Source organism: Plantactinospora sp. CNZ321 (genome assembly GCF_004217235.1).
Genome location: NZ_SHKQ01000001.1, coordinates 4,951,741 through 5,009,411, shown reverse-complemented (window position 1 = coordinate 5,009,411; position 57,671 = coordinate 4,951,741). Strand labels below are relative to the sequence as shown.

The following is a 57,671-nucleotide window of genomic DNA, read 5'->3' as shown; positions in this document are numbered from 1 at the left end:
CTCCGTCGCCACCGGACCCAGGCTCGACCTGCTGCGCCTGCATGCCGACGCCATCCGTTCCAAGGGCCTCAGGTTGCTGGTGTCCCTGCACCACGCGTACAACTTCACCGGCTTCTACGAGCGGGTGCCGACGCAGTCGACGGCCAGCCTCCGGAAGCTGTACGGGCAGCTCAGCGCCGCCGAGGAGCAGCAGCTCTGGTACGACAAGCTCAAGGAGGTCATCGACGGCTACCAGCCCGACATCATCTGGCAGGACTTCAACCTGCCCCGGATCGACGAGTCGCGGCGGCTGGACTTCCTCTCCTACTACTTCAACCAGGCCGTGGCGTGGAACAGGGACGTGGTCACCACCTACAAGGACGGTCTCAACAACCGTGGATCGGTGTACGACTTCGAGCGCGGCGGTCCGGCGGACATCCAGCATCCCTACTGGCTGACCGACGACAGCATCTCCAGCTCCAGTTGGTGCTACACCCAGGGCATCGGCTACTACTCGCTCAACGCCATGCTGCACTCGTTGATCGACCGGGTCAGCAAGAACGGCAACATGCTGCTCAACATCGCACCGATGGCGGACGGCACCATCCCGGCCGGGCAGCGCACGATCCTGCTCGGCATCGGTGACTACCTGCGCCGGTTCGGTGAGTCGATCTACGCCACCCGGGCCTGGACCGCCTACGGGGAGGGCCCGACACAGATGGGTGGGGGCTCCTTCGTCACGCCGCGGGCGGGGACCAACCGGGACATCCGGTTCACCCGCAGCAAGGACAACCGCGTCCTGTACGTCACCGTGCTGGGCTGGCCGGGCGGCACCCTGAACGTCACGACCTTGAGCTCGAACCGGATCAACCTCGGTACCCTCTCCACGGTGCAGTTGCTGGGTTCCTCCGCCGGCTCGTACCTCAACCTGCCCAGCCCCACCCAGGATGGCTCCGGCCTGCGCATCACGATGCCCGGGAGTGCTCCGTTCAGCGCCCCGGCGTACGTGGTGAAGCTGACCTTCTCCGGCCAGATCCCCGCACTCGGCGGGGGCAGCACCCCCACCGGCTGGGTGAGGATCACCAACGTCACCACCGGCCTGGTGCTCGACAGTGGCGGCAGTGTCGCCTCCGGTTCGATGCTCAAACAGTGGAACTACGACGGCAGCGCCAACCTCCAGTGGCAGTTGGTCGACCTGGGCGGCGGCTATTACCGGCTGGTCAACCGCACCAATGGCATGGTCGCGGACAGTTGGGGCGACAGCAGCAACGGCGCGACCGCGAGGCAGGCGCCGTGGAACGGCGGCAACAACCAGCAGTGGCGGCTGAACAGCGTCGGCAGCGGCCGTTTCCAGATCATCAACCGCGGCACCGGCACCGCACTCGACAGTGGTGGCGACGCCACGGTCGGTTCGAGGGTGAAGCTGTGGGCGCCGGATTCCAGCACCAACCTCCAATGGACCATCGCCGCGGTCTGACCCCGCGACGCCACGGACGGGTCCGGGGGAGAGCGGCTGTCTCGCCCGGGCCCCGGTGGCTGCGCTGTCGCACCGATTGACAGTAGATAGATGGACGCTAATATGCTGGAGCCGGTTCGGCGTGCTCTGGGTTGGCGAGTGGCGGGAGTCTCTGGTGGGTGTTCAACGACGGCGCGGGCTCGCGTCGGCCACGGCCATCGGTGCGGTCGGATCTCTCCTGGTGGCGGGGCTTCTGCCCGCACCGGCCGTCGCCGGCCCGGCGGTCGCCGTCGGGCTCACCCTGTCCGTGGATGTCTCCACCGCCCGGCATGCGATCAGTCCGGATGTCTACGGCATGAACGGCGGTGATCCCGCGCTCGTCGCCGAGCTCGGCATGCCGGTGGCGCGCTGGGGCGGCAACGCGAGCAGCCGCTACAACTTCAGGAACCACACCTACAACACCGGCAGTGACTGGTACTTCGAGAACATCGTGGCCGGGCCGGACAACACGGTCGAGGCGTTCGTCCAGCGCAACCGGGACCGCGGGATCAAGCAGGTGGTCACCGTGCCGTTGATCGGGTGGGTGGCGAAGGACTCGCCCCAGTCACACCCGTTCGCCTGCGGGTTCCCGGCGACCCGCTTCCCGACCCAGGACGCGTTCGACCCGTGGGACCCCAACTGCGGCAACGGCCGGCTCGACGACGCGAACCTCACCGGTGCGGTACCCACGGACACCTCGATCCCGGCGGACGCGTCGTTCGCGGGTGAGATGGTGTCGCATCTGGTGGACCAGTTCGGCCGGGCAGCGCGGGGCGGTGTGTCGATCTACCAACTCGACAACGAGCCGGTGCTGTGGAGCTCGACGCACCGTGACGTGCACCCCGAGCTCGTGACCTACGACGAACTGGGCAGCAAGGGCACGGCGACCGCTGCGGCGGTCAAGGCCGCTGATCCGAGCGCGGCGGTGCTCGGCCCGTCGGGCTGGGGTTACTGCGAGTGGGTGGCGTCCGGGCTGGACGGGTGCGCCCCGGGTGCGGACGCGGCCGCGCACGGCGGGCTCAACCTGTCCCAGTGGTACCTGAAGAACATGAAGGACTTCAGCGACGCGCACGGCGGCAAGCGCTTCCTCGACTACTTCGACCAGCATTACTACCCGCAGATCAGCGGCGGCAAGGACCCGGAGGCCAACGCGCTGCGGTTGCGGTCCACCCGGTCGCTGTGGGACCCGACGTACGTCGAGGAATCGTGGATCGGCCCCGGCGGTGTCAACGCGCCGCCGCTACAGTTCATCCGCACGATGAAGGCGTGGGTCGCGCAGTACTACCCCGGCACGAAGGTCGCGATCACCGAGTACAACTGGGGCGCGCTGGACGACATCAACGGTGCGCTGGCACAGGCCGACGTACTTGGAATCTTCGGCCGCGAGGGCCTCGACCTGGCCACCATCTGGGGCGAGCCCAAACCGACGGATCCCGGCGCGTACGCGTTCCGGATGTACCGCAACTACGACGGAGCCGGAAGTCGGTTCGGCGACGTGAGCGTATCGGCGGTCAGCAGCGACCAGGGACAACTGGCGGTCTATGGTGCGCAACGCTCGTCCGACAAGGCACTGACCGTCATGGTGATCAACAAGACGGGCGACGATCTGACCTCACGGTTGTCGGTCGCCGGATTCAACGGCAAGGGCAAGGTGCGGCGTTTCACCTACAGTCCCGCCGATCTCACCTCGATCGCGCGTGCGGAGGATCTCCGGGTGAGGGGCGGCAGCGTCACCGCAACGTACCCGGCGAACTCCATCACGCTGCTGGTCCTGCCGAAACACCGACACTGAGCCGAGATCCCCACCCCTGCACGCCGTCCGACAGGCAGGTCTACGCGCACGGAATCGGCTGCACCGTCGAGCCTCGCTCACTGCTGGAAGTACTCCGACATCAGGTGGCTGACCCAGGCCGGCTGCCGGACGTTCTCCGGCAGGAACTCGATCATCGTCGGCTTCAGGTCGATGACGGGGGTGCCCGAGACCGCGTCGAGGCCGACCACCGTCAGTTCGCGGCCGCGCACGGATTCGATCGCGCAGCACGTCACCCCGATGCGGTTCGGTCGACGGGGAGCGCGGCCGGCGAAGATGCCAACGGGCGGTAGGTCGGTGCGGCCGCGACTCGGGCGCGGCTCGCGGAAGTCGTCGTGCTCCGGAAACCGGTCGAAGATGAAGAGCACATCGACGTGGGAGAAGCCCTCCAGCCCCTGCAGGCACGCGTCGCCGAAGCGCTCGTCGATGATGATCGTGCTGCGGACGGCGCCCCAGTGGTCGGTGTGCTGGACCTCCGTCCTGTCGTTTCGGACCGTACCGATCGGGGTGATTTCGAAGCTGGGCATGGAGAGAGGCTGTTCCCTTCGGTGGAGGCGATCCTCGGCCGGAGCGGGTGACCCGTGGTCACGCCCTCTTGGTGAGACCCGCGAACTCCTAGCGACACTAGATTCCGTAGCGACAATAGGTTGCTTCTGACAGGATGTCTAGCATTGCTAGTCGCTAATCGTGCCGTGGGGCGGTCGGTGCTGGGCCAGGGAGGCCTTCCCGACCGGGTTGGATATTGCTGGAAATCAATATAGGCTGCGAACGTTCCCAGCCTGCAACCTCCACTCTGCCCGAGGAGTTGAAACATGTCGCGGCGGCGTTGTCGCCCGGCCACCATGCTGGCCGGCCTGCTCGTTCTGGCGCTGTCTGCGCTCCTGTTGCCACCGACCTCGGTGGCCGGCACGGTCGCGACCGGCACCTTCCACCCGCGCGCGGTGCCGCTCACCGAGCTGACCGTGGTGTCGGAGCAGGTGGCCTTCGGGCTGCGGCGTCCGATCGCGATCACCGGGCTGCCGGACGGCCGGATGCTGATCGCGGAGAAGGACGGCACCGTCCGCGCCTACCACCCCGACACCGGCTTGGCGGCCGAACCGGTACTCGACCTGACCGCCCGGATCGACACGTCGGACAACGAGCGCGGCCTCCTCGGCATCACGCCGGCGCCGAACTTCGCCCGGACCGGGATCCTCTACGTGGCCTACACGAGCCTGCCGGCCGGCACGCTGACCCTGGCGCGAGTGCCCATCACCGCTCCTGAACGCTTGCAGGTGCTGCTCACCCAGGAGCACGCCGAGTACGGCAACCACAACGGCGGACAGGTGGCGTTCGGCCGCGACGGCTACCTCTACTGGTCTCTCGGCGACGGCGGCCACGCGAACGACCCGTTCAAGTCCGGTCAGAACCTTGGCACCCTACTCGGCAAGATCGTGCGGATCGACGTCAACCGCACCTGCGGGGCGAAGCCCTACTGCGTGCCCTTCGACAACCCGTTCGTCCGCGCTCCGGGCGCCCGGCCGGAGATCTGGCTCTACGGGCTGCGCAACCCGTGGCGGTTCTCCTTTGACCCGGTCGACGGCTCGCTCTGGATCGGTGACGTCGGCCAGGGCCTGGTCGAGGAGATCAACCACATCCGCCCGTGGCAGGGTGGGGCGAACCTCGGCTGGTCCTGCCGGGAGGGCACCCCGGTCTTCGACCAGCAGCAATGCCGGCCGGGTGTGCGGTACACCGACCCGGTCTTCGAGTACGACCACTACAACGACAACTGCTCGGTGATCGGCGGCGTGGTGTACCGGGGGTTCAAGACCCCCGAGGCGTGGGGTACCTACGTCGCGAGCGACTACTGCTCGACCCGGGTGTTCGCCCTGCGACCCAAGTCCGACGGCAGCTACGAGTCCGCCACGATCGGCAACTTCCCCACCCAACCCACGGCGATCGGCACCGACGTGCACGGCGAGCTGTACGTCCTCAGCGACCTCCCGGGATGGCTGAACCGGGTGCGGTTCGAGCGGGTCCAACCAGCCTCCGGCGGCGGGGCGACGAACCGCTGAACCCCGGGGGCCATCGCACCGCATCCGCGAGACGCGGGATGGCAGCATGCAGGGCGTACACCACGAAGGCCGTTCACCCCGGTCACCTTGGCGGAGAGACCGCGTGGTGTCAGCTGATGTGCACTGCGACGTACTTCGTCTCGAGGTACTCCTCGATGCCGACCCGTCCGCCCTCGCGACCGTAGCCGCTGGCCTTCACACCCCCGAAGGGCGCGGCGGCGTTCGACAGCACCCCACGGTTGAGGCCAATCATGCCGACCTCCAGGCGTTCGCTGATCCGCACCGCCCGATCGAGGCTACGGGTGAAGAGGTACGCGGCGAGCCCGTACTCCGAGGAGTTGACCGTAGCGGTGACCTCCTCGTCAGTGTCGAAGGTGCTGATCGGCGCGACCGGCCCGAAAATCTCCTCCCGCAGAAGCGTGCTGTCCGGCGGAACGTCAGCGAGCACGGTCGGCTGATAGAAGTACCCAGGCTGGCTGGGGCTGGCGCCACCGTGCAGGAGGCGGGCACCGTCCCGGATGGCCGTGTCGACCAGGTTGGCAACCTTCGCCACAGCGTTCCGGTCGATCAGCGGACCCAGGTGCACGGACTCGTCCGCGCCGCGACCGACGACGAGGGCGGCGAAGCGTTCGGCGAGTCGGTCGGCGAAGGGTCGTGCCACGGATTGCTGCACGTAGAAACGATTTGCTGCGGTGCACGCCTCACCGTTGTTGCGGAGCTTGGCCTTCATCGCCTCGTCCAGGGCGTGGTCGAGGTCCGCGTCGTCGAAGACAATGAACGGCGCGTTGCCGCCAAGCTCCACCGACACTCGCAGAAGCTGGTGTGCCGCCTGCTCGACGAGCTTCTTCCCGACGGCTGTGGAACCGGTGAAGGAAAGCTTGCGCAGTCGCGGATCGGCGATGAGCGGGGTCGTGAGCTGCTGTGGAGAGGAGGTGGGTAGCACCGAGAGCACGCCGTCGGGCAGTCCCGCGTCCGCCAGGATCTGGGCGAGGGCGAGCATGCTCAGCGGTGTCTGGCTGGCGGGCTTCACGATCATGGTGCAACCTGCGGCCACCGCTGGGCCAATCTTCCGGGTGCCCATCGCGAGCGGGAAGTTCCACGGGGTGATGAACAGACACGGGCCCACCGGCTGCTTCATCGTCCACAGGCGGGTCTGGCCGTCCGGTGCGATGGCCCAACTGCCCGCGATGCGGACGGCCTCCTCCGAGAACCAGCGGAAGAACTCGGCCGCGTAGAGCACCTCGGACCGGGACTCGCTCAGCGGTTTGCCCATCTCCAGCGTCATCAGCAGGGCGAGCTCGTCGGCCTTGCCGACCATCGCCTCGTACGCCGCGCGCAGAATCTCTCCGCGGCTCCGTGGAGGGGTCACTGCCCAGTCGGCCTGAGTGGCCACCGCGGCGTCGAGGGCCCGGGCCCCGTCGGTCGGCGTCGCGTCGGCGACTTCGGCAATGACGAGCCCGGTAGCTGGGTCCTCCACGGACAGAGTCGCCCCGCCCGACGCCTCCACCCAGGCGCCGGCCAGGAAAAGACCCTTGTGGATCGTGTCCACCACGGACTGCTCGGCCGGGGCCAGCGGCCCGGCACCCGGCTCAGTCATTCCTCCTCCTTGGCGGCCAGTTCCTCGGCAAGGATCGGCACGGCCGTTGTCGCGGCGTGGAAGCCGATCACGCTGGCTATCTCCATGACCTCGAGGATCTCGCCGGCCGTGGCTCCGTACCCGATTGCGTTCTTCATGTGCAGCTTCAGGCCGGGCACGTACAGGTGCGTGGCGGCGGTGTCGAAGGCGATGTAGACGAACTCCTTGACCTTCGGCTCCAGCGTGCCGTTCTTCCACGGGACGGAGGAGAACTCGGTGTACGCCTCGAACAGTTCCGGGTCGAGTTCGAGCATCTCGTCCCAAAACTCGTGCCAGTACCCGCGATTGGCCGTGAACTCGGCCTTGAGTTGCTTCTGGTGCTCGGTGAGCATCGCGGGTCCGGCACGCAGCCCGGCCTCCTCGAGCACCTCGACCAGCAGCGGCACGCCGATGTTCATGCTATGGATCCCAAGCGTGCTCGTCAGCTCGATAACCTCCATAATCTCTTGGGCTGTCGCACCGTGGGAAAGTGCGGCTCGGATGTGCTCGCGGATGCCGGGTTCGTACAGGTGGGTGGCCGCCGCATCGACGGCGATGTAGATGAGTTCCTTGGTCTTGGCGTCGAGATGGTTCTTCCGCCAGGGTACGGCGGAGAAGTTCAGATAGGCGGCGAGGAAATCGGAGTCAAGGTTGAGAAGGGTCTCCCATACCGGCCCCCAGGTGCCACGCACTTCGATGAACCTGTTTTTGAGCTTTTTCTGTTCAGCGGTGAGCGACATATATTACCAATCCCTTTGCCCGTGCTGTGCGCGAGCGAATAGGCCGTCCGTTCAACGGGCGGGACGGCGCAGATTACTCAAACGACGCGAATATGGTCTGTGCTGCGGAACGGACGTGGTCGGCGCACAGCGCGGAGGCTCGTTCCGCATCATTTGCCTCAATTGATTCGACGACTGCCCGCAGCTCGGCGACGGCCCCTGCCCGGCGTCCGGACTGGGACAGCGACTGCGCCCGCAGGACCTGCACCTGGCTCTGGATGCCTTCCAGCAACTGCTTCAGCACGTCGCTGCGAGCGCCGGCGATGAGGCTGTAATAGAACTTGTCCTTGGCGATCAGGACCTCCACGACCTCTGCCTGGCTCGCAGACACCTCGGCGAAGTGGTCGAACGCCTCGCGCAACCGCTGGACATCCTGGGGGAGGCACGGTGGACGAACCGCTTCACGATCAGTGACTCGAGCCCTGCTCGGACGTCGTACAGGTCCTCGGCCTCGGATCTCGACAGGGTCCTGACCACTGCCCCCTTCTGGGGAATGGTGATGATCAATCCCTCAGCCTCGAGTTCTCGCAACGCCTCGCGGACGGTGGTCCGGGAAACACCCAGACCCTCCACGAGCTCCCGCTCCACCAGGCGCTGGCCCGGCTTCAGCCTGGCTTCGAGGATGGCTTGCCGCACGGCGTCTGTCACCTGTACCCGCAATGGGGCGGCGGTGCGTTGCACGGACGCCGACGTCCAAGACTGGGCCAGGCTCATGAGTTCCTCTTCAATTGCTCGACGTTTTGTCTGACAGTATTCTAGCCAGGCAGATTTGAGTGGTCGGTGCCGGCGACACACCGAGCCACCTCGGTGTGATCGGCGGCTGGACCCAGTTGCCGGTCAGCGCGAGCCCAATGCTCGATCGCCGCCTCTCCCAGGGTGCTCGCCAGACCGACCTGGCGGGCGAGGTCGGCGGCGATTCGCATGTCCTTGAGCATCAGGCGCAGGGTGAAGCCGGAGTCGTACGTTCCGGGCAGGATGAAGTTGGGCCACTTGTTCTCCGTCGACCCACTGCGTCCGCTGGAACCGTTAATGATCTCAAGCATGACCCTCGGGTCGAGCCCGAACCTCTCGCCGGCGAGGATAGCCTCGCTCGTCACCCACAGGTGAGTCGCCGAGAGCAGGTTGTTCAAAGCCTTCACGGCGTGGCCAGCGCCCACCGGGCCGGCATGCTTGACGGTGCCCATGTGCTCCAGAAGGCCCCGGGCCCGTTCCACCTGGGTGGGTTCGCCCCCGACCATGATGGTGAGCGTGCCCGCCCGGGCTCCCTCGACCCCGCCGGAGACCGGGGCGTCGACGAGATGGACTTCGTCATCCTTGCTGAGGTCGCTGGCCAGTTCCCGGGTCCGTTGGGGTTCGGAGGAACTCATGTCGATCACGAGGGCACCCTGTTCGAGTACGCCCCGGATCTGCGATATCACGGCATCGACCGCTTTGGAGTCAGGAAGCATGAGGATGACGACGTCGCTGCCGGCAGCCGCCTCGGCGGCAGCGGGAAACGTCTGCCCGCCTGCGGTGGTGAACCTCGCGCGTGCCGTCCCAGAGAGGTCGAAGCCCCGGACCGCCACCCCGGCCGCCAGCAGTCGAGATGCCATCGGCAGGCCCATGGCCCCGAGCCCGATGAAGACCACCGACCTGTCACTCATCGCCGCGTAGCTCCTTCAGGACCCGCTCCGCCACGCGGAACGACTCCAGCGCAGCCGGCACCCCGACGTAGATGGCGGCCTGCATGAGGGTCTCCTGAATCTCCTTCTCGGTGATCCCGTTGTTGACCGCACCCCGCACATGGACGCCGAGTTCGTGAGAGCGATTGAGGGCGGTCAGCATCGCCAGGTTCAGCAGGCTCCGGGTCTTACGCTCCAGACCGTCGCTGGACCACACCCCGCCCCAGCAGTACTCGGTGACGAATTCCTGGATGGGCCGCGAAAACTCGGTGACGTTGCCCAGGGACCGGTCGACGTGATCCGCCCCGAGCACCTCCCGTCGCACCTTGAGCCCTTGCTCGTACGACTCCTGGTGGGTGCCGTTCGCCGTCATCTTGTCGTGCTCCCTTCAGTTCAGGCCGAGGAGGTTGCGGTGGTGGGGTAATCACCGTCGGCCACAGGCTCGGCCCACTCGGTCCTGCCGAGCGAGATCGCGGTGTGGGTGAGGAAGGAATCCGGGGCGCCACCGTGCCAGTGGCGCTCCCCGGCAGGAACCCAGACGGTGTCTCCCGCCCGGAGCACCTCGGGTTGCCCACCGGCGGTGCAGATCAGGCCGCGGCCGGCGACAACCTGGAGAATCTGCCCGTGTTCGTGCGTGTGCCAATACGTCCGGGCGCAGGGCGAGAACGTGACCGTATTGATCGTCACGCCATCCGTCGCCGGCATGGTCAGGTAGTTCCACACGCTGCCGGTGAACCTCGAGCCGGGCTTGCCGGCGGTGCCGGCCTGCTCGGCGGCCCTGGTGATCTTCATGCTGCCTCCTTCTGATCGTGCAGGCGGATGCCGCCGGAGACGTCGCCGATGGCGTCCACCACCGTGTTGCTGATCTGCTCCGCGTACCCCAGGGCCTTGGCGAGGCCGAACGCCGCAAGGGGACCGGAGGAGTGCAGGCTCGCCACGCCCAGTCCCGCGACGAGGTCGGTGTAGGCCATGACGTCCTTGAGCATCAAGGTGTTCGTCAGGCCGCCCTTGAGATAGTCACCATGGATTATCTTCGGAAAGCGGTTCAGGGTGGCGAAGTTGACGCCGGAGCTGGAGTTGAGGACGTCGAGCAGGACCTGCAGGTCCAGGCCCGCCTTCTTGCCCGCGACCATGACTTCGGCGGTCGCCGACAGCGCGATCGCGTTCAGGAAGTTGTTCAGCAACTTCGCCGCGTGCCCGGCGCCGGTACTCCCGAGATGGAAGATCTTCGCCGCGAGGTGCTCGAGCACGGGCCGTACCTGGTCGAGCGGCTGCTCCTCACCGCCGACCATGAGGGTGAGCTCGCCCTTTTCCGCGGCGGCTGCACCGCCGGAAACGCCGGCATCCACGTAGGCCACCCCCCGCGCTGCGAGGAGGCCGTGAATGTGGCGGGTGGAGGCGGGATCGGAGGTGCTGAGGTCGACGATGATCTGGCCTTCGCGGGCCGCGTGAACCGCCCCATCAGGGCCCAACATGACCGCCTCCACCACCCGGCTGCTGGGCAGCGACAGCAGAACGACTTCGGTGTTGCGGACGACGTCAACGGCGGATGCCGCAGTGTCCGCCCCGGCCGCCGCTATCCGCACCGCCTGGGTGTCGAACCCGAGCACCTCCACGCCGCCCTGAACCAGGCAGCGGGTCATCCGTCCGCCCATGTTGCCTAGGCCGATGAAGCCCACGCGCTGTCCGGTCACTGTTGCACCCCTTGCGTGAAGTCGCCGCCGTACAACGCGCGGTCCAGTGTGGCCGTGTCCCAGGCACCCGCGCCGCTGGACGGTCGGAGCGTGTTCAGCCAGGACGCTCCACCGTCGGCCGACACGACCTGACCGGTCAGGTACGACGCGTCGTCGCTGAGCAGGAAAGCCACCACCGCCGCGATCTCCTCCGGCCGGCCGGCACGCCGCAGCGGGGTGGTCGACGCCCGGCGCACCATGTCGCTCTTGCCACCGACCATCGATCCAGCCGCCCCGAAGAGTTCGGTCGGGACGATGCCCGGCGCCACCGCGTTGACCCGGATGCCCAGCGGGCCACCGTAGACCGCCGCGCCACGCACCAAGCCGACCACGCCGTGCTTGGAGGTCTGGTACGCCAGCAGGTCGGCGCTCCCGCCCAGACTCGCGATTGACGCGGTGACCACTATGTGCCCGACCGAGCGTCGCCGCCGGAACTGGCGGAAGGCGGCCCGGACGCCAAGGAACTGCCCGCGTACGTTCACCGCGCAAACGCGGTCGAAGTCTTCGACGGTCACGTCCGGCAGGGCGGCGAAACTGCCGAAGATGCCGGCGTTGAGGTGGAAGAGGTCCACCCGACCGAACGCCGCCACCGCCTCGGCCATGTACCGCTCGACGTCACTCTCGCTCGAGACGTCGGCGGTGACCGCGATCGCTTCGGTCGGAAGCGATTCCGCCACGTGCCGGGCCGAGTCTCCGTCGATGTCGACGACGACGATCCTCGCACCCTCGGCGGCCAGACGCTCCGCAGAAGCCCGACCGAGGCCCCCAGCGGCGCCGGTCACCAACGCCACCTTCCCGGCAAGCCGGGAGGACTTCCCTGCTGCTCCGTTCCCTTGCACGCCATCTGAAGCCTTGAACGGCCCGTCAGGGGACACAGATCCACCTCATCCGATCGTTCCCACCAAACCTGACAACTCGCCCTCGCTGGTTACCGTCAGACGATCCAGCGTGCCCGGGTCGTGGCCGGGTACGAGGATGGCGTCCTCATCCGCGACCATTTGTTTGATCCGGTCGAACCCGGCGTACATCGCCGGCAGGTCACTGACGAAGGCGAAGGGGATATCGCGCTCGATTTCTTCGAAGTAGTGAATCGCGTCGGAGGCGAGGAGGACGATGCCGTCGGCCGTGCTCACCCGTACGATGCACTGGCCCGGGGTGTGTCCACCGACCTCCAGCAGTTCGATGCCCGGGGCGAGTTCCAGTCGACCGTTGAAGGTGCGTGTCCGCCCCTCGTCGCGTGCCTTCACCAGGTCGTCGATCTCCCTGAACTCCACCGAATGTGCGAACTGCTTGCGGAAACGCATCTCGCTGGTCCAGAACTGCAGCTCCGCCTCGGTCAGGACGATGTCGGATTCTGGAAAGAGGTTCAGGTTGCCGATGTGGTCGTAGTGAGCATGGGTGACCACGACGGTTGGCCGCGACTCGCCGCGTACGCCGAGCGCCTCGAAGGCTCGCCAAGGATCGACGAGGAATGTCCTGCCCCGTTTCTCGCCGCCGTCCCGGGAGAAGCCGGTGTCGATCACAAAGGTGCGGTGTTCGTTTCGGACGATCCAAAAGAAGTAGTCCATGTCCAGGTCTTCGTCCGGATGCCCGTAGATCGGGTAGTTGAGGTAGACCTCGCTCTTTCGCGCGGACCGGGTGCCGAACTTGACGACGAGTACCTGGTATCTGTCTGAAGTCATCCGGTTTTCCTAGACACGACGGTCGGCATAGCGCTCACCCTGGTAGGGCCAGGGCTCGGACATGTCGGCGGCGGTGGGGTACCAGCCGTAGAAGACCTCCTTGGATTCGGCGAAGAAGGAGGTGATTCGGCGCTCGATGAGCCACCCGGCGGTGCTCCTGACATACGCCACGTCGTAGGCGCCCGAACTGTTGCGAATCGAGACGCGCCCGTCCACGATCCCGATGGCCCGGTACTGGAAGTGGACCCGACACGAGGCCGTGTCCCCGTCGATGTCGAACCTGGGCGTCATCATGTAGTGGATTCCGTGCCACGGCTGCTCGTTGCAGAACTTCGCGAGGTTCTCACGACCCGCAATGAAGTTGCCCGCCTGGCCGTCCATCACTCGCGCTTGGTAGATGCCTTCCTCGGTGAAGAGGTTGGCCCACTCCTCCCCGTGCCGTCCGTCGTAGGTGGGCGCGTAAGAGCCTTCGATTCGCAACAATGCCAGCGTGTCGGCGGTGAGATCAACTGCCGCTTCCTGCGTCACCTCTGTTGTCCTTCCTGGTAGACGATGTTGACGATTGCGTGTACGTGTCTCGGCCACCGTGGTCAGACCCCGACGGTGCTCCTAAGTTCCTCCATCGACTCACCCGTCACCTCTCCGGTCCCCACGACCTCACCCTTGACCAGGGCCACGTAGCGGCGTGCCAGGCGCGAGACAAGCCTCAGGTTCTGCTCGATCAGGAAGAGCGCCGTCCCTGTTTCGCCGATGGAGGCCAACGCGGCGATGACTTCGTCGATCGCAACCGGGGACAGACCCTCCGTCGGCTCGTCCAGCACGAGCACCCGGGGGTTGGACATCAGTGCCCGGCCGATGGCGAGCATCTGCTGCTGTCCACCGCTGAGCGCATGACCGTTGTAGCGCGCCCGCTCGGCGAGGATGGGGAAGAGCTCGTAGACGGACTGGAGGTTCCACGGCCCCTTCCGGGCATGTGCGGCGCCGAGGAGGAGGTTCTCCTCGACCGTCAGGTTGGAGAGGATGCGCCGGCCCTGCGGACAGAGCGCGATGCCTGCCCGAGACGCGTGGTATGCGCGGGTGGGCCTCAGCGGCTCACCGTCGACGAAGATCGAGCCTTCGACGCGAGGGATCCCGTACAACGCCATCGCGAGGGTGGACTTGCCGGCTCCGTTCCGTCCGACGAGGGCAACCGCTTCACCGCTCTCGATCGACAGGGAGACGTCCCGGAGGACCTGCGCCGGCCCGTAGAACGCCGATACCGTGTCAAGGGCCAGGACCGCGCTCATTCTTCCCTCCCCAGGTAGGCGTCTCGCACACCGTGGTCCTGCCGCACCTCTGCGGGGGACCCGGACATCAGGACGCGGCCCAGGTTGAGAACCGTGATGTCATCGCAGATCTCGAACACCGCATCCACGTCGTGCTCGATGTAGAGCACCGCCATGTCGCGCTCCTGGGCCAGATGTCGGATGAAGCGCGCCAGCTCCAGGCTCTGCGAGCGCGACAGCCCCGCCCCTGGCTCGTCCGCCAGGAGCACCGCCGGCCGGCCCACCAGCGCCATCCCGATGTCGACCCGTCGTTGGTCGCCGTACGAGATCTGTCCGCACCTGCGGTCCAGCAGTGGCTCCAGCCCCAGGGCGACGACGAGCTCGTCGACGCTCTCGTCCCGCAGCGTGTGGCCGACCAGCTCGAAGTGAGCCCGGACGGTGAGGTCGGGAAAGACACTGGTTCGCTGGAACGATCGCGCGATGCCGTGGCGACGCCGCCAGGTGATCGATCGGCCGGCCACGTTCTCCCCGTTGTACATGATCGACGCCTTGCCGCCGCGTCGACGCCCGGAAACCACGTCGACGAACGTCGACTTGCCGGCGCCGTTCGGCCCGATCACTCCGTGGACGCGGCCGCGCTGGAGGTCCAGCCCTACGTCTTCGAGCGCCGTCACACCCTTGAACCGGACGGTGACGTCGCGAACCGTAAGCACCAACTGTTTCTCACCGCCTCAGTTCGTCCTGGCTAGGTCCACCGGTGGTAGGCGGCGTTCTCGGTGTCGGGTCCACTGCTCCTGCAACGATCCGACCACTCCTGCCTTGCCGAATACCATGACGAGGATGACCGCGATACCGACGTACAGCTGCCATTCGTTTCGACCACCCGAAACGAGCATCGCGTTGCCGAGGGTGTAGATGAGCGCGCCCCACAGCGGACCGGACGCAACCCAGCAGCCACCGATGAAGGACACGATCAGCGCATTGCCCGAGGTGGTCCAGGCGAGGACGTCGAGGGACAGGAAGGAGTTGTAGAGGGCGAAAAGCAGACCCGCGATGCCGGCAACCAACGCCGAAACGAGGTAGGCGGCCAGGACCGGAAGGTAGGTATTGGAGCCGTTGAACCTGACCCGCTCCTCGTTCTCGCGGATCGCCTCGAGGAGCTTCCCGAAGCGGGAGCGTCCGATGAGACCCAGGGCGATGAGGGCCAGCGCCACCACCGCCCAGCAGATGATCCACATGGTGACCGGGTCGGAGAAGTCTCGGGCGGTGAGGCCGAGCAGCGTGCCGTTCATGCGCACCGGCAACCCGTCGTCGCCACCGGTTACCGAGCGGGTCTGGGTGAGCCCTGCGAGCGTGAAGACGAACTGTCCAAACGCCAGGGTGAGCATGGTGAACGCAATGCCGCGGGACCTTACGAGGAGACTGCCCACCGCCAGCGCTACCGCCACCACCACACCGAGCGCCAGCATCAGCGCCGGGACGATCTCGAGGCCCCCGTGCGTGCTGAGCGCCCCGAAGGCGTACGCCGCGCCACCGAAATAGAGCGCGTGCCCCAGGCTGACCATGCCCAGACGCCGGATCAGGAACGCCACGCCCAAACCGAAGACGCCCAGGATCGCAGCGTTGACGAGCAGATGGCGCTGGTACGGGCCGGTCACGACCAGTGGAACGAGAAAGCCGATCGCCACCAGAGCGACGTTCACCACCCACTTCGCCCGAAGGCGCGGCCTGCCCGGTCGGGAATCGGCACCCCCAGAGACCTCTTCCGCCCTGGTACGTGGCCCCATCGAGTCCTCCGACGTCAAGGTCATGTCTCAATCCTTCCTGCGATGCCGCGCGGATGGACGATCAGAACGACGATCATCACCACGTACGGCGTTAGCGCGGACCAGCCGGGGAGGTTCACGTCGCCGGCCACCTGAATGAGGCCGAGCGCGATGGCCGCGATCGCCGCTCCGCCGATGCTTCCCAGGCCACCGACGGTCGTGACGATCAGCGCGATGACGAGGATCCGCGCGCCCATGTCGATGCTCACCGTGGCGTAGGGAGCGACCAGGACCCCGGCCACGCCCGCCAGGCCGAAGCTCACGGCGGCGACGACGGCGTTGAGCCTGTCGGTGTTGACTCCGGCGACGCCGGTCATCTCCAGGTCGCGGCTTGCGGCCCGGACGTGCAGGCCCATCTTCGAATAGCGCAGCCAGGAGGCGATGCCGATCGCCACGGCAAGGCTGAAGATGATGATGAACAGCCGGTACGACGGGTAGGCGTCACCCAGCACGCTGACGGACCTGTCGAAGGGTGCCGGCGGATCAAGCGCCTTGGGCTGGGTCCCCCAGACGATGACGACGATGTTCTCGATGACCAGCGCGCCGCCGTAGGTGATGATGGCCAACTCGATGGGATCTCGGCTCCGCAGGAACCTGAATGCGCCCCTGTCTACCAGGTAGCCGACCAGTGCCAGGACGATTGGGACCGTCACCAACGCGAGCCAGAACGAGACCGCCGAGCTGAGGGAATAGGCGGTGTAGGCGCTGAACATGTACAGCGCGCCGTGACCAAAGTTGAAGACGCCGCCGAGCCCGAAGATCATCGCGAGGCCGAGTGCGAGGATGAGCAGCAGCGAGCCATAGGCGAGCGCGTTCAGGAGCTGAATTGCCATGAGTGACCTCGCTTGGTAGAAGCCGCTACATCTTGCACTCGGGAGACACGGGCATGGAGACCTTGTCCCGGTCGACGGCTGCCGTGATGTTCCACTTGATTCCGCCGGTGGCATCGTCGCGGACGATCTGACCGAACCAGTTCTCCCGCTGGATCTGGTGGTCCTCCGCGCGCAGCTCGACATTGCCCATGATCGTGTCGCCGCTGAATCCGGTCAGCTGCTTGGCCAGGGTCGTCGCTTCGGTTGAGTCAGCCTCGGCAACAGCGGCCAGCAGCAGTTCCAGTGCGACGAAAGTGTTCGCCTCGATGTAGAACGGCTCGCGCCCGAACTCCTTCTTGAACGCCTCGACGAACTTCTTGTTGCGCTCGTTGTCGAGTGTGGGATCGTAGCCCGGCACACCATAGAGGCCGAGGCCGGCGTCGCCGATGGCGTCGAAGACCAGTACGTCGAAACTGTTGACCCCCACAATGGCGTCGAAGTGGTCGAGCACGCCGTACTGGCTCGCCTGCTTGAAGAAGGTGATGGCGTCGGCGCCGGCGACCCCGGTGAAGAGGCCGGTGGTCCCCTCGTTGAGCAGCTGAGAAATGTAGGACCCGTAGTCGGCATGGGTGAGCGGCGGAAAGTGCCCGGGCGCGACCGTGGTGCCGGGTTGGCTCTCGACGAGGCGCTTGAACGCGTCGTACGCGTCGTGACCGAACGCGTAGTCCGAGCACAACGCACTCCAGCTCTTGATGCCCAGGCCCCGCACGCCATCGGCGAGGGTGTTCAGGTTCATGCTCACGCTGGGCACTGTGCGGAAGTAGAGCGGATTGCAGGTAGCGCCGGTGAGCCCGTCGGCCTGGGCGTCCGGATCGATGAACAGCAGCCCTAGGCGGTCGAGCGACTCCTGGATTGCCGCGGACTGGGCCGACGAGAAGTAGCCAGTCAGGATATCGAACCCGTCCTGGCGCACCGCGCTCTCGACCGCACGGATGGCGTCAGCCGTCTCCCCGTTGTTCGGATAGATCTTGAGCTCGATCTTGCGCCCGTTGGCGCCGCCGGCATCGTTCAGGTACTTCGCGGCGAAGGGTGCCATATCCAGGACCGCGCGACCGTAGATCGCCAGCGCGCCGGAGGTCGCCGAGGTGACCGCGATCCTGATCGGGTCTCCGTCGGAGCCCGACCCGCCGTCGTCGCCTCCGCACCCGGCCAACACGCTTGGCAGAGCCATCATCCCGAGGACGCCAGCGGATCCCTTGATCATCTGCCGACGCGAGAGCTTCGGATACTGTATTTGAGAGTTCATTGCTACTCCTGATTCGACTCGACGCCTCCGTCGAGGGCATTGATCGATGTGATTGGTGTCGTTCCGCTTGTGCGGCTCGTAGGCCGCTGCCCCGTTGCCCTGGTGATGCCACCCGTCACCGACGGTTCGAGATCCGATCCGAGATGCCTGCTCAACGGCGACTGTCGGCGGCCCGTGGCGAGAAGGCGATTCCTCGTCCGCGCCACAGTCTCGTCATGACGAAGTACCGCAGATGGGTGCCGGGCCACTGGGTGGCGTTCGCGCCCGACTCCGAGTGGTAGTAGTTCGTGCAGCCGGCCTCCATGGCGCTGGCATCGGTCGCGAGCTTCCGGTCGACCCACCGGATCCACCGGTCCAGCGCTTCGGGGGCTGTGTCGACGGTCGCGGCGCCTCGCTGCACGAGCTTCTTCAGGGCCCAGACCATGACCTCCGCCTGTCGCTCCTCCTGCGCGATGATTGATCCACCGCCGTTCGTGTTGGGGCCGTAGATCAGAAACAGGTTCGGAAAGTTCGGCACCGTCACGCCCAGGTAGGCACGTGGACGGTCTTCCCAATAGTCGTGTAGCCTCACGCCGCCCCGACCTACCACCTCGACGGTGTGCAGATAATCGGTGGTGCGAAAGCCGGTGCTCATCACCAGGACATCGACCTCGTGCTCCGCACCGGCCGCATCGACAACCCCGTTACTCGTCGCCCTGACCACGGGAGCGGCGACGAGCGTGACGTTGTCCCGCATCAGCGCCGGGTAGAAGCTGTCGCTGAGGACCGGCCGTTTGCATCCCCACGGGTAGTTCGGGGTGACCTTCGCGGCGAGCTGCTCGTCCGAAATGGTGCCGCGGATGAAGTCCACCGACTTGGCCCGGGTCTTCGCCTGCGCACGGGACTCGACGTCGAAGCTTCCAAAGCGTTTGTAGTAGTCGTAGAAAATTTTCAGCCGGTGCAGCTTGGCCGCTCCGGGTACGTGGTAGAGCCTGCGCTCGAGCGGCGAGAAGTCCCGGTCGTTTTTGGCGTTGATCCAGCCGGGCTCACGTTGGAAGACGTGGACGTGTTCGGCGATTTTGGCGACTTCGGGGACCACCTGCGCGGCGGTCGACCCCGTGCCGACCACCGCGACCCGCTTGCCCCGGAGATCCACCGAGTGGTCCCAGCGTGCCGTATGGAACATGGGGCCTTCGAACGAGTCCAGCCCGGGCCATTCGGGAAATTTCGGGACGCTCAGGAAGCCGACGGCGGTGACCACGACGTCGTACTCGGCGCTCGCCCCGTCGCTGGTGTGCACCAGGTAGGTGCTGGTGCCCTCCTGCCATTCGACGAGGTCGACCGCGGTGCCGAAGGTGAAGTGAGGGCGCAGGTCGAAGCGATCCAGGATCGCCTCCGTGTAGGCCATGAGCTCGGGCTGTCGGGCATGGGTACGGGTCCAGTCCCAACCCATGAACGAGAAGGAGTAGCTGTGCGACGGGATGTCGACCTCGCAACCAGGGTAGGTGTTGACCCGCCACGTGCCGCCAGCGCCGGCTTCCTTCTCGTAGATCCGGATGTTGGTGAAACCAGCGGTCTTTAGCTTCACCGCCGATCCGATACCGCCGAAGCCTCCGCCGACGATTGCGATGCGAACCTGGTCGCGGCGTCGCTTGCCGGTCATCGGCTGCACCGCCCTGCGGTCCGGGCCTTGCGATCGATGTCGTACGGCTGGTTCTCGCCCACCCTCGTCGGCATTGCGGCGGTCCCTTCAGCGTCGAAGCCAGTCACGGCCCGGGAACGAGTGCTGACGGCGTTTGACGTGCTCTGAGCTCACGCTTCGGCACATCGTATGACAGTCGGACTGTATGTCAATAGAGTCCGTCAGCCGTCTTTCGGTCCGTTGGACGTCCCGAAGCAGGGCCTCTGGCGGTCGGGTTACTCCTGGTCACGGCCTCGATCAGGGTGAGCGGCGGTCAGCGTGCGTCGGTGGCTTGGGCGGCGTGGCAGGACATGGGCGCACGGCGGCGTTTGACGCCGCCGCGGTCCAGACCGACACCACGGGTCAAGCGTTCGCCGGTACGTCGAGGCGCTCCGGAATGAAAGGTAATTTCTGGGACGGGGCCTGGACGCGGGTCTCGCCGTACCGTGGCGGCATGGTCGTAGCTGCCTTCCGCCTCGCCCGAGCCGATCCAGGCGAAGCGCGGTGGCCCGAGCTGGTGCTCACCCTCGACTACGTACGAGTCGCCGACGGAGCCCATCGAGGGCAGGATCCCGTTGTCCTGTAAGCGTTCCGCGAAGCGGAAGGACGTATAGTTCGATCCTTTGTCGCTGTGATGGATCAACTGGCCGTCGCGGACATCGCGGGACCAGATGCCGTATCCGAGGGCGGCGAGGATCAGGTCGGTGTCGCAGCGGTCGGAGGTCTTCCACCTTACGATCCGGCGGGAGAACGCGTCGCGGAACGAGGCGAGCCAGAACACGCCCTCACCGCACGGGATGCGGGTGGCGTCGGCGACCCAGAGCCGCTACGGAGGGCGGCGTCGCGTGCACCATGCCAGCGTATGGATCGCGGGGTTCCGTCTCACGCCCCGGGAAGACGGGACAACCTCGGCCGGATCCGTTCGCGGGACCAGGACCTCGGGTGCCGGTCGTCGGCGCCGGATCACGGTGACGACGAGTACCCGACGTGCACGTTGACGGGGTGCCCGGGGCTCACCTCGGCGAGTACGGCGACGAAGTCCGCCTCCCAGCCCTTGACCGTCTCGGCGTCGAACAGGTCCGTCGAGTACTCGAAGGCCGCCTCGATTCCGTCTTCGCCGGGTAGCAGTACGACGTACAGCTCCGTTCGGGCGACGTCGGTCACCGCCAGGGGCTCGACCTGTGCCGTGACACCGGCCAGGTTCAGCCGCGCAGGTGGATTGGTGACGACGGTGAACAGGATCTGCGGCGTGACCAGGTCGACGCCGAGGGCCTCGGCGACGTCGTGCAACGGAAGCAGATGGTGGTCCACCGCGTCGAAGGTGCGCTCGCCAACCTGGCTGACCAGTTCCTGGAAGGACATGCCGCTGTCCATGGTGAGGCGTACGAGCAGGGCCTCGCCGACCGGGCCCACCACGCGCGCGTGCTCCGGTCGGGTCCGGCTCGCGCTCGACAGCGCCACCACCAGATCCCGCTCCCGGCACATCCGTCCCAGCCAGAGCGCGAAGGCGGCGGTCAGGACGGCAGCCGGAGTGCCGCCGGTCTCCAGCGCCATGTGCCGTACCCGTTGGGCGACCTGCCTCGGCACCCCGAAACGATGCAACGCACCCTGGCCAGACAGCCGTGTGGGCCGGGGACGGTCGTAGGGGAGGGCGACCCGCAGGGACACGCCCGCCAGTCGGGTGCGCCAGTACGCCAGGAGGCGTTCGCGGTCCGCGTCGAGTTGGGCGCCGCGCCACCGGACGTAGTCGGGATAGGAGACCGGGGCGGCCGTTGAGTCCACGCGTCCGGTGCGCCGCGCGGTGTAGCACCTCGACAGCTCGTCCCAGATAACGCCCATCGACCACCCGTCGCAGATCAGGTGATGCAGGACGAGCACCAGTACCCAGCTCCGCTCGTCGAGTCGGGCCAGCCGGGCCCGCCAGAGCGGCGCCCGATCCGGAGGGATGACGGCGTCCACCTCCTGCTGGCACCATTCGTCCAGCCGATCCGGATCGTCGGTCAGGTCGGTGACGGGCAGCAGCCGCACCGCCATCTCGGCGAGAACCTGCTGGTGTACCTCTCCGTCGAGGACGACGAAGCGGGTACGCAGCGCGGCGTGCCGACTCACGAGATCGTTCAGGGCCCGCTCCAGTGCCTGCACCTCCAGGTCCCCCTCGAACCGGATCCGGTGCGCCACGTTGTACACCTGCGGCCGGGGATTGCTGTGGTGGCAGCGCCACGCGCGGCGCTGGGCGCCCGACGCCGGGCCGGTGTCCGGCACGGTCTCTCGGTCGAGCCGGTGCGCCATGGCCCGGACCGTCGGCGCCTGGAACAGGTCGGCGACTCCCAGCTGGACCCCGAGTGCCTCCCGGACCCGATCGACCAGACCGACCGCGGTGAGCGAGTGCCCGCCGAGCGCGAAGAACGACGTGTCGACCGGCACCTGCGACACGCCCAGCTGGGCGCACCACAGGTCGTGCAAGGTCTGCTCCAGCTCGGTCGCGGGTTCGTCGCTCGGACCGTCGTTCCAGCTCGGTTCGGGCAGGCGGCTCCGGTCGAGCTTGCCGCTGGTGTTGACCGGAAGCTCGGCCAGCGGAACCCACGCCGCCGGAATCAGGTACCCGGGCAGGATGCCGGCGAGCTGCCGGGCCAGGTCGGTGCCGGACAGCCTGGTCCCCTCGGTGCCGGACAGCCTGGCCCCCTCGGTGGCGGGCACGACGTACCCGACCAGACAGGTCTCGCCCCGTGGATCGGTGGTCGGCACGACCGCGGCGTCGCGTACCTCGGGGAGGCTGGTCAACGCGCGCAGGGCCTCACCCGGCTCCACCCGGTAACCACGGATCTTGACCTGGTCGTCCGCCCGCCCCAGATATCGCAGCGTGCCGTCGGGTAGCCAGCGGCCCAGGTCGCGGCTGCGGTAGAGCCGGGTGCCCGGCGCAACCGGGTCCGGCACGAACGCCGCCAGGGTCTCGTCCGGCCGGGACAGGTACTCCCGAGCCAGGCCGGCGCCACCCAGAAAGATCTCGCCGATTGCGCCGGCTGGTACCGGCAGCCGCCGCTCGTCGAGCAGTCGGACCAGCACGCCGTCGACCGGGCGGCCGATCGGCGGGTAGTCCCCGGCCGTGGGATCGACACGTTGGATGGTGGCGATGATGGATGCCTCCGTCGGCCCGTACTCGTTGTAGAGCGCGCACTCCGGGTGGGCGGCGAGGAAACGGCGCAGGGCCGGCGTGAGCCTCAACTCCTCACCGGCGGCGACGATCTCGCGCAGCGACGGCATGCGGGGATCCGTCTCCATCAGATACTTCAACGCCGTGTAGGTCATGAACAGCCGCTGCACCCCCTGCTGACGCACCGTCTGGACGACGGCGGCCGGGTCGTAGCGGATCTCGTCCGTGATGAGCACCAGTGCGGCTCCGGAGGCGAGGGCGGTGAAGATCTCCTGCACGCTGACGTCGAAACTGACCGACACCCACTGCAGGGTCCGCAACGCCGGCCGGTGCCGCAGGTAGTGGGCGACCAGGTTGGCCGGCCCGCGGTGCGGCACGGCCACCCCCTTCGGCCGCCCGGTCGAGCCGGAGGTGTAGATGCAGTACGCCAGGCTCGCCGGGTCGACCGAGGTCGCGGGCGCCCGGTCCGCGCGTGGATCGTCGCCGTCGACCGCCACGATCGGCAGGCCCAGCAGGCTCGCCACCCGCTCGTCGTCGGTGACGAGCAGCCGTGCGCCGCTGTCGCTCACCATGAAGGTCAGCCGGGACTCCGGCAGGGCCGGATCGAGCGGCAGGTAGGCCCCGCCCGCCTTGTGCACCCCGAGCAGGGCCACGATGAGGTCGACGCCCCGGGCCAGGCAGACCGCGACCAGTTGATCCGCCCGTACCCCCCGGTCGTGCAGTCTCCAGGCCAGCGCGTTCGCTCGCCGATCCAGCTCACGATAGGTCAGCCGCACCCCGCCGGCGATCAACGCGACATCGTCCGGCGCGCGGGCGACCTGCTGCTCGACGAGCTGGTGCAGGCAGCTCGGCGGCGCACCGCGCAGTCCGCCGGACCACCGCAGGAGCGCCGCGCGGTCCGCCTCCAACGGCGCGGTCAGCTCGGACAGCGGTGCCGGCGGGGTCGTGGCCGCCCGCCGCAGCACGGCCGTCGTGTACTCGAGCAACCGGCGCACGGTCGCCTCATCCAGAACGTCCCGGTTGTACTCCACGAAGCAGCGGACGCCGTTCGGATGGTGTGTCAGGTAGAGGGTGAGGTCGAGCGGGGCACGCTCACTCGGTACGTCGATGAGGGTGGCACGTACCCGAGGCGGGTCGAAGTCGACGTCGGATGCGTTCTCGTACTCGACCATGACCTGGAACAGCGGGTTGCGGCCCGGGACCCGCTCCGGGTTCACCGCGCCGACCAGCTCGTCGAAGCCGAGACCGGACTGCTCGAAGGCATCCGTGCTGGCATCCCGCACCCGCTGCGCCAGCGTTCCGAGGTCGGGATCGTCGGCGAGGTCGATCCGCAGCGGGACCGAGTCGATGAAGAGGCCGACCAGTTCCTCCGTGCCCGGCGGACGGTTGGTGAGCGCGGTACCGACGACCAGGTCGTCCTGACCGCCGAACCGCCCCAGCACACCGGCGATCGCGCTGAGCAGGGTCATGAACGGGGTCACCCGGTGCTGCCGGCTGAACCGGCGGACGTCCTCGGCAAGGTCGGCGCCCAACTCGTGCGAAAGCGTGGCGCCGCGCATCGACTCCGCCGGAGCGCAGGACCAACCCGTGAGCAGTCGCAGCGGCGGCGCGTCGGCGAGGACCCGTCGCCAGTAGTCGACCGCCCGCGCCTTCGACCCTGCGTCGAGAAGTCGGGTTCGGACGTGGTCCGGGTAGCTCGTCGGCAGCGCCGGCAGCGGATCGGGCCCGGTCGGATCGCTCCGGTAGTAGGCGGCGAGGTCGCGGATGAACACGGCGGTGGAGAACGAGTCGAAGACGATGTGGTGCACGTACAGCACCAACAGATGCCGATCTTCGGCGGTACGCACCAGCCTGGCGCGGAGCAGCGGACCGGTGGCCAGGTCGAAGCCCTCGGCGCGAAGGTCTTCGAGAGCGGCCCGGATCGCTTCGCCGTCCGGCACGCCGGAGCGGTCGACCAGCGGGCAGGGCAGCTCCACCGATGGCAGTACGACCTGCTGGAGTTCGCCGTCGACAGCGCGGAAGACCGTACGCAGTGGCGCGTGCCGCCGAACCACCCTGGCCAGCCCTCGTCGGAGTGCCGCGACGTCGAGCGGGCCGTCCAGCCGTACCGCCTTCGGCTCGTGGTAGTTCGTGCTGCCGGAGTGCAACTGCTCCAGAAACCACATCCCACGCTGCGCCGGTGACGGGGGGTGCGGCTCGCCGGTCCGCTCTCCGGCCGGCCGCGCCGGCTCGGGCGGGGCAACCGGGTGCCGGGATGCCCGCTCCCGCTGCTCGCGACCTCCACCCACGCCGGCCGTGAGGTGCCGGCGGCGGGCGGCGTCGACGATCGGGAGCGAGCTCAGCATCTGCTCGGCGGGCATCCCGAAGTCGACGAAGCAGGCGATCTCGTCGACTCCCAACGCCGAGAGCCGGTCGACGATCGGTGCGACGCTGTCCGGGGTCCCGATCAGCGCACGGCCCTCGCAGTACCGCTGGTAGGCCTGCTCAAGCAGGAACTCGACGTCCTCGGCCGGGGTGTCCTGGTCGATGCGCAGACCGAGGCTGTTGGTGACCTGCCCGAACAGCGACAACGAGGAGCGGAGGTAGGCGCAGAACGGCCCGTACGCCTCGGCCCGGACCCGCACGAGGTCGGTGCCGAGGTACGTGTGGAGCAGCACCACCACCCGCCCGCCCTCGGGCGGGAGGCCGTGCTCGGCTCTGGTCCGCCGGTAGAGCGCGATGTTGTCGGCCAGCTGCTCGATCGACTGCACCATCAGGTTGGTGACCACGCCGAGGTCGGCGGCAGCGGCGGCGCGGTAGCTGTCCGGATTCGACACCACGGCGACGAAGAACGGCGGCATCTCCTGAAGCGGGCGCGGGAAGATCCGTAGGTCGATCCGCTCGCCGCTGCCGGAGTGCGCGGAGACCGCACCGCCGGACCACAGCGTCCGAACCGTCCGCAGATGCTCGTACATCAGCTCCCGGTGTGTGCCGAACGCCTCCGGGTTGAGGGCGAAATCGTTGGCGTGCCAACCGCTCGCCACGCAGAGTCCGACCCGGCCGCCGGAGAGGTTGTCGACCACCGACCATTCCTCGGCGACCCGGACGGGATGGTGCAGCGGCAGCACGACCGAGCCCGCGTTGAGCCGTACCCGGGTGGTCTCCCGGGCCAGGGCGGCGGCCAGTACGACCGGGTTCGGAAACAGTCCGCCGAACGAGTGGAAGTGCCGCTCCGGCAGCCAGATGCCGTGGAAGCCGTTCTGGTCGGCGAAGCGGGCGGCCGCCAGGATGGCGCCGTACTTGTCGTCCTGGTCCTGGTCCGGGTAGTCGCCGAAGAAGTACAGGCTGAAGTCGGCGTGTCCCGGGCGCGCGGAGTCCGCTGCGGTCGGTGCTACCGGCAGCGGCGCCGACGGCGCCGGACGGACGACAGCCGCCGGTGCTTCCGTCTCCGTCGGCGCTTTCCTCTCCGCCGGTGCTTCCGTCTCCGTCTCTGCCGCCGCTGCCCCGGCTCCGTTCCCGGCTCCGTTCCCGGCTCCGGCTCCGGCTCCGGACCGCAGCGTCGCCAACTGGTCCTGTAGCACCGCGGTGACCCGCTCGACGAGCTGGTCGACGACTCGGAGCTGCTCGGCGACGACCCGATCGAGCGGCGGCGATCCGGTCCTGGGCGCCGCCGCGTCGGCCGCCGCGGATCCCGCTGGGACGGGGGCCTCGACCGGCGGCGCAGCCTCTTCGGTCGGGGCTGGCTCCGCCGGAGCAGGCAGGGGAGCGTCGGGAGGGCCGCCCGGGTCGGTTGCCGTCTCCGCCGCGACCAACGCGGCCAGGAGGTGAGGTGTGTCGGCCTCCGCGAACAGCCGCCGGATCGGCACCGGTACGCCGAAGGATCGTCGCAGCTCCTGCGTCAGCCGCAGCAGGCTGAGCGAGTCGGCGCCGAGTTCGAGGAAGGTCGCGTCCGGCCGGACGTCGACCATCGACGTACCGAGTTGTTGGGCGGTCAGCTCGCGCACCGCCGCCAGAACCGCCCGGAGCCGGTCCGTGGCGGGGACTTCGCCCGCGCCTCCGACGCCGTCCTGTCCGTCGTCGACCGGGTGCACGATCGCCGTCCGCCCGGCGTCGTGAACCTGCACGGTGTCGACCACGGCGTCGACCTGCACGGTGTCGACCTGCACGGCGTCGGTCCAGCCGGCCGGACCGGACGGTGCGACGCGGGACGCTGCCTGGTGCGGCTCGTGCTGGAAGGGGTAGCCAGGCAACGGGATGCGCCGCCCGTCGCCCGCCAGGCTCGACCAGTCGAGTGTGCCACCGTGCCGGTAGAGCTCGGCGACCGCCAGCCGGAGGGCACGTCGGGGAGGCACGCCACGGCGTTGGGTTGCCGTCCAGGTCGCCGCCGGCCGGACCCGCCGACCGATCGCGCTGAGCACGGCGTCCGGACCCAGTTCCAGGAACCGCTGGCAGCCGGCGGCGCAGAGCGCGGTCACCGCGTCGACGAACCTGACCGGCTCGCGCATCTGCCGGCGCAGGTAGTCGACGTCCACCACGGTGCCCGGGTCGAGCAGGGCGCCGGTGAGGGTGCTCGCCACCGGCGTCACTATCGGGGCCAGCGGCACCGCCGCGACCCGCTCCGCGAAATCGTCCAGGATCGGTTCGAGGAGTCCGCTGTGGAATGCGCGGTCGACCGACAGCCGCTGCCAGCCGATGCCACGCCCGTCGAGCCAGTCGGTCGCCTGCCGCACGGCGGCGGCCGTCCCGGTGACGACGTACTCCTCGGGACCGTTGCTGGCGGCCAGTTCGACCGGCAGCTGGGCGAGGACCTCCCGGACGGTCCCCGCGTCGGCGAACAGTCCGATCATGGCGCCGGGTGGCGTCCGCCGTTGCATCAGCCGGCCGCGCGACGACAGCAGCCGTATCCCGTCCGCGACCGTCATCGCGCCGGCAACGCAGAGCGCGGCGTACTCACCGACGCTGTGCCCGAGTACGAAGTCAGGTCGTACCCCGAAGGACCGCCACAGCTCCGCCAGGGCCACCTGGAAGGCGAATAGCGCCGGCTGGGCGATCTCCGTGGTCCAGACCTCCGGCTCCGGGCGCTGCCCGCGCAGCGATGCCAGCAGGCTCCCGGCGCCCTCCTGCCGGTAGGCCCGGTCGCACTCGTCGAGCACGTCCCGGAATCGGGGAAACGCGTCGTAGAGTTCGGCGGCCATGCCCGGGCTGGCCGTGCCCTGTCCGGTGAAAATGAAGGCCAGCGGTCCGGCCCCGCCGTCGGGGATGCTGGCGGCGACGGCCTCCTCCAGCGCGTCGGCCAAGGCGGTCGCGCTGTCCCCGACCACCGCGACCCGGTGCCGGCGGTGCTGCCGGCCGAGCGCCAGGGTTGCGACGACGTCCGGGACCGGCAGCTCCGGGTCTGCCCGCAGGTGGTCGCGTACCCGACCGGTCAGTTCGGCCAGGGCGGCCGGGTGCGCCGCCGAGAGCGGCAGTACCCCGATCCCGGGCTCCGACCCGGCACGCGGCGGGGCGGATGGGGCCTCCTCGAGGATGACGTGCGCGTTGGTGCCACCCACGCCGAGGGCGGTCACGCCCGCACGCCGTGGGACGCCGTCGGTCTTCCAGTCCCCGGTCGTGGTACCGAGCAGCAACGGGCTGCCGTCGAGCTCCAGATCCGGGTTGGGGCGGTGGAAGTTGGCCAGTGGCACGAGCGTGCGGTGCTTGAGCATGAGTACGGTCTTGAGCAGCCCCGCCATCCCCGCGCAGGTGTCCAGGTGCCCGATGTTCGGCTTGACGGAGCCGACGGTGCAGAAGCCGACCCGGTCGGTGCGGTTGCGCAACGCGCGGGCCGCCGCGCGCAGCTCCACCGGGTCGCCGAGTGGCGTACCGGTGCCGTGGGCTTCGAGGTACGAGATGGTCTCCGCCGGCACGCCGGCCCGGTCGAGAGCCCGTTCGATCACCTCCACCTGGCCGGAGACGCTTGGCGCGGCGAACCCGGCCTTGCTCGCGCCGTCGTTGTTCACCGCCGAGCCCAGGATCACCGCGTGCACGGTGTCACCGTCCGCCAACGCCCGGTCGAGCCGCTTGAGCAGTACGGCGGCGACCCCGTTCCCGCCCACGGTGCCGTCGGCGTCGGCGTCGAACGCCCGGCAGCGGCCGGTGGGGGAGAGGATCGAGCCGGGGTACCGCCGGTAGCCCGTGGTCTGCGGGACGTGGACGGCGGCGGCCCCGGCCAGGGCCAGATCCGCGTCACCGGCCAACAGGGCCTGGACGGCGAGGTGCACCGCGACCAGCGAGGTCGAACAGGCGGTCTGCACGCCGATCGCGGGCCCGGTCAGCCCGAGCCGGTAGGCGACCCGGGTGGCCAGGAAGTCCGGCTGGGTGCCGATCGCCGCCTGCATCGCCGTCACCGGGTCGGCCGGCAGCCGACCGTCCGAAGTGGCCGGAGCGGCGAGGAGGTGGTTCTGATGGGCGTACAGGTTCATCCCGGCACCCGCGAACACCCCGATCCGGTCCGGGCCGGCCGCGCCGGCGTACCCGCCGTGCTCCAGCGCGTGGTGGCAACACTCCAGGAAGAGCCGGTGCCCCGGATCGGTCAGCGCCGCCTCACGGGGGCTGATCCCGAAGAACTCCGCGTCGAAGCCGTCGATCTCGCTGAGCGCGCCGTTGACCGGGATGAAGTCCGGGCGGGTGTGCTCGGCTGTGGGAACGCCGGCCGCCGCGAGTTCGTCGGGGCCGAATCGGCGGACACTGCCCACTCCCTCGACAAGGTTGGCCCAGAAGTCGGCCAGGGTGTCGGCGCCGGGGAAACGGGCCGCCATGCCGATGATGGCGATCCGGTTTCCGGTCGCCGGGTCGGCGGTCGGTGGGGTACGCCGGGCCGGCGTCTCCGGCAGGGCACAGAGGTGCTCGGTGAGCGCGGCCACCGAGGGGTACTCGAACATTGCCGAGCGGTCGAAGCGTACGCCCAGCTCGCGGCGGAGCTCCGCGTGCAGCCGGACGATGGTCACCGAATCGATGCCCAACTCGTAGAAGCGGGCCTGTTCGTCGACGTCGGCGCCGAGTACCGCCCGGAACACCGACCGCACCGCCTCGGGTCGCGGGGGCCGGCCGACCCGCGCCGCCGACCGGCCCGGGTCGGGCCCGGCGGACGGCAAGGTGGCGGGCAGCTCACCGCGGAGCAGCCGCTGGCGCAGGGCGGCACGCTGGATCTTGCCACTCGCGGTCCTCGGGAACTCGGCCCGGGGCAGCGCGACCACCCTGGCGATCAGCCGCAGCCGGCTGAACAGCGCCTCCTGGATGGCGCGGCCGAGGCCGGCGGCGTCGACGCCCGGCTCGGTGCCGAAGAGCACCGTCAGCGCCTCCGAGCCGGTGGCGTCATCCGGTACGCCGCAGGCCACCACCGGACCCGGCAGCACGCCGGCCACCGTCTCGACCACGCCTTCGATCTCGTGAGCGTAGTGGTTCTGTCCGTTCAGGACGATCCGGTCGCTTTCCCGCCCGACGATGGCGATCTGGCCATCCCGGCCGAACGCCAGGTCGCGGGTGTTGAACCAGGCGGTCGGGGTGGCGTCGTCACACCTGGTGAAGGCGGCCGCGTCGGCCTCCGGATTCGCGAAGTACCCCGCTGTCACCCGGGCGGACCGGATCTGCAACCGGCCGATCCGGCCCTCCGGCAGTACCTTGTCGTCGGCGTCGACGACCCGCAGCGCGGCGCCCGGTGCGGGCCGGCCGACCGCCACGAAGCTCGCCGTGTCGGCCGGGTCGCCGGCCTCGTCCACCCACTGGAGGTCGCCGTCGAGGCTCGACGCGCGTGCCCGGTACACGTTGGGCGCCAGCCCGGGGCGGGCGAAGGTGATCGCGGTAACGGTCTCCGTCATGCCCCAGACCGGCACGAACGCCTCGGGGCGGATCCCGAACGCCGAGGTGGCGCTCAGGAACTCGGCCATGACCGGCACGGTGATCTGTTCGCCACCGCTGACCAGGGTGCGTACGCAGGAGAGGTCCCAGCTCCGGCCGTCGGCCTGCGCCAACGCCTGGTTGACCAACTGGTAGCCGAAGTTCGGCGCCCAGGTGTGGTTGGCGCGGTAGCGAGCGATCAGATCCAACCAGCGGGTCGGGTCCGCCAGGACCAGGTCGGTCCGGGCGTGCACGTTGGTACAGCCGACGAAGACTCCGAGCACGTGATAGAGGAGGAACGCCCCGCTGTGGTCGACCGGCATCCAGTTCAACATGGTGTCGCCGGGCCTGATCGGCATCATCGTCGGTGTTCCGGCGGCGAACTCCAGCATCCCGCGCTGGGTCAGTTGGATGAGCTTCGGCCTGCCGGTACTGCCCGAGGACGCCATGAGCATCGCGACGTCGTCCGGCTCCGGGCGGTGCAGGTCGGTGGCGGGCGGCTCGGTGGCGTACCCGGTGACGTCGGCGGTTCGGAACTCGTCGACGAGCGCCGCCGGGTCGGCCCCGCCGCAGAGCACCATGGCCCCTTCGAGCTGCCGAACCGCCTGCCGCAGCCGGTCCCGGGTCGCGGCGTCCGCCGCTCCTTGGTGCGGCGGGACCATCAGCAGCGGACGGATGCCGCCCAGCACGCAGGCCCAGAACGCGCGGAAGAAGTCCGCCGCCCGTTCCGGACCGTAGAGCACGACGTGCTCACCGGCGTGTAGCCCCTCGCGCCGCAGCCCGGTCAGCAGCCGTCGGGACTGGTCGAGCAACTCGGGATAGGACACGACGGTGTCGACGCCCATCTCGGTGGTGGTGACCAGTCCGGCCCCGGGGTGGCGGTCGGCCGCGTGTAGCAGCGCCTCGGTCAGATTGCGTGGATGATCCGCCACGAACTCCAACGGCGTACCCGTATAAGACGCCAGTCGATCCACCTGTCCCCCTTCTTCTTCGGCACTGTCTGCGGTCAGGTCTCTGCGGCGGTCGGCAGACGTCGACGAGCCGGGCGCAGTGTCAGGAACGCCACCATCACGGCGATGAGCACGCCGTGGAAGAGGCCGACCACCGGCAGCGCGGCCATCTGCTCCAGCAGGAGCGCGCTGGAGAGCATGCCGACGGCCATTCCCAGCGTCTCCGCCGTTGCGGACATCCCGAAGAGCAGGCCCCGGGTGTCGTCGGAACCGACCTGTAACCGGGTGACGTACGCCAGCTCGGCGAGACCGTCCGCGAGCCCGGCGACCAGCGCCACCATCACCAGTGCGGGCAGTGGCAGGCCGGCGAAGACCGCCACGAACGCCAGCGAGGCCAGGCAGACCGCGCCGGCGAAAGCACGCTCGTCCAGGTGGCGACCGCCGCGTTTGAGCCACCGGGCGACGGCCTGGTAGGCGGCCATGCTGCCCATCGCCCAGGCGGCCCAGAATCCACTCAGCAGCGCCGCGGGATTCTCCGGGCTGGCGGTCTGGGCGAACGCCGGCAGGGCAACGTTGTGGGATGCTCCGCCCAACGCCTCCATCCCCCGTAGCCCCAGCAGGCCGACAAGCACCGGCGAGGCCATCCGCAGCAACCGCAGCCGGTGCAACATCGACAACCCTACCGGCTCGTCCGACGACACGACGCCGCCGTCAGCGCCGCCGTCGGTGCCGCGGAACGACAGCGGCAGCCACACCAGCACGAGCGCCGAGACGAGGAAACTGCCGGCGTTGATCCCGAACGCGGGCATGAAGCCGAACCCGCCGATCAACGGGCCGGCCGACGCGAAGCCGAGCACCATGGCGAAGGACTTCCCCGTCACCAGGTAGCCGTTTCCGCGCAACCGATCGGCTGAGCCGACGAGATTCGGCACGCTGGTCCGCAGGGCAACCGTGAAGAAGGTGTTTCCCGCACCGAGCGCCACCGCCACCACCCAGAGCAGATCCGGGTGTCGCGACGCCGGGGTCACCAGCAGCGTGACCATCGCGAGTGCCTGCGTGACGTCGCTCGCGATCATGACAAACCGGCGCTCGAAGCGGACGACGACCCATCCGGCCACCGGACCGGCGAGGAAGCCGGCGGTGATGCGGGCAGCCATCAGGAGTCCGGTCTGCAGCGCGCTGGCGGTCAGCTGGAACACGTACAGGTTGATCGCCACGAGGTTCAGGAACGTCCCGGCCGTCGACACCGTGTAGCCGGCCACCAGGGCACCGAACAACCGAAGATCGCGGCGGCCGCTCACCGAGGTATCCGGCGTCTGGGTCCACCGTGTCCGGCCGCAGCGCCCGCGACCGATCCCACGCTCGCCACGTCGTCCAGGGCGCGGCACCTCGTCACCACGACCAGCCCTTGTCGAGCCCGATCATGTCTCCGTTCGACACCCAACCCCCTGCAACCACATCGTCGCGTAGCCGGTGCACATCCCGGAGGAGAGATACCGTACCCGGAATGCGGGCGCGGGGTGGGTCACCCCGGGGTGCGGTGCCGAGGCCACCCCGGACCACTGTCCATACCGGACATGGTTCGGGTGCCTGCGTCGATGGTTGGCGGTCGCCGAACCGGATGCCGTGTTGAGGGGACGGCCTGCCGCGACTGCGCCGTACTCCGGACCTCGGACCGGGTTAGCGCGGGCGGCCGCGAGGCGTCCCGCAACCGCGGCTGGTCGTACGACGTCCTCCTACATCCAGCGGACGGTCTTCCGCGGGCGGACCCGGCCGGGGAGATCGCCCGCGAGTCGCCAGCGATTGAGCACGGACGGACGGTGTCTATCGTCGCGGGTCGAAGGGCGCGAGTTCCGCCGGTGTCTCGCCCTTCACCACCGTCTGTGCGAGCAACTGGCCGGTGATCGGGCCGAGCGCTATGCCCCACATGCCATGCCCGCCAGCCATGAACACCTGCGGGGAGGCGGTGGCGCCGATCAGGGGCAGGCCGTCGGGCGTGCACGGTCGGGAGCCCACCCACTCCTCCCGACGGTCGTCGAGGTCCACACCGGCCAGGAAGGGGCGTACGGCCTCCACGATCGCGGTGATCCGCCTGGGGTCGAGTGGGTCACCGGGCCGGCGGAACTCCATCATCCCGGCCACCCGCAGCCGGTCGCCCAGCGGTGTCAACGCCACCCGCTGCTGCGGGAAGTACAGCGGACCGGCGGGCATGCGCTCGACCGGCACGCTGAAGCTGTAACCGCGGCCGGCCTGGACCGGCTGGCGTACCCCCAGAGGTTTCGCCAGCTCGCCCAGCCTGGCGCCGGTGGCCACCACCACGGCGTCGTGCCGTCGCTGCGCACCGCCGCGAACGACCAGGGAGACGCGGCCCGCCGTCGGATGCACGCCGGCCACCTCGACGCCCTCGGCGATCTCGCCACCGCGCTCCTGCACCGCCGCGGCCAGCGCGGCGACGAACTGTGGCGGGTTCAGGAAGCGCTGCCCGTCGATCCTGACCGCGCCGTGGACCCGCTCGGTCAGGACCGGCTCCAGCGTCCGCACCGCCGGTCCGGCCACCGGTTGGAAGCTCACGTCCTGGCCCATGCCGCGAATCTCGGACAGCTCGGTCAGCAGTGCCCGGGCGTCGCGTTCGCGCGGGAAACAGGCGAGGAAGGGCTCGGCCGCCCGGACCGGTGCGGTCACGCCGCCGGCGGCGAGTACGTCGAATGCCTCCAACGCACGATCGTTGAGGGGCACGTACCCGGCCATGCCGCGCCGCCACCGCCGGGTGGTGCTGTGCGTCACGAAGGAGGTGAGGAACCGCAGCAACTGCCAGTCGGCGCGCAACGGCAGGTAAACCGGCGAACGCGGGCTCAGGACCGCGCGCAGGCCGTACCGCAGGACCGCGGGCTCGGGCAGCGGTGCGGTCAGCCCCGGAGTCAGCCATCCAGCGTTGCCCCACGAGGCGCCCGCTCCGACGTGGTCCCGCTCGTACACGGTGACCCGCACCCCGGCGTCCTGCAGGAACCACGCCGTGCACAGGCCCACCATCCCGCCGCCGATGACGGCGACGTCCTCGGGCGGGCGGCGCAGGAGCGCGGAGCCGTGCTGGTGAGGCGTGGACGGCATGCCGCCCTCCTTTCGTCAAGAACCCTTCAACGATGCCCGAGCCGGCGTGATCGCGGGCAGGGCGCGACACGGCGGAAACAGGCCCGGCAGATTGCCGACGACCGGCAACCACCCGCCCCGGAGGTGGCCGGCGGGGCGGTGTCGCCGTCCGCCGGTCGTCCCCGACGCCTCCCGCCGGCAGGGTGAACCGGGCACTGCCGCAGACCCGTCGCCCGGTCGTGCCGCAGCGGCGCGGAAGCCGGGGCGTGTTGTCAGATGAGCCCGTGTGCCAGCATCGCCTCCGCGACGCTGCGGAAGCCGTCGATGTTGGCGCCGACGACGTAGTTTCCCGGCATGCCGTACTCGTCGGCCGTCGTGTAGCAACGGTGGTGGATGTCGCGCATGATGTCGCGCAGCCGCTGCTCGGAGTGCTCGAAGGTCCAGGAGTCCCGGCTGGCGTTCTGCTGCATCTCCAGCGCGCTGGCGGCCACACCGCCGGCGTTGGCCGCCTTGCCCGGCGCGAACCTCACACCCGCCTCGGCGAAGGCGCGGATCGCCTCCGGCCTGGCGGGCATGTTGGCGCCCTCCACCACGACGATGCATCCCCCCTTGATCAGCGCTGCGGCCTCCGCGGCGCCGATCTCGTTCTGCGTCGCACACGGCAACGCGACCTGGCACGGCACCTCCCAGACCGAGCGATCGGTGGCGAAGTGCGCGTTCGGCCGCTCGTCGACGTAGGCGTCGATCCGGGACCGGCGGACCTCTTTGAGGTCCTTGAGCAGGTCGACGTCGATGCCCTTGTCGTCGCGGATGTAGCCGGAGGAGTCCGAGCAGGCTACGACGATGCCGCCAAGCTGGTGGACCTTCTCGATGGCATAGATCGCGACGTTGCCCGAGCCGGACACCACCACCCGCTTGCCGTCGAGGCCGTCACCGGCGGCGCGCAGCATCTCCTCGGCGAAGAATCCCGCCCCGTATCCCGTTGCCTCACGCCGCACCTGGGCGCCGCCGTAACTCAGCGCCTTACCGGTCAGCACACCCGACTCGTACCGGTTCGTGATTCGTTTGTACTGCCCGAACATGTAGCCGATCTCCCGGCCGCCCACCCCGATGTCCCCCGCCGGCACGTCGGTGTACTCGCCGATGTGCCGGTACAGCTCGGTGATGAAGGACTGACAGAACCGCATCACCTCCCGGTCCGACCGGCCCTTCGGGTCGAAGTCCGAGCCGCCCTTACCGCCGCCGATCGGCATGCCGGTCAGCGCGTTCTTGAACACCTGCTCGAAGCCCAGGAACTTGACGATGCCCAGGTACACCGAGGGATGGAAGCGCAGCCCACCCTTGTACGGCCCCAGCGCGCTGTTGAACTCCACCCGGAAGCCCCGGTTGATGTGCACGTTGCCGTGGTCGTCCTCCCACGGCACCCGGAAGATGATCTGTCGCTCCGGCTCACAGATCCGCTCGATGATCTTCGCATGGGTGTACTCCGGGTGCCGGTGCAGCACCGGGACAACGCTCTCCAGAACCTCGCGTACCGCCTGGTGGAACTCCCGCTCGCCCGGGTTGCGGTGCACCACGGTGTCGAAGATGAGGTTGATCTTGTCGTGCGCGCTCAATGCGGTCCTCTCGCGTGGGTTCGACCAGGACCCGAAAGGGGTCGAAATTCGCCCATCACCGCCGGATCCGCCCACGCCGTTGTGGACCAGGGTTCCGTCACCGGTACTCAGCCGACCTGCTCCGGCTGCCCGTCGCTCGATCTTCCCTGATGGTGCGCCCATCGCAAAGCGGTTCGGCTGCGGCGATCGTCACGGCCGTCACCAGGTCATTGTCCCGGCCGTGGTCGGGTCCTCGTCCCGGCGGTGGCCGGATCCGGCCGGTTCCCGGCCCGAAACGCGTACCCAGAGCCGTACCGCCCGACGGGTGTCGTCAAGCGATCACAGTCGGTGGGGGCGAGCGGGTACGGGCCGGCGCCGTGGCACCGACGGGCGTCAGCTACAGGCGGTGCCGTTGAGGGCGAAGCCGCTCGGAGCGGCGCTGTTGCCGCTGTGGCTGGCCTGGAAGCCGATGCTGGTCGAGCCGCCCGGTGGGATGGAGGCGTTGTAGCTGACGTTCGTCGCGGTGACCTGGCCACCGGTTGGTGAGTACGTGGCGTTCCAGCCGGAGGTGATGGTCTGCCCGGAGCCGAGGGCGAAGCTCAGCGACCACCCGTTGATGGCGCCCGTGCCGGTGTTGGTGATGGTGATGTTGGCGGTCAGGCCGGTGTTCCATGCGTTGACCGAACTGGTCACCCGGCAGCTACCGGAGTCGGTGGGCGGGGTGGTGGGCGGGGCCGTCGGGGGAGTGGTGGGCGGCGTGGTGGGCGAGCCGGTGGTCGGCGTGGTCGGCGGGGTGGTGGCGGTGGGCCCCTCGCTGACGGTGATCGTCGAGATGCTCCGGGCGGGGATGTCGACGGTCACCTGTCCGCCACTCACGTTCGCCGGTCGTGACTCCGCGCTCAGGGTTTGTGAGGTGACGGAGTATTCGGCCGCCGAGATGTTCTGCGGGACCTGGACGACGGCGTCGTCCACCGCGCTGTTCGAGCGGTTGAGGATCACCAGCTTGACCTTGCCCTGGCCCTGGTAGGCCGTGACCTCCAGCGAGGAGGAACGGGAACCCTTCGAGAGGGCGACCCGCCGGTCGCCGGGCCGGACGTACTTCGAGTACTGCGAGAATGCGTGGCCGCGCTTGAGGACCGCGCCCCTCGTGGTCCCGTACTGCGACTCGCCGTCACCGATGAACGAGTAGAAGCGGCGGCCGTACCACCAGATGTACGCGCTCCAGCCGGACTCCATCGACCGGTGCACGGTCCGCATGATGTCGTCGAGGGTCTCGTTCCAGACAGCCGCGTTGCTGGGGTTTCCCCAGATGTTCGAACCGGCGCCGTCGGCGGCGTGCAGGTTCCACTCGGTCATCCACTGGTTCTTGCCGTACTGGTTCGCGAGCGGGTAGGCGGAGAGGTTTCCGCTGTTCTCGGTGTCGTACAGGTGCCCGCCGACGTAGCCGATGTTGTCCCGTGCGGCGGCGTCCTGCAGCGTGGGGTCGGTGTACTGGCGGTTGAATCTCAGGGATTCGGCAACCAGGAGCTCCGTGTCCCTGATCCTGTCGCCCTGGTCGCGGACGAAGTTCCGCAACTCGGTGCCGGTCCAGTCCATCGAATCGTAGTCGGGGTGCCAGTCCGGCTCGTTCTGGACGGAGGTCACGTCGATCGTGACGCCCTGACCCTTCATGTACTGCACGAAGCTGTTCAGGTGCTCGGCGTAGTCGTCGTAGTAGTCGGCCTTGAGTTTGCCGCCGCCGACCCTGCTGTTGTTCGTCTTGAAGTGGGCGGGGGCGGTCCAGGGCGAAGCGAGGATCTTGACGTCGGAGCCGTAGGACTGCGCCGTCCTGAGGCTGCTCACCGGCCAGCTCCACTCGCTCGACGTCGGCGACACCACGGTCCGTACGATCGACAGGCCGAGCTGCCCCCTGCCCATCCCGACGAGCGTCTGGGTCTCGCTGGTCGTCCACTGGTCGCCGCCACTACTGAAGATCGGGGTCGCCGCCCCGAACCCGTCGATCGTCTGGTACGACGAGGCGGTGTTGACGGTGATGTCAGGCGTCGCGGCCAGCAGGGGTGGGGCGGTCAGGACTCCCGCCACGGTGACCACCGCGGTCGACGCGGCCACCAACAGGATCTGCGACTTCTTCACGGTCCACTCCATCAGCTCGTGGGACCACGGCCCTGTGAGGGATCGAGGGGCAGGGCGCGCTCCTGGTCGCCGCCGGCGCCGGACAGGTATAGCTGGCAGTCTATGTGATCGATAACATAGCCCTTCGCCGCGTCCCGTGCAACGACCGTGCCAGATGTGCTCCGGAAAGGCGGCGTGGGTCGACCCCGTGTCCGGTGAGTGGGCGGTTCGGCTTGCGGGCCGGGACGGCGGGTTGGTGCACTGCGACGATGACGATCGATGAGGCCGCGCGGCGGCTGCTGCACGCGTACGCGACCCGGCGGGCGATCGAGCCGATCTCGGCCGGTCCGGTCGCGTTGACCGTCGACGACGCGTACGCGATCCAGCTGGCCCAGGTGCGGCGGTGGCGGCGGGACGGCCGGGCGCTGCGGGGGCACAAGATCGGGCTGACCTCGATGGCGATGCAGGAGCAGCTCGGCATCGACCAGCCCGACTACGGCCACCTCTTCGCGGACATGTTCTTCCCGCCGGACGAGCCGATCCCGCTGAACCGGTTTCTCCAGCCCCGCGCCGAGCCGGAGTTCGCGTTCGTGCTGGCCGACGACCTTGCCGGTCCGGGGCTGACCCGCCGGGACGTTCTCGCCGCGGTCGGCTCGGTCCACCCGGCGCTGGAGATCATCGACTCTCGGATCGTGGACTGGCGGATCGGCCTGGTGGACACCATCGCCGACAACGCCTCGTCCGGCGGGGTCGTGCTGGGGCCGGACCCCCTGCCGGTGGCCGCGGCCGATCTCGCCACCGCGCCGTGTGCGTTCCTGGTCGACGGGGAGGTCGTGGCGACCGGCGTGGGCGCGGACGTCCGGGACGCCCCGCTCGGCGCCCTGCTCTGGCTGGCGAACCGGCTGGGTGAGCTCGGCCAGCGACTTGAGGCGGGCCAGGTGGTTCTCTCCGGCTCGCTCACCAGAGCGATTCCCATCGATTCCGGCAACATCGTGGTGGCAGATTTTCCGGGCCTCGGAAGCGTCCGTGCGGAGTTTGTCCGACGCTGAATCGACAGGTTGTGTCGATTCATTTCCTCACCGGCGTCCGGGGCTGATCGCCCCGGTTGACGCATTCGTTCCGAGCCGTTCCGATAGTCGATCCGTGGCGTCTGTCGAACATGGCGATACGTACGTAACGTCAATTGCACATTACGCACGGTAACTCACGTATCGTGGCCCCGTCCCGGTCGTCCGGGGAGGTCATGGCCGGGCTGACCAGCGGCGGATGCGGCCTGACGGCTACCGCCGGGTCCTCGGGTCCCGGCGGGCCGCCGCTCCTGCCCACCGGGTCTGTTCCGCTCAGTGGTATGGCGCTCTTGCCTGTGATCGGTGTTACCGTGTTGGCTTCCTCACCTATCGCACGGCCAAAGGCAACGGGGCCTGAGAACGATGTCGTTGGTCGCGTTGCCGACATCTTCTGTGGTGAATTCAGACGTGTTGTTGAGCGGTGAAAGAGGGCCGGCAGTGAAGACCAGACGCAAAATTTTTATGGCCGCCGTGGCGGCTTCCCTCATGCTGGGCGCGTCAGCCTGTGGGGGTGGCGACGACGCGGACTCGGGCGACGGTCTTGGCACCGTCAAGGTGGCCGTGGGCATCCGGCAGACGTTCGAGTTCCTTCCCGCCGAGTACGGCAAGGAGCTCGGCGTGTGGCGCAAGCGCGGCCTCGAGGTGGAGAACGTCTACGTGCAGGGCAGCGGGCAGGTCTCCCAGGCGATGGCCTCGGGGCAGGCGGAGCTGGGCCTGACGGCGGGCGCCTCCGGGGTGGACGCCATCCTCAGCGGAGTGCCGTCCAAGATCGTTGGGCTGATCGGCAAGGACTTCAAGATGATGCTGGTCGTCGTGCCGAAGGACTCGCCGATCACCGACATCAACGGGCTCCGGGGCAAGACGATCGGGGTCTCCGCCGCGGGTTCGCTGACCGACTACCTGGCCAAGAACATCGCGCTGCACCAGGGCTGGCCGGAGAGCGACATCAAGCGGGCCAACATCGGCGGCCTGAACGAGCAACTCGCGGCTCTGGAGTCCGGGGCCACCGACGCGTTCGTCTGGTCTGCCGAGGCCGGCTTCGCGCTCGAGGAGCAGGGCAAGGGCCGGGTGCTGTTCGACTTCGGCGAGGTGGTCAAGGACAACGTCTTCGAAATCATCGTGGCCGGCGACAGCGCGATCTCGGACCGTGAGGACGCGATGCGGGCGTACCTCGAAGGCTGGTACGAGACGGTCAACCACATGAAGGCCAACCGCGACGAGACGATCGCGTTCATGGTCAAGACGTTCGAGGTCACCGAGGGAGTGGCGAGCAAGACCTACGACCACGACATGGCGAACCTCTCGCTCGACGGGACGATTCCCGAGCTCAACCTCAACGGGCTGGCCACCTCGGTGGTGGAACAGGGGATCACCGACAAGAAACCCGCCGTCGAGACGTTCTGGGACGACCGGTTCGTCCCGGTCGCGGCGGCGGGATGAGCACCGACCAAACGGCGCCTCCGGTAACCGGCATCGCGGTCCACGACCGCGGTGCCGGCTCCGCGCCCCGGCGGCGGCCACTCTCCGGAACCAGGCTGGGCGTCATCGCGGTGCTGGTGGTCTGGTTGGGCGCCTGGGAGCTGACCGTACGCCTGGGGCTGATCAGCTCGACCTTCGCCGCGGCGCCGAGCGAGATCGCGGTCGCGATGGTCGACCTCGCGGGGAACGCCGGAGTGCGGGCGGCGTTCGTCGGTGCGATCGGCATGTTCCTCGTGTCGTTCGCGATCGCTGCGGTGACCGGCGTGCTCGCCGGGGTGGCGATGGGGCTCTCCAAGATCGTCTATCGGGTCTTCCATCCGGTCGTCCTCGGGCTCTTCTCCACCCCAAAGATGATCTTCATTCCGATCTTCATCCTGGTGGCCGGCTTCGGCGTGGTCTCGAAGATCTCCTACGGCGCCGTCTCCGGGTTCTTTCCGGTCGCGGTGACGGTCACCGCCGGGGTACGGATGGTCGACCGCCGGCTGCTGCTCGCCGCACGGTCGATGGGGGCCTCGCGGCTCCAGGCGCTGCGCGGCGTCGTGGTGCCGGGCTCGCTGCCGGCGGTCATGGCGGCGCTCTGGTACGGCATGAAGCACGCCCTGCTCGGCGTCCTGATCATGGAACTGTTCGCGTCACAGGAGGGTATCGGCCACTACATCGGCCTCTACACCTCCACCTTCCGCACCGACCGGGTCTTCGCCCTCGTCCTCGGCCTGGCGATCTTCGCCATCCTGCTGGGTTCGCTGTGGCGTTGGCAGGAGAAGCGGCTGAGCCGATGGAGAGGAAGCCATGGCTGAAACGACCAGCGCGGCGACACTGACCGCGACCGACGTGACGATGGCCTACCAGACCCAGCGCGGGCACACCGTCCTCGCGCTCGACCGGGTGAGCCTGGACGTACGCCGGGGCGAGTTCGTCAGCCTGATCGGTCCGAGCGGCTGCGGCAAGTCCACCCTGCTCTACATCCTCGGCGGACTGCGCCGACAGAGCTCCGGCGAGATCGTACTCGACGGTCAGCGGGTGACCGGCCCGACGCCGCGGAAGGTGGGCTTCGTCTTCCAGGACTACACGCTCTTCCCCTGGCGCACGATCATCTCCAACGTCGAGGTCGGGCTGGAGTTCCGCGGCATCGGCAAGCGGGAGCGGCGGGAACGGGCCGAGCACAACCTCGATCTGGTGGGGCTCGGGGCGTTCGCGAACGCCTACCCGAGCGAGCTCTCCGGCGGCATGCAGCAGCGGGTGGCGATCGCCCGCGCGCTCTCGATGGACCCGGAGATCCTGCTGATGGACGAGCCGTTCGGCGCGCTCGACGAGCAGACCCGGACGGTGCTCGGCGAGGAACTGGCACGCATCCTGGAGAAGACCGGCAAGACCATCGTGTTCGTCACGCACAGCCTGAGCGAGGCGGTGTTCCTCTCCGACCGGGTGGTGGTGATGTCGGCCCGGCCCGGCCGGATCAAGGAGATCCTCACCGTGGACGAACCGCGGCCGCGCCAGCCCGACTTCTCCACCTCGCGCAGCTTCACCGACCTGCGCAACGGCCTCTTCGAGCTGCTGCACGAGGAGGTACGGGCGGCAACGCTCGCCGAGATGAGCGGCGCCGGTGGGGACGGCCGGCGTGGCTAGGCGGGAGCGGCTGACCGTCGTCGCCATCCAGCTCGGCCTGGCCGCGGTGGTCGTGGCGATCTGGGTCTACCAGACGCGCGTCGGGCGGGTGTCGCCGATCCTGCTGCCCCGCCCGGAGCGGGTGCTGCAGGAGTTTCCGGAGCTGCTGCGGGACCCCGTGTTCTGGAACAGCCTGCGGGTCACGGCGCTGGAACTGGTCGGCGCGTTCGCCCTCGCCGCGATCTCCGGGCTGCTGGTCGGCGTAGTGGTGGGGCGGTGGGCACCGGCCGCACGGGTCGCCACGCCGCTGCTCGCCTGGGCACAGACCGTACCGATCATCCTCTTCTACCCGATCTGCATCCTGCTCTTCGGGATCGGTCCGATGTCGAAGGTCGCGTTCGGCGGCTTCTACGGCTTCTTCCCGATCGCGGCGAACACGGTGCTCGCGCTCTCCACGGTGCCGGCGCGCTACCTCAGCGCCGCCGCCGCGCTGGGAGCTAGCCGGCGGCAGACCGTGACCCGGGTGCTCATCCCGGCCGCCCGGCCCCTCATCCTCTCCGGAGTCCGGCTGGGCGCGGCGCTCTGCCTGATCGGCGTGCTCGCGGGCGAGCTGCTCGGCTCGACCGACGGCCTCGGTTACCGGATCGCGTCCAGCTCGGGCTCGTTCCGTACCCCGGAGCTGTATGCGTACATCACCGTCGCGCTGGTGCTGGTCGCGATCTTCAATCTCGCCATCACCCGGGCGGACGACCGCAATGCCCAGGCATGAGCGAGCACGTCGCGCAGATCAGCCAGCTCGGTGCCGGCATCGGTGCGGGGATCGCCGGTACCGATGACTCCCGGTCCGGGCGGGCGCCCGACCGCCCTGAGCACACTGCTGTTCTGCCACGGGCTCGGCGTCAACACGGTGGCGTTGCCGCTGCTGGCGCTGCACCACGGGCACGGTGCGGCCGCGGTCGGCGTACTGGTGGCGATCTCCGGGTGTGGTCAGATCGGCATCCGGCTACTCGTCGCGCGCTGGGCCCACCGGTTGACCGAGCGGGGCCTGATCCTGGCCGCGGCGGCGCTGCTGTGCCTGTCGAGTGCGCTGGTGCTCCCACTGCCGGCGCTCTGGGTGTTCGTGCTGGCGAGCCTCGTCCAGGGCGTCGCGCGCGGCATCTTCTGGGTCGGTGTGCAGGCCCATGTCGTACGCAGCGTCCCCGAGCCGCGCCGTGCCCTGGCCATGGTCGACTTCGTCGGCGGCATCGGCCTGGTGACCGGCCCGGCCACGATCAGCCTGGTGGGTGGCTCGCTCCACGCCGCGCTCGTGCTGGGAATCGGCACCAGCGCGGTCGCGGCGCTGCCCGCGCTGCGCCTGACCCGGCTGCCGCTGCCACCGCCGGAGAAGGCGGCCGGCCAGGTGTGGGCGGTGTGGCGGCACCCGGTCCTGCGTCCGCCGGTGCTGGCGGCCATCTCGACCGGCACCTGGCGCGGCCTGCTCGGCTCGTACGTCCCGGTGGTGCTCGCCGCGGCCGGCTACTCCGCCTCGGCGGTGGGCCTGCTCGTCGGGCTCGGCTCGGCGACGAGCATCGCCGGTTCGATGCTCGCCGGGATCGCGCCGCCCCGCCGGCTGGGTCCGCTCTACGTCTCCGGCGCGGTGGCGGCCGGCGCCGGGCTGGCCGGGATCGGGCTCTGGCCCGGACAGCTCCCGGTCACGGTCGTGCTACTGCTCGCCAGCGGGGTGGGCGCCGGCATGCTGCAGACGCTCTGCACCTCGCTGGCGGCGCAGGCGGTCGAGCCCGCCGAACGGGGGCGGGTGGTGGCTGACGTCGGTACGTATCGGGCGGTCGCGCTGCTGGTGTCGCCACTGGGCATCGCGGCTCTGCTGCCCGTCTTCCCGCCCGGCCCGGCGATGGCGCTGGTCGGGGCGGTCGCGGCGGTGCCGGCGCTGCGTCGACCACCGCCGCCCGGCGGGCGACCACCGGTCGGCCGGGCCGACGGTCGCCCGGACGGATGAGCGGGCGCCGGCTGGATGAGCCGTGGCTGGCTGGAAGAGCCGTGGCCGGCTGGATGAGGCGTCGCCGGCTGGATGAGGAGGAGAGATGTTCGAGCAGATCCACCCCCGTACCCGGGTGATCGCCGGGGCCGGTGCCCATCGGCGCCTGCCGGAGCTGCTGTCGGAGCTGCACGCGGGTCCGGTCTTCGTGGTCTGTGGCCGCACGGTCGCGGCCGGACCGCAGCTCGCGGCGCTGCGCGAGGTGCTGGGCGACGCGATCGTCGGCGTGTTCGACGGGATCCGTCCGCAGGCCGGCCTCAACCACCTGGGCACGGCGGCCGCCGCGATCCGCGCCTCCGGTGCGGAGGCGGTGCTGAGCCTCGGCGGTGGCGCGGCGATCGACACCGCGAAGTACCTGATCCTGCTGCTCACCGTGGACGGGCCGCTCGACGACTTCCAGGTGCCGAAGGGTCGTGGCCGGCAGGGCCGGCCGGCCCGGGCGCTGCAAGGGACCGCGTACCCGCACGTCGCGGTGCCGACGACCACCGGTTCGTCCAGCGAGGTGATGCCCTGGGCCGGGGTGCGCGACGAGCGGCGCGGCGAGAAGGTGCTCTTCCGCGACCCGCTGCTGGTACCCGACGCGGCGGTGCTCGACCCGCTCCTCGTGGTGCCGACCGGCGCCGCACTCACCGCGTCCAGCGGGGTCACCGCGGTGGCACGGGCGGTGGAGGCCACCTACTCCCGGGACCGGCAGCCGATCGCCGACGGGTACGCCCTGCAGGCGCTGCACCTGCTCCGCACCGGTCTGCCCCGCTCGATCGAGACACCGGACGACCTCGATGCCCGGCTCGACGCCCAGGTCGGTGCCCTGCTCTCCGGCATCGCGGCCGACAACGCGATGGTGTCGCTCACCCACGCGATCGGGCACGCGGTCGGCGGCCGGTACGCGCTCCAGCACGGCGTCGCGCACCGGATCTTCCTGCCTCCGGTCGCCGGACGGCTGCTGCCGGCCGAGGGCTCCCGGGTGGCGCGCGTCGCGGAGGCGCTCGGCGCGGAAGGCCGGGACGCCGATGCGGTCACCGCGGCGTTGCGCACCATGCTCGCCCCGTTGCCGATCCCGACCCGGCTGCGTGACGTGCACGTCGACCGGGCCGACCTACCGGCGATCGCCAAGGCGACCTCGGTCGAGCCGATGATGACGTACGCGCCCCGGGAGGTATCGGTCGAGGAGATCGAGGAACTGCTGGAGTCGTGTTGGTGACGCCGTCGGCGGCCGGTGGGCCGGGCAGGGGGCGCCAACCGGCCCTGCCGAGGGTGGCACTGGTCTCGACCGGTGGCACGATCGCCTCGGTCGGGCGCGACCGGCTGGACCTCACCGGGTACGCCGAGCGGGCCGAAATGCGGGCCGTCGGCGCGCTCCTGGCCGAGCTGCCGGAGCTGGCCACGGTCGCGGAGATCGTGACGGTCGAACTGCCGAACGTGCCGAGCCACGCGCTCGGCCTGGCCGACGCGCTGCGGGTCGTACGCACCGCGCGGGACCTCGCGGCCGACCCGGCGATCACCGGCGTCGTGCTCACCCACGGCACGAACACGCTGGAGGAGACGGCGTTCCTGCTCGATCTGGCCTGCCCGCCGGGCACCCCGGTCGTGGTCACCGGCGCGATGCGTCCGGCCACCAGCCTCAGCGCGGACGGGCCGCTGAACCTGGTCAACGCGGTCCGGTTGGCAACCGACCCGGCCTCGCGCGGCCGGGGGGTGCTCGTGCTGCTCGACGATACGGTGCACGCCGCCCGGGACGTCAGCAAGGCGTCGGCCAACCGGCTGTCGGCCTTCCGGGGCGGGGAACTCGGGCCGCTCGGGTTCGTCGAGGGGGATGGCGCGGTCGTCTTCCACCACGGCACCGAGCCGTGGGCGGCCCGGGGGGCGTTCGACCCGGGCGCCGTCGGCACGCCGCCGAGGGTGGACATCGTGCTGTCCTACCTCGGTGCCGACGGCGCGCTCGTCGACGCTGCCGTCGCGGCGGGCGCGGCGGGGATCGTGAGCGCCGGCACCGGTGCCGGCTATCCGACCCCGGCCGAGTCGGCGGCGCTGGACCGGGCGGTGGCCGGGGGAGTGCTGGTGTGCCAGGCGACCCGGGTGGGGTCCGGCCGGGTGACGCCGCGCCCGGCCGCGCTCGCCGACGGGATGGTGACGGCCGGGAACCTCAACCCGTGGAAGGCCCGGCTGCTGCTCGCGCTGGCATTGACCCGTACCCGCGACGCGGCCGCGATCCAGCGGCTCTTCGACAGGTAGCGCGGTCTCGTGGTGCCGACGCGCCCCGTCCGGTGCTCAGCGTGGCGCCGGGGCTGCCGCCCAGAGGTCGCCGACGCGTCGCCGGTCGAGGTCGCGGGCCGCCGCCCAGAGCGCGTCGGCGCCACCGGTGTTCTCGGCGAACTTCCGGCGCACCCCGGCCGCCTCGTCGACCGGCCGGGTCGGGTCGCCGTCGAACCGCTCGGCACCGGCGAGTACGTGCATCCGGGCGCCGAACCCCTGCGCGAGGGCGGGATCGGCGACGTACTCCACCCGGCTGGCGAGGGTGTGTACCGCATCTCGGGCGGTGCTCTCCGGCTCGAACGACGCGACCCCGACCCGCCCGTCGACCAGGGCGAGCGCGACCGCCATCGGCAGGCTCGCCCGGGCCTGGTACTCGCTGGCCGGTGCCATTTTCTCGGCGACGGGTTCGCAGACGATCGGCACGTACCAGGGGGCGACCTCGCAGACGATCCGGTCCACCCGGGCGGCGTCGACCTTCTCCCGCAGCGCCAGCGCCATCTCGATGAACGGGTGCAGCACGTGCGCGCAGGGGTAGAGCTTCATCTTGGCCTCCATCGAGAGCCACCGTTCGCCCAGCGCATCGGTGATCCCGGCGAGACCGTCGGTGGCTCCGGCGAGACCGTCGGTGGCCCCGGCGAGATTGTCGACGGTCCCGGCCCGGCTGTCGTCGGTCGGCGCGGCGGCGGGCCCCGGCCGTACCACCTCGGGGACGGCGCCGAGGAACGACGCGAAGACGCCGTGCCGGCCCTCCACCACCGAGGCCGGTCCGGGAAAACCACGGCCGGCCAGACCGTCGGCCACGAGGCCGCCGTGCGCCGCCCAGCCCGGGTGCAGCCGCTTCGACCAGGTGCCGTCGCTGAGGAACTCCAGCAGCCCGCCGGACATGCTGCCGGCGAGTCCCATCGCACTGGCGATCACCGAGGGTTCCCGGCCGCGCAGCACGCCGGCCACGAGCGCGGCGGCGAGCGGACCGAGTACGCCGGTCGCCTGGAAACCGCGGGCATGCAGTCCCCGGCCGGCCGCCGCACCGAGCCTGGCCAGCAACTCGTCACCGGCGGCGACCGCGGTGATCAGGTCGGCCCCGGGTCGGGACTCGTCCGCGACCGCCAGCGCCGCCGGCAGCAGTACGCCCATCGGGTGGATCACCGAGGTCGGGAACGTGTCGTCGAAGTCCAGCGCGTGTACCAGCGTCCCGTGGGCGAGCGCGGCGGCGGCCGGGTGCAGCGGGGCCGGGTCGAGCAGCAGGCGGGCGTCACCGGTCCCGCCCAGCTCGGCCGCCAGTTCACGGACGGCGACTCCGGGCGGTGTGGACCAGGCGGCCACCACCAGCCCCACCGCGTCGGCGAGCCGCAGCGCGACCCGGTCGCGGACCTCGGCGGGTACGTCCGCCGGGCGCAGGTTGCCGGCCCAGGTGGCGAAGGCGGTGGCGATGGTCGACACGAAGCACTCCAGAAAGGGTTGTAAGGGACATGCGAAATCTATGGGATGAGGTGGACCCGGCGGAGGTCGTCGAGCTGGCTCTCACCCTGGGCCGGATCGACAGCCCGAGCGGGGACGAGCACGCGGTCAGCGACTTCCTGTACGACTGGTGCGCCGACGCCGGCCTGGCGCTCCGGCGGGTCCGGTCCCACCCGGACCGCGCGGCCAACATCGTCGCCCGGATCCCGGGCACCGGTGGCGGGCGTTCGCTGCTCTTCAACAGCCACATGGACACGGCGGTGGCGCCCGGCGACCGCACCTACTTCGCCGAGCCCGACCGGCCCGAGTTCCACACCGCCTGGCGGGACGGCGACGAGATCGTCGGGGTCGGCGTGGTCAACGACAAGGGGCCGATGGCGTGCTGGCTGGTGGCGGCCGCGACACTGCGCCGCTCCGGCGTGCGTCTCCCCGGCGACCTGGTCCTGACGATGGTCACCGGGGAGATCGGCCATGAGCCGGTCGACGAGTTCGACGGCCCCCGCTACCAGGGCAAGGACCACGGCAGCCGGTACGTGGCCACGCACGGCGGGCTCGCCGACTACGTGGTGGTCGCCGAGACCACCTCGTTCACACCGATCTGGGTCGAGCCCGGCAAGGCGTTCTTCCGGATCGAGGTGCGCGGCCGTGACCGGGGCGTCTACACGCCCTACCTGAGCCGCCCGTACTCCCACGGCGACCAGCCGAACGCGATCGTCCGGGCCGCGCCGCTGATCACCGCGATCGACGAGTGGGCGTACGGCTACCAGGAGCGGAACCGCTCGCGCCGGGAGGCCGGCGAGGTCGTGCCCAAGGTCAACATCGGGGCGGTCCGGGCCGGCCACCCCAGCCAGCCGATCCTTTCGCCGGCCTCCTGCCTGCTGTACCTGGACGTCCGGATCCCGCCCGGTGACAACCCGCTCGGCGTCCAGGAGGAGCTGCGTGACCTGGTACGCCGGGTGACGCCGGACGCGGACGTCGAGTGCTATCTGTTCCGGCGTGGGTACGAGGCGAGCGGTGCCGAGCCGCTGGTGGCCGCGCTGCGTGCCGCCACCGAGGCGGATGTCGCCCCGGAGCGGCGTACCGACCCGGGGCATCCGCCGTCGAGCATGTGGCGCGACCTGAACGTCTGGAACGAGCTGGGGATGCCGGCTGTGACGTACGGTCCGGGCCAGGGCACCGGGGGTGGAAACGTCTCGATCGCGGCGGACGATCTTGCTGCCTGCGCCCGGGTCTACCTGCGCACGGCCATCGAGATCTGCGGTACGCCCCGGTGAACCCACCGGCCAAGCCTGGCGGAACCGGGTCGGACCAGGGCAGCGGCGCGTTCCACTGGCCGGACGGCCGCGGTGGGCAGCCGCAGCCTCCGCCCCGTTCACTTGACCGGGTGGAGGCACCGACACCCGGGGAGGTCCGGCTCGACGTCAACGGCGTCGAACACCGGCTGCCGGTCGACGACAACGCGCTGCTGCTCGACGTGCTGCGCGACCGGCTGCGGCTGACCGGCGCCAAGCGCTCCTGCGACGTGCAGGTCTGCGGTGCCTGCACGGTGCTGGTCGGCGGCGAGCCGGTCAGCTCCTGCTGCTTCCTCGCCCAGGACGCGCGGGGCCGGCAGGTGCAGACGATCGAGGGCTTCGCCGCCGAGCCGGGCTTCCCGGCGGTGGCCGAGGCGTTCGCCCGGCACAACGCGTTCCAGTGCGGGTACTGCGCGCCCGGCTTCCTGATGACGCTCAAGCCGCTGCTGGCCCGGGGCGCCCTGCGCAGCCGGGCGGACGTGGAGCGGGAGTTCGCCGGGAACCTCTGTCGCTGCACCGGCTACCGGGCGATCGTGGACGCCATCTGCGAAGCGGCCGGAGTCGAGCCGTGACCGGGCCCGGGCCCGCGACGGCGGCCCAGCCGGACCCTCGGCCGGAGCCGGACCCCCGGCAGGATCAGCGGCCGGACAGTGCGTCGGATCGGCAGCCGGGGCCCGAGCGGGAGCTGGGCGTGGTCGGTCGGTCGCCCGTCCGGGCCGACCTCGCCGCCAAGCTGACCGGTGCGGCCGAGTACGCTGCCGACCTCGACGCACCGGGTGCGCTCCAGGTCAGGCTGCTGCGCAGCCCGGTCGCGCACGCCCGGATCGCCACGCTGGACACCACCGCGGCGCGGGCGGTCCCCGGGGTGGTCGCCGTGGTGACCGCGGCGGACCTGGTCGACTTCGACGCGACCTGGGGCCACTACGTGCGGGACCGGCCGATCCTCGCCCGGGACGTGGTGCGGTTCGCCGGTGAGATCGTCGCGGCCGTCGCCGCCGAGAGCGAGGCCGCGGCCGCCGCCGGCGTCCAGGCGATCCGGGTGGCGTACGACCCGCTGCCGGCCGTGCTCGACGTGCGGGACGCGGTGACGGCCGGTGCGGCGCGGGTGCACGACACCGCCGCCCGGCCCGGCTTCGGCTGCCCGCCCGGCACCACGTTCGTCGACGGCAACGACTTCTACCACTACCGGGTCGACCTGGAGCGGGTGCCCGGAGCCGACCCGCCGGACGCGGTGGTGATCGAGCGGGAGTACGCCTTCCCGGCCGTCTACCAGTACGCGATGGAGCCGCACGCGGTCGTCGCCTCCGCCGACGCCGACGGCATCGACGTGTGGTCCTCCTGCCAGCATCCGTTCCTGGTACGCGAGGAACTCGCCGAGGTCTTCGGGCTGCCGGAGGAGCGGGTGCGGATCCGGGTGCCCTTCGTGGGCGGCGGGTTCGGCAGCAAGTCCTACGCGAAGCTGGAACCGGTCGCGGTCGCCGTGGCCCGGGTCGTCGGCCGGCCGGTACGGCTGGTCAGCCGGGTCGAGGACGCGATGGTCACCACCCGCCGGCACGGCATGCGCTGCCGGATGCGTACGGTGGTCGGCCGGGACGGGCGGTTCCGGTCCCGGCACGCCGAGATCTGGATGGACACCGGCGCGTACGCCGACAACGGCCCCACGGTCACCATGGTCGCCGGGATGGCGGCCACCGGGCCGTACCGGTGGGAGCGGGTGCACGTCGACGCCGCCTGCGTCTACACCCACCTGCCGCCCGCCGGCTCCTACCGTGGGTTCGGTGCAGCGCACCTGCAGTGGGTGGGTGAGTCCCAGGTCGACGAGGCCGCGGCAGTGCTCGGCCTGGACCGCCTGGAGCTGCGCCGGCGGAACCTGCTGCGCCGGGGGGAGACGGTGATCCCGGGCTGCCGCCCGCTCGACGCCGACCTGGCCGGCGACCTCGACGCGGTGGTGAGCCGGCTCGGCTGGGGCGCCGAACTGCCTGCCTGGCGGGGCCGTGGCGTCTCGGTCGGCGTCTCGCCGGCCGGGGTCTCGGCGCGGTCGCACGCCCGGGTGGAGCTGCGGCCCGGCGGCCGGGTGGCGGTGCTGGTCGGCTCGCAGGAGATCGGCCAGGGCGCCCGTACCGTGCACGCGCAGATCGCCGCCGAGGTGCTCGGTCTGCCGGTGGACCGGGTGGAGGTGCCGGCCACGGACACCGAGACGACCCCGTACGACCGGTCGACCGGGGCCAGCCGCTCCACCACGGTCGCCGGGCTCGCCGTCGCCCGGGCCGCCGAGCGGCTGCGGGACGCGATCGTGGCGGCCGTCGCCGCGCGCTGGGGGGTACCGGCGTCCGAGCTGCTCCTCCGGGACGGCGCGGTGGTCTGCGGTGACCGGTCCTGGGACCTGGCGGAGTTGGCGGAGCTGGCGCCGGACGGTCCCGGCGGCCTCGCCGGGGAGGGGTCGGCCGAGGAACTGGGCGGTGGATCCGGGCCGGCGCTGTTCTGGGAGGTCTGCGTGGCCGGCGCCGAGGTGGCGGTCGACCCGGAGACCGGGCGGATCGAGGTGCGCGAGGTGGTCACCGTGGCCGACGTTGGCCGGGCGATCAACCCCAGCCTGGTCGAGCGGCAGGACGAGGGATGCACGCTCCAGGCGCTCGGGAACGCCCTCTTCGAGGAGATGTGCTTCGGCCCGGACGGGGTGCTGCGCAACGACAGCCTGCTGGACTACCGGATACCCACGCTCACCGACGTGCCGGGCGGCATGACCTGCGTGATCGTGGAGAACGGCGACGGCCCGGGCCCGTTCGGCGCCAAGGGCTGCGGCGAGGGAGTCTTCGGCGGGCTGACCGCCGCGCTGGTCACCGCCGTGACCGACGCCGGGGTACGCGTCCCCGAACTGCCCATGTCGGCGGACCGGGTGTGGCGGTGGATCCATGCTTCCTGACTTCACGATCCTGCGACCCCGCGCGCTCACCGACGCCTGCGCGCTGCTGGCGGAGCACGGCACGGACGCGGCGGCGTACGCCGGCGGCACCGAGCTGCTGCTCGCGATGAAGCTGGGTCAGGCGGCTCCCCGGTACCTCGTCGACCTCAAGGATGTGCCGGGACTGGACACCCTCGGGGTACGCGGCGACGCACTGCGGATCGGCGCGCTGGTCACGCACCGGCAGCTCGAACTGTCGGCCGAGGTCGGCGCGGTGCTACCCGCGCTCGTCGAACTGGAGCGGCAGCTCGCCAACCCGCGGATCCGCAGCTCGGGCACGGTTGGCGGCAATCTGGCCTCCGGGCGGCCGCACTCGGATCTGGCCACCTTCCTCATCGCCGCCGAGGCGACCGTCTCGACGGTCTCCGCCACCGACCCGCCCCGGACGATCGACGCGGCGGAGCTGATGGTCGCGCCGTTCGAGACCGTCCTCGCCCCTGACGAACTCGTGGTCGCGGTTCAGGTGCCGGTGCCGCCCCCGGGGACCACACTGGCGCACGAGCGGTTCATCCTGGTCGAGCGGCCGGCCGTCACGGTCACCGTTCGGCTGGAAACCGCCGAAGGCGTCGTTACCGGGGCGCGGGTGGTGGCCGGCGCGGCGACGCCGATCCCGACGGAGCTGCCCGGAGCGGCCGATGCGCTGCTGGGACTGCCGGTGGACGGCGGCCCGGAGGCGGTCGGCCCGGCCGGGGCGGCCGCCGCCGCGCAGGTGACGGTGGCCGCCGGGATCGACGAGGACTATGCCCGGCACCTGGTGTCGGTCCTGGTGCGCCGTGCCGCCGGAACGGCGCTGGCCAACCTCATCCCATAGCGCGAACCCTGCGTCGCGGGACGTCGCCCGCAGGCTCTTGATCCGCGGGTTCGGGGTTCGAGTCCCTGGCGGCGCACAACAATAAGGCCCTGACCAGCAGCGAACCGGTCATGGCCTTGATGGTTACCTATGTAGTTTCGAACTGCCCCCCGAAAACCCCTCGGCAACGCCCCTGGGCGATCAGGTTCGACAGGCCCGGGATGGCGGTGCTGGCCGCTCCTGTGCCCCGGAGCTATGCGTCCCGGCTCTGGCCGGGTTGGCGGGGCTTGGGGTCGCCTGACTCCGGCCTCCCGCCGTGGATGCCCACGTCGATGCCGCTTGGGCTGTCTCCCTACTTGAAGGGCCGGCCGATCTCGGTGACTCCTATCGAGCTGGTCGTCCGCCGCCAGGTGTAGGGCGTCCGGCCACCAGGTAGTCGCGCACATCCACGTCGATAGCTGCCATCAACCTCGTTGTTTGTTATCACTATCGATAGTGATATCGTTGCCGGGTGGAGATGTCGAGGGAACGTTGGGCTGGGCTGGCTCTGCATCCGGTGCGCATCCGGATCCTGCGGGCCGTCGCCGGTGCCCGGCTGACTACGCACGACCTCGTGGCGCTGCTGCCGGACATCCCGCACGCGACGCTGTATCGGCACCTGGCCACGCTGGTCAAGGCTGGCCTGGTCGAGGTGGTGGACCGACGCAAGATTCGTGGCGCTGTCGAGCGGGTCTACGCGCTGCCCGCACACGGCGCGACGTTGGACGCGGCGGCCCTGGCCACGGCGACGCCCGAGGATCACGCCCGGTACTTCACCGCGTTCGTGTCGAGCCTGCTGTCTGAGTTCTCCCGCTACCTCGCCCGCGAGCGGATCGACTTCGCCGTGGACGGGGTGGGGTACCAACAGCTGGTGCTCCACCTGACCGACGCGGAGCTGGCGACGTTCGCCGCCGACCTCACCCAGATCATCGGGCCGCTGCTCGGCAACGAGCCCGGCAGGGGCCGGATTCCTCGCCTGCTGGCGACCATCCTGCTGCCAGCCGACCAGCCGACAGCCACCGAGGCCACACCACAGACGCCGGAGCGGGAAGACGGTTCCGGCACGAGGGAAGGGAGTGACTGATGGCATCGGTCGCGGTTACCGACGACTTCGTCGACGTCCGGTTCATCGGATGGGAGCGGCTCTGGATCGGGCGGGAGCGGCTGGCGATCCCGGTCGCCGGGGTGCGGCACGCGTCTGTTGTGGCCGAACCACTGCGTCTGGCGCATGGCGCCCGGCGCGGGATCGTGGTGTCCGGCTTTCTCAAGATCGGTGTCTGGGGGTTGTTCGGCGGTCCCCGTCAGCTTGTGGCGGCGCGCCGGGGTGAGCCAGGACTGCACCTCGTCCTGGACCGGTCGGCCGTCGGCGGGGAGTTCGACGAGATTGTGCTCTCCGACCCGGACGCACCCCGTATCGCGGACGCGGTGACAGGCGCGATGGCGGCCCGCGCATGAGCGGCGACCGCCAGAGGATCGAGGTCTCGCACCTGACCAAGCGGTACGGCGCGGTCGCCGCAGGGTGACGTCGCGCGGTCGGCCTCGTAGCGGGCCTGCTGCACCGCCAGCTCCGCGGCGCGGTGACCGCGGGTGTGCCGCTCGGCGACCTCCTCGGCAGCGGCGACGGCTACGCCGATCTGCTGCGGTGTGATCGTGTCCGGGAACAACGCCGCGACCGCATCATCAACCGCCGAGGCGGAGAAGTTGCGACATTGCGGCGTGCGGGCGGAGTCCTTGACCTGGCAGCTGTAGGTGACCTTGCGGTCACGCCGGTCATAGCGGGTGCCGACCCGTCCGCCGCACACGCCGCAGAAAATAATGCCGAGCGGCCGAAGCGGGAGACCTCCAGGCCGAACACCGCGCCGACCTCGCCCATACACATGCGGGCCACGATCTGCCGGTAGCCGTCGCGTTCGGCGCCGAACCGGCCCGACACGCCCAGGTCGGCGTCGACCACGACGATCTGCTCGGCCAGCCAACCGAACTCGGCGGCGGTACCAACCAGGCCGTACTGCCGCTGGGTCGACTCGGTGTTGAACCGCACCTGCGCCACCGTCGACTGCCGCACATACACGATCGCCAACCTCGACAGATGCCGAGCCGCTGATCTTCGCCGTCGGGTTCACCGCCGGCCTGCCCGCTGCCGCGTAGCAACGACTCGACCATGTTCGCCACCGCCATCACCGCCTGTTGACGGTCCCAACCCAACATCTGCTCCCGTTCCCTGACGGTCACCCGTCTCATCTCCGGCGCCGACCGCACTCGACGGCCGTGCTGCATGCGGGTCGATCGCATCGACGAGCGCCCGTGCGGCCGTCAGGCCGTCCACCGCGAGCCGGTCGGCCGACGCGGGCACGCCGCGGTCGGTCCATTCCTGAGCCACGGTGACTCGTCGCCTCCCCTCAACCTCACACACGAAGTACGGCCCGGTGCGCTTGTGCTGCGAAAACAGCACGGTCAAGCGTTGACCTTTCAACGGATGGAAAGGGTGAGTGATCACCAATGAGTCCGAAGAGTACCTTGACTGACGAGCCGTATAGGGCACGGGTTTCGAAGCCGACATCGGCGCCCAACTACTCGAACGCTCACCGCACCGGTACACACCGATGGCCCCGACACAACGCGGCCGGCGCCTTCTCGCCCATCTCGCCCAGCCGGCCGTCCGCGAGCTACTGGACCGCTACGCCGATGCCAACGCCGCCCCGAGATTGTCCGGTACCGATAGCGGGTGCCGGAGATGCCGAACTGACGTGAAACCATCTCCCGTCTGGGTGTTTTATGACTGGTAATTGTGATGTTTCGACCACATCGGCCTCGCGTGGTTGAGAGCCTGGTTACGTCGCCATCGCCGTCCGGTGGCGGGCGAACTCTCTGTCTCGGTCTGGGACCGGGCCCGGCCGGTCGCCATCATGTGGGTGGTCAGGGTGAGGGGTTGCGCCTCGATCCGGGGGTGGGAACGTGGGCGGCGGGTTTACGGCGGGTCGTTGGCGCAGGTGGCGTGAGTTCGCGCCGCTGGCCGCGTTGGCGGTGCCGGTGCTGGTCGGTGCGGGGTTGTGGTTCGCCGACCGGCGCGGGGCCGCCAACGTGTGCTGGGCGGCGACGGCCTCGGTTACGCTGCTGGTCACGCTGCGCTGGTTGGTCCAGTCGTTGCGGCGGCGTCGGATCGGCGTGGATGTGATCGCGACGCTGGCTCTGGTCACCTCTCTGCTGGTGGGTGAGTACCTGGCCGGGGCGGTGGTGGCGTTGATGCTGGCCAGCGGACACACGCTGGAAAGCTACGCCCAGGGGCGGGCAACGCGGGACCTGCACGAACTGCTGGCGCGAGCACCCCGCCGGGCACGGCGCCGCCGTCCGGACGGCGGGATCCAGGACGTCGACGTGAACGACATCCGTGAAGGCGACCGGCTGCTGGTCGGTCCGGGTGATGTCGTGCCGGTGGACGGCTTCGCCGAGGACGCGGCGACGCTGGATGAGTCGGCGGTGACCGGCGAGTCCCAGGCGGTCGAGCGCCGGGTCGGGGACCGGTTGGCCAGCGGAGTGGTCAACGCGGGCGCGGCGTTCGGATTGCGGGCCGCCGCCGTGGCAGCCGAGAGCACTTACGCGGGAATTGTCCGGCTCGCGGAGGAGGCGAACGCGGAAAAGGCGCCGATGGTGCGGCTGGCTGACCGGTACTCGGCGGCGTTCGTGCCGTTCACCCTGGCCCTGGCCGGTATCGCGTGGGCGGTGTCTGGGCAGTTCGTGCGGGCGGTGGCGGTGCTGGTGGTGGCGACTCCGTGCCCGTTGCTGCTGGCCACCCCAATCGCGATCGTGGCCGGGTTGTCCCGGGCGGCACGGCGCGGCGTGCTGGTCCGCAACGGCGGCTCGCTGGAGTTGCTGGGCCGGGCGCGGACCCTGCTGGTGGACAAGACCGGGACACTGACGGCCGGACGTCCGGAGATGGCCGGGGTGGTGACCGCGCCCGGCGGTGACGGCGATGAGCTGCTGCGGTTGGCCGCCTCGGTCGAACAACTGTCCTCCCACGTGCTGGCCGCAGCGGTCGTGCGGGAGGCGAAGGATCGGGAGATGAGGCTGGTGGTGCCCGCCGACGTGACAGAGGAGCCCGGACAGGGGGTGTGCGGCCGGGTCGACGGACGGCTGGTACGGGTCGGCCAGCACAGCGGCGACGTGCCGGACTGGGCCGTACGCGCACGGCGGCAGGCGGAGGCGGACGGCTTGTCGACGGTGTGGGTGAGCCTGGACGGTGTGCTGGCCGGGGTGGTGCTCCTCCG

Annotated in this window: 42 protein-coding genes and 4 pseudogenes (2 of these 46 only partly in view); 18 read left to right on the top strand and 28 right to left on the bottom strand. The window is 69.8% G+C overall.

All coding sequences use genetic code 11. The features are described from left to right. Positions 1-1,456 carry the 3' portion of an alpha-L-fucosidase gene (locus EV371_RS21690; RefSeq protein ID WP_207230570.1) on the top strand. It extends 476 nt beyond the left edge of the window, so only the last 1,456 of its 1,932 coding nucleotides appear in the window; its start codon lies off the left edge, out of view; its stop codon occupies positions 1,454-1,456. Positions 1,457-1,511: 55 nt separating this feature from the next. Further along, positions 1,512-3,266, top strand: a complete 1,755-nt coding sequence (locus EV371_RS21685; RefSeq protein WP_486484739.1) for a glycoside hydrolase family 44 protein — start codon at positions 1,512-1,514, stop codon at positions 3,264-3,266. 77 nt (positions 3,267-3,343) lie between these two features. On the opposite strand, the gene EV371_RS21680 is transcribed toward EV371_RS21685, so the two are convergent. Continuing rightward, entirely contained in the window at positions 3,344-3,811 is a 468-nt protein-coding gene (locus EV371_RS21680) for a TrmO family methyltransferase domain-containing protein (RefSeq protein ID WP_130463674.1), read from the bottom strand. A gap of 285 nt (positions 3,812-4,096) precedes the next feature. Between EV371_RS21680 and EV371_RS21675 the strand changes: the two genes are divergently transcribed. Further along, the gene (locus EV371_RS21675; RefSeq protein ID WP_130463673.1) at positions 4,097-5,338 is read left to right on the top strand and encodes a PQQ-dependent sugar dehydrogenase; all 1,242 of its coding nucleotides are present in this window, start codon (positions 4,097-4,099) and stop codon (positions 5,336-5,338) included. Positions 5,339-5,447: 109 nt separating this feature from the next. Here the strand turns inward: EV371_RS21675 and EV371_RS21670 are convergent, their stop codons facing one another. The 23 genes and pseudogenes from EV371_RS21670 to EV371_RS21565 all read right to left on the bottom strand — a co-directional run bounded on the left by EV371_RS21670 (position 5,448) and on the right by EV371_RS21565 (position 38,447). Continuing rightward, complete coding sequence (locus EV371_RS21670) at positions 5,448-6,887, bottom strand: NAD-dependent succinate-semialdehyde dehydrogenase (protein WP_486484738.1); 1,440 nt, start codon at positions 6,885-6,887, stop codon at positions 5,448-5,450. A gap of 44 nt (positions 6,888-6,931) precedes the next feature. Next, positions 6,932-7,693, bottom strand: a complete 762-nt coding sequence (locus tag EV371_RS21665) for a carboxymuconolactone decarboxylase family protein (RefSeq protein ID WP_130463671.1) — start codon at positions 7,691-7,693, stop codon at positions 6,932-6,934. A gap of 73 nt (positions 7,694-7,766) precedes the next feature. Next, positions 7,767-8,189: an FCD domain-containing protein gene (locus EV371_RS33900; RefSeq protein ID WP_486484957.1), complete on the bottom strand. Its 423-nt coding sequence runs from the start codon at positions 8,187-8,189 to the stop codon at positions 7,767-7,769. Between the two features lie 26 nt (positions 8,190-8,215). Next, positions 8,216-8,446 (bottom strand): annotated as a pseudogene (locus tag EV371_RS34535) (winged helix-turn-helix domain-containing protein); the annotation flags it as partial. A gap of 41 nt (positions 8,447-8,487) precedes the next feature. After that, complete coding sequence (locus EV371_RS21655) at positions 8,488-9,360, bottom strand: NAD(P)-dependent oxidoreductase (protein ID WP_486484737.1); 873 nt, start codon at positions 9,358-9,360, stop codon at positions 8,488-8,490. Between the two features lie 7 nt (positions 9,361-9,367). Next, positions 9,368-9,766, bottom strand: coding sequence for a 4-carboxymuconolactone decarboxylase (gene pcaC, locus EV371_RS21650; RefSeq protein WP_130463669.1), 399 nt, complete (start codon positions 9,764-9,766; stop codon positions 9,368-9,370). Between the two features lie 20 nt (positions 9,767-9,786). Beyond that, positions 9,787-10,185, bottom strand: a complete 399-nt coding sequence (locus EV371_RS21645) for a cupin domain-containing protein (protein WP_130463668.1) — start codon at positions 10,183-10,185, stop codon at positions 9,787-9,789. Continuing rightward, positions 10,182-11,087, bottom strand: a complete 906-nt coding sequence (locus tag EV371_RS21640; protein WP_130463667.1) for an NAD(P)-dependent oxidoreductase — start codon at positions 11,085-11,087, stop codon at positions 10,182-10,184. The genes EV371_RS21645 and EV371_RS21640 overlap by 4 nt, the downstream gene beginning before the upstream one ends. Continuing rightward, positions 11,084-11,965, bottom strand: a complete 882-nt coding sequence (locus EV371_RS21635; RefSeq protein WP_130463666.1) for a glucose 1-dehydrogenase — start codon at positions 11,963-11,965, stop codon at positions 11,084-11,086. The genes EV371_RS21640 and EV371_RS21635 overlap by 4 nt, the downstream gene beginning before the upstream one ends. Positions 11,966-12,010: 45 nt before the next feature. After that, the gene (locus EV371_RS21630) at positions 12,011-12,808 is read right to left on the bottom strand and encodes an MBL fold metallo-hydrolase (RefSeq protein ID WP_130463665.1); all 798 of its coding nucleotides are present in this window, start codon (positions 12,806-12,808) and stop codon (positions 12,011-12,013) included. A 9-nt stretch (positions 12,809-12,817) separates the two neighbouring features. Continuing rightward, on the bottom strand, positions 12,818-13,336 hold the full coding sequence (locus EV371_RS21625; RefSeq protein WP_165436798.1) for a nuclear transport factor 2 family protein: 519 nt from the start codon (positions 13,334-13,336) through the stop codon (positions 12,818-12,820). A gap of 62 nt (positions 13,337-13,398) precedes the next feature. Further along, positions 13,399-14,094, bottom strand: a complete 696-nt coding sequence (locus EV371_RS21620; protein WP_130463663.1) for an ATP-binding cassette domain-containing protein — start codon at positions 14,092-14,094, stop codon at positions 13,399-13,401. Then, a complete protein-coding gene (locus EV371_RS21615) occupies positions 14,091-14,747 on the bottom strand; it encodes an ATP-binding cassette domain-containing protein (RefSeq protein WP_165436797.1) in 657 nt (218 codons plus the stop codon). Before EV371_RS21615 ends, EV371_RS21620 begins: the two co-directional genes overlap by 4 nt. A gap of 57 nt (positions 14,748-14,804) precedes the next feature. Next, positions 14,805-15,776: an ABC transporter permease subunit gene (locus EV371_RS21610; protein ID WP_165436796.1), complete on the bottom strand. Its 972-nt coding sequence runs from the start codon at positions 15,774-15,776 to the stop codon at positions 14,805-14,807. 104 nt (positions 15,777-15,880) lie between these two features. Beyond that, the gene (locus EV371_RS21605) at positions 15,881-16,732 is read right to left on the bottom strand and encodes an ABC transporter permease subunit (RefSeq protein WP_165436795.1); all 852 of its coding nucleotides are present in this window, start codon (positions 16,730-16,732) and stop codon (positions 15,881-15,883) included. A gap of 25 nt (positions 16,733-16,757) precedes the next feature. After that, complete coding sequence (locus tag EV371_RS21600; RefSeq protein ID WP_165436794.1) at positions 16,758-17,975, bottom strand: ABC transporter substrate-binding protein; 1,218 nt, start codon at positions 17,973-17,975, stop codon at positions 16,758-16,760. Positions 17,976-18,168: 193 nt separating this feature from the next. Next, the gene (locus tag EV371_RS21595; RefSeq protein WP_130463658.1) at positions 18,169-19,659 is read right to left on the bottom strand and encodes a flavin-containing monooxygenase; all 1,491 of its coding nucleotides are present in this window, start codon (positions 19,657-19,659) and stop codon (positions 18,169-18,171) included. A gap of 292 nt (positions 19,660-19,951) precedes the next feature. Continuing rightward, positions 19,952-20,488: pseudogene (locus EV371_RS21590) on the bottom strand (DDE-type integrase/transposase/recombinase); the annotation flags it as partial. A gap of 152 nt (positions 20,489-20,640) precedes the next feature. Next, positions 20,641-31,614, bottom strand: a complete 10,974-nt coding sequence (locus EV371_RS21585; RefSeq protein ID WP_130463656.1) for a non-ribosomal peptide synthetase/type I polyketide synthase — start codon at positions 31,612-31,614, stop codon at positions 20,641-20,643. A 74-nt stretch (positions 31,615-31,688) separates the two neighbouring features. Next, positions 31,689-32,933, bottom strand: coding sequence for an MFS transporter (locus EV371_RS21580; RefSeq protein ID WP_165436792.1), 1,245 nt, complete (start codon positions 32,931-32,933; stop codon positions 31,689-31,691). 523 nt (positions 32,934-33,456) lie between these two features. Further along, positions 33,457-34,740, bottom strand: a complete 1,284-nt coding sequence (locus EV371_RS21575; protein WP_130463654.1) for an FAD-dependent oxidoreductase — start codon at positions 34,738-34,740, stop codon at positions 33,457-33,459. A gap of 251 nt (positions 34,741-34,991) precedes the next feature. Continuing rightward, a complete protein-coding gene (gene gdhA, locus EV371_RS21570; RefSeq protein ID WP_130463653.1) occupies positions 34,992-36,335 on the bottom strand; it encodes an NADP-specific glutamate dehydrogenase in 1,344 nt (447 codons plus the stop codon). Positions 36,336-36,707: 372 nt separating this feature from the next. Beyond that, entirely contained in the window at positions 36,708-38,447 is a 1,740-nt protein-coding gene (locus EV371_RS21565; RefSeq protein WP_486484736.1) for a cellulose binding domain-containing protein, read from the bottom strand. Positions 38,448-38,695: 248 nt separating this feature from the next. Here EV371_RS21565 and EV371_RS21560 point away from each other — a divergent pair, with 248 nt between their 5' ends. From EV371_RS21560 to EV371_RS21525, 8 genes are all read left to right on the top strand, one after another. Next, positions 38,696-39,475 (top strand): 2-keto-4-pentenoate hydratase, encoded by a 780-nt coding sequence (locus tag EV371_RS21560; RefSeq protein ID WP_130463651.1) that lies wholly within the window; start codon positions 38,696-38,698, stop codon positions 39,473-39,475. Positions 39,476-39,964: 489 nt separating this feature from the next. Continuing rightward, the gene (locus EV371_RS21555; protein ID WP_165436791.1) at positions 39,965-40,933 is read left to right on the top strand and encodes an ABC transporter substrate-binding protein; all 969 of its coding nucleotides are present in this window, start codon (positions 39,965-39,967) and stop codon (positions 40,931-40,933) included. Further along, the gene (locus tag EV371_RS21550) at positions 40,930-41,769 is read left to right on the top strand and encodes an ABC transporter permease subunit (RefSeq protein WP_130463649.1); all 840 of its coding nucleotides are present in this window, start codon (positions 40,930-40,932) and stop codon (positions 41,767-41,769) included. Before EV371_RS21555 ends, EV371_RS21550 begins: the two co-directional genes overlap by 4 nt. Beyond that, entirely contained in the window at positions 41,762-42,598 is an 837-nt protein-coding gene (locus EV371_RS21545) for an ATP-binding cassette domain-containing protein (protein ID WP_130463648.1), read from the top strand. Before EV371_RS21550 ends, EV371_RS21545 begins: the two co-directional genes overlap by 8 nt. Beyond that, entirely contained in the window at positions 42,591-43,346 is a 756-nt protein-coding gene (locus tag EV371_RS21540) for an ABC transporter permease subunit (protein WP_130463647.1), read from the top strand. Before EV371_RS21545 ends, EV371_RS21540 begins: the two co-directional genes overlap by 8 nt. Positions 43,347-43,409: 63 nt before the next feature. Beyond that, positions 43,410-44,573, top strand: coding sequence for an MFS transporter (locus tag EV371_RS21535; RefSeq protein WP_130463646.1), 1,164 nt, complete (start codon positions 43,410-43,412; stop codon positions 44,571-44,573). Positions 44,574-44,658: 85 nt separating this feature from the next. Continuing rightward, on the top strand, positions 44,659-45,813 hold the full coding sequence (locus EV371_RS21530) for an iron-containing alcohol dehydrogenase (RefSeq protein WP_130463645.1): 1,155 nt from the start codon (positions 44,659-44,661) through the stop codon (positions 45,811-45,813). Beyond that, entirely contained in the window at positions 45,804-46,844 is a 1,041-nt protein-coding gene (locus EV371_RS21525) for an asparaginase (RefSeq protein WP_165436790.1), read from the top strand. Before EV371_RS21530 ends, EV371_RS21525 begins: the two co-directional genes overlap by 10 nt. Before the next feature lie 36 nt (positions 46,845-46,880). Here the strand turns inward: EV371_RS21525 and EV371_RS21520 are convergent, their stop codons facing one another. Next, a complete protein-coding gene (locus EV371_RS21520; RefSeq protein ID WP_165436789.1) occupies positions 46,881-48,305 on the bottom strand; it encodes an MmgE/PrpD family protein in 1,425 nt (474 codons plus the stop codon). Between the two features lie 29 nt (positions 48,306-48,334). Here EV371_RS21520 and EV371_RS21515 point away from each other — a divergent pair, with 29 nt between their 5' ends. The 6 genes from EV371_RS21515 to EV371_RS21490 all read left to right on the top strand — a co-directional run bounded on the left by EV371_RS21515 (position 48,335) and on the right by EV371_RS21490 (position 54,861). After that, positions 48,335-49,597: a M20/M25/M40 family metallo-hydrolase gene (locus EV371_RS21515; protein ID WP_130463642.1), complete on the top strand. Its 1,263-nt coding sequence runs from the start codon at positions 48,335-48,337 to the stop codon at positions 49,595-49,597. 110 nt (positions 49,598-49,707) lie between these two features. After that, on the top strand, positions 49,708-50,187 hold the full coding sequence (locus tag EV371_RS33515) for a 2Fe-2S iron-sulfur cluster-binding protein (protein WP_165436788.1): 480 nt from the start codon (positions 49,708-49,710) through the stop codon (positions 50,185-50,187). Positions 50,188-50,306: 119 nt separating this feature from the next. Beyond that, a complete protein-coding gene (locus tag EV371_RS21505; protein WP_165436787.1) occupies positions 50,307-52,538 on the top strand; it encodes a xanthine dehydrogenase family protein molybdopterin-binding subunit in 2,232 nt (743 codons plus the stop codon). Continuing rightward, positions 52,528-53,388 (top strand): FAD binding domain-containing protein, encoded by an 861-nt coding sequence (locus tag EV371_RS21500; protein ID WP_130463639.1) that lies wholly within the window; start codon positions 52,528-52,530, stop codon positions 53,386-53,388. Before EV371_RS21505 ends, EV371_RS21500 begins: the two co-directional genes overlap by 11 nt. Positions 53,389-53,884: 496 nt before the next feature. Next, complete coding sequence (locus EV371_RS21495; protein ID WP_130466107.1) at positions 53,885-54,490, top strand: helix-turn-helix domain-containing protein; 606 nt, start codon at positions 53,885-53,887, stop codon at positions 54,488-54,490. Next, positions 54,490-54,861, top strand: a complete 372-nt coding sequence (locus EV371_RS21490; RefSeq protein WP_130463638.1) for a hypothetical protein — start codon at positions 54,490-54,492, stop codon at positions 54,859-54,861. Before EV371_RS21495 ends, EV371_RS21490 begins: the two co-directional genes overlap by 1 nt. A 269-nt stretch (positions 54,862-55,130) precedes the next feature. Here the strand turns inward: EV371_RS21490 and EV371_RS34530 are convergent. From EV371_RS34530 to EV371_RS33510, 3 genes and pseudogenes are all read right to left on the bottom strand, one after another. Beyond that, positions 55,131-55,208 (bottom strand): annotated as a pseudogene (locus tag EV371_RS34530) (hypothetical protein); the annotation flags it as partial. A 26-nt stretch (positions 55,209-55,234) separates the two neighbouring features. After that, a pseudogene (locus tag EV371_RS34525) lies at positions 55,235-55,471 on the bottom strand (recombinase family protein); the annotation flags it as partial. A gap of 54 nt (positions 55,472-55,525) precedes the next feature. After that, positions 55,526-55,966, bottom strand: a complete 441-nt coding sequence (locus tag EV371_RS33510) for a DUF5372 family protein (RefSeq protein WP_486484735.1) — start codon at positions 55,964-55,966, stop codon at positions 55,526-55,528. 395 nt (positions 55,967-56,361) lie between these two features. On the opposite strand from EV371_RS33510, the gene EV371_RS21480 reads away from it, so the two are divergent. Then, positions 56,362-57,671, top strand: partial view of a heavy metal translocating P-type ATPase gene (locus tag EV371_RS21480; RefSeq protein WP_130463636.1) — the 5' portion only. 580 nt of this gene lie beyond the right edge of the window; only the first 1,310 of its 1,890 coding nucleotides appear in the window; its start codon is at positions 56,362-56,364; the stop codon falls past the right edge of the window.

Bases quoted from the DNA above. Each gene is read 5' to 3' on its own strand.
- EV371_RS21680 (WP_130463674.1), bottom strand. From the start codon at position 3,811: ATGCCCAGCTTCGAAATCACCCCGATCGGTACGGTCCGAAACGACAGG.
- EV371_RS21675 (WP_130463673.1), top strand. From the start codon at position 4,097: ATGTCGCGGCGGCGTTGTCGCCCGGCCACCATGCTGGCCGGCCTGCTC.
- EV371_RS21665 (WP_130463671.1), bottom strand. From the start codon at position 7,693: ATGTCGCTCACCGCTGAACAGAAAAAGCTCAAAAACAGGTTCATCGAA.
- pcaC (WP_130463669.1), bottom strand. From the start codon at position 9,766: ATGACGGCGAACGGCACCCACCAGGAGTCGTACGAGCAAGGGCTCAAG.
- EV371_RS21645 (WP_130463668.1), bottom strand. From the start codon at position 10,185: ATGAAGATCACCAGGGCCGCCGAGCAGGCCGGCACCGCCGGCAAGCCC.
- EV371_RS21630 (WP_130463665.1), bottom strand. From the start codon at position 12,808: ATGACTTCAGACAGATACCAGGTACTCGTCGTCAAGTTCGGCACCCGG.
- EV371_RS21620 (WP_130463663.1), bottom strand. From the start codon at position 14,094: ATGAGCGCGGTCCTGGCCCTTGACACGGTATCGGCGTTCTACGGGCCG.
- EV371_RS21605 (WP_165436795.1), bottom strand. From the start codon at position 16,732: ATGGCAATTCAGCTCCTGAACGCGCTCGCCTATGGCTCGCTGCTGCTC.
- EV371_RS21600 (WP_165436794.1), bottom strand. From the start codon at position 17,975: ATGATCAAGGGATCCGCTGGCGTCCTCGGGATGATGGCTCTGCCAAGC.
- EV371_RS21595 (WP_130463658.1), bottom strand. From the start codon at position 19,659: ATGACCGGCAAGCGACGCCGCGACCAGGTTCGCATCGCAATCGTCGGC.
- EV371_RS21575 (WP_130463654.1), bottom strand. From the start codon at position 34,740: ATGCCGTCCACGCCTCACCAGCACGGCTCCGCGCTCCTGCGCCGCCCG.
- EV371_RS21560 (WP_130463651.1), top strand. From the start codon at position 38,696: ATGACGATCGATGAGGCCGCGCGGCGGCTGCTGCACGCGTACGCGACC.
- EV371_RS21550 (WP_130463649.1), top strand. From the start codon at position 40,930: ATGAGCACCGACCAAACGGCGCCTCCGGTAACCGGCATCGCGGTCCAC.
- EV371_RS21545 (WP_130463648.1), top strand. From the start codon at position 41,762: ATGGCTGAAACGACCAGCGCGGCGACACTGACCGCGACCGACGTGACG.
- EV371_RS21535 (WP_130463646.1), top strand. From the start codon at position 43,410: ATGACTCCCGGTCCGGGCGGGCGCCCGACCGCCCTGAGCACACTGCTG.
- EV371_RS21530 (WP_130463645.1), top strand. From the start codon at position 44,659: ATGTTCGAGCAGATCCACCCCCGTACCCGGGTGATCGCCGGGGCCGGT.
- EV371_RS21515 (WP_130463642.1), top strand. From the start codon at position 48,335: ATGCGAAATCTATGGGATGAGGTGGACCCGGCGGAGGTCGTCGAGCTG.
- EV371_RS21500 (WP_130463639.1), top strand. From the start codon at position 52,528: ATGCTTCCTGACTTCACGATCCTGCGACCCCGCGCGCTCACCGACGCC.
- EV371_RS21495 (WP_130466107.1), top strand. From the start codon at position 53,885: ATGTCGAGGGAACGTTGGGCTGGGCTGGCTCTGCATCCGGTGCGCATC.
- EV371_RS21490 (WP_130463638.1), top strand. From the start codon at position 54,490: ATGGCATCGGTCGCGGTTACCGACGACTTCGTCGACGTCCGGTTCATC.
- EV371_RS33510 (WP_486484735.1), bottom strand. From the start codon at position 55,966: ATGTCGGCTTCGAAACCCGTGCCCTATACGGCTCGTCAGTCAAGGTAC.